This window comes from Bifidobacterium breve DSM 20213 = JCM 1192 (assembly GCF_001025175.1).
In the GTDB taxonomy this organism is placed as follows: domain Bacteria; phylum Actinomycetota; class Actinomycetes; order Actinomycetales; family Bifidobacteriaceae; genus Bifidobacterium; species Bifidobacterium breve.
On sequence record NZ_AP012324.1, the window covers coordinates 1,895,572 to 1,952,382 of the forward strand.

Below are 56,811 nucleotides of genomic sequence, written 5' to 3' on the forward strand. Positions count from 1 at the left end.
CGCACGGCGGGATTCCTTGACGGTACGGACGACAACGGCCTTCACCACGTCGCCCTTCTTGACCGACCCGCCAGGAATGGCGTCCTTGACGGAGGCGACGATCACGTCGCCGATGCCGGCATAGCGTCGCTTCGATCCGCCGAGCACGCGGATGGCGAGGAGTTCCTTCGCACCCGTGTTGTCGGCGACATGAAGCCGCGTTTCCTGCTGAATCATTGATTCTCCTTAGCCGAGCTGGTTCTCCCCATTTACCGGGGCACCTTGGTCTTCCGAGGTGCCCCGGTAAATGGCGAGCCTTGCCGAACTTTACTTACTTGGCGCGCTCGATAATGGATTCGAGACGCCAGCGCTTGGTCTTGCTCAGAGGCCGAGTTTCCATAATACTCACGAGGTCGCCAATGTGGGCGTCGTTGTGTTCATCATGGGCCTTGACCTTGCTGGTGGAACGAACGACCTTGCCATACAGCGGGTGGGTCGAACGCTGCTCGAGCTCGACGGTAATCGTCTTGTCCATCTTGTCGGACACGACGTAGCCGCGGCGAACCTTACGGAAGTTACGCTCTTCAGCCATAATCACTTCTCCTTGGATTCGGTAGCGGCCGGCTCCTGGCTGATGCCAAGCTCACGCTCACGCAGCACAGTGTACATGCGGGCGATGTCGCTCTTGACAGCCTTGAGACGGGCGGTGTTCTCGAGCTGACCAGTGGCGTGCTGGAAGCGCAGGTTGAACAGCTCTTCCTTGGACTTCTTGAGGAAGCCTTCGATTTCCGCGTTGGTCTTCTCGTTGAGATTCTTGATGGAGTAATCAGCGGTACCGACTGCCATCAGATATCACCACCTTCACGTGCGATAATGCGGCACTTCATCGGGAGCTTGTCGATAGCACGACGGAGGGCTTCGCGAGCGACGTCCTCAGACACACCACCGATCTCGAACATCACGCGACCAGGGCGGACGTTCGCGATCCAGAACTCCGGGGCGCCCTTACCGGAACCCATTCGGGCGCCGAGCGGGTGCTTGGTCAACGGACGATCCGGGAAGATCGTGATCCACACGCGGCCACCACGCTTGATGTAGCGGGTCATGGCGATACGTGCGGCCTCGATCTGACGGTTGGTCACGTAGGCCGGGGCAAGAGCCTGGATGCCGAAATCACCGAAGTTGATCTCGTTGCCGCCCTTGGACATGCCAGAACGCACGGGGCGGTGCTGCTTGCGGTACTTAGTCCTCTTGGGGATAAGCATTCTTGCTCACTCCTTCGTTTCTGCAGCGGCAGTGGCCTCGGCAGGAGCCTCGGCCTTGGGGGCCTGAGCATTCTGCTGAGCGGCGGAACGGTTGCCACGGCGCGGGCGGCGATCGCCACGACGGCCCGGACGGTTGTTCTGCTGAGCCTGCTGCTCTTCGAACTCGGATTCGGTCATATCGCCCTTGTAGATCCACACCTTGACGCCGATGCGGCCGTAGGTGGTCTTGGCCTCGAAGAAGCCGTAATCGATGAGGGCACGGAGGGTCTGCAGCGGAACGCGGCCCTCGCGATAGAACTCGGAACGGCTCATTTCCGCACCGCCGAGGCGGCCGGAGAGCTTGATGCGGATACCCTTGGCACCAGCGTGCATGGCGTCCTGCTGAGCCTTGCGCATGGCACGACGGAAGGTGACGCGGTTGGTCAACTGCTCGGCGATGCCCTGAGCGACGAGCTGGGCGTCCAGCGCGGCGTTCTTGACTTCGAAGATGTTGAGCTGAACCTGCTTGCCGGTCAACTTCTCCAGCTTGGCGCGAACGCGCTCAGCCTCGGCGCCACGACGACCGATCACAATGCCCGGACGGGCGGTGTGAATGTCCACGCGGACACGGTCACGGGTGCGCTCGATGACGATGCGGGACACGCCTGCGCGCTCGAGATCCTTGCTCATTTCCTTACGGATCTGATCGTCCTCGAGAACGAAGTCGCGGTAGCGTTCGCCGGCCTTGTTGGAGTCAGAGAACCACTTGGAACGGTGATTCTCGGTGATGCCCAGGCGGTAGCCAAACGGATTGATCTTCTGACCCATCTTTAGCGGGCTCCTTCCTTGGTAGCAACAACGACCGTGATGTGGGAGGTGCGCTTGTTGATACGAGCGGCGCGGCCCTGGGCACGAGCGCGGAAGCGCTTGAGGGTCACACCTTCGTCAACGAAGGTCTCCTTGATGAACAGGTCGTTCTCGCGGAACGGCTCGCCGGCCTTGTCGGCCTTCACGCGGGCGTTGGCAATGGCGCTCTCCAGGGTCTTGCGGACCGGAAGGGCCGCAGCCTGAGGGGCGAACTTCAAAATGGTGACGGCGTCGGTGGCCTTCTTGCCGCGGATGAGGTCGACCATGCGGCGAGCCTTGCGCGGCGTCACGCGGACGTGACGAGCGATTGCTTTAGCTTCCATGTTCTATTCCTTATCCTTAGCGGCGGGCTTTCTTGTCGTCCTTCACGTGACCCTTGAAGGTCTTCGTGGGGGCGAACTCACCCAGTTTGTGACCAACCATGGCCTCGGTGACGAACACCGGGACATGCTTGCGACCATCGTGAACGGCGAAGGTGTGTCCGATGAAATCAGGGGTGATCATCGAACGACGGGACCATGTCTTGATGACGTTCTTGGTGCCCTTCTCGTTCTGCTCGTCGACTTTCTTCTGCAAGTGGGCGTCGACGAAGGGGCCCTTCTTGATGCTACGAGTCATCTTCTCGATACTCCCTTACTTGCGGTTCTTGCCGGACGGACGACGACGAACAATCATCTTGTTCGAAGCCTTCTTCGGACGACGAGTACGAACTTCGCCCTTGCCCCACGGAGAAACCGGCGGCTTACCACCGCGGGTACGACCGCCGTGCGGGTGGTCGACCGGGTTCATGGATTCACCACGGGTGACCGGACGCTTGCCGATCCAACGGGCGCGACCGGCCTTGCCGAGCTGCACGTTGGCGTGGTCTTCGTTGCCGACCTCACCAACGGTGGCGCGGCAGCGGGCGTCGACGTTACGGATTTCGCCGGACGGCATACGCAGCTGGGCGTAAGCGCCATCCTTGGCGACGAGCTGAACGGCAGCACCAGCGGAGCGAGCAATCTTGGCGCCACCCAGCGGGCGGAGCTCAATCGCGTGAACCACGGTACCGGTCGGGATGTTCTTCAGCGGCAGGTTGTTGCCCGGCTTGATATCAGCCTGAGCACCAGTCTCGATGACGTCGCCCTGCTTAACACCCTTCGGCGCGATGATGTAGCGCTTCTCGCCATCTGCGAAGTGCAGGAGGGCGATACGGGCGGAACGGTTCGGATCGTATTCGATCTCGGCGACCTTGGCGGGCACGCCGTCCTTGTCCCAACGCTTGAAGTCGATGAGACGGTACTGGCGCTTGTGACCACCACCGCGGTGACGGGAGGTGATACGGCCGTAAGAGTTACGACCGCCGGTCTTGGAGTTCTTGCGAACCAGCGACTTCTCAGGCGTGGAGCGCGTCAGATCGGAGAAATCCGAGACGGACGCGTTGCGGCGACCTGCGGACGTCGGCTTGTAAACGCGGATAGCCATAATATAGTTCTTCCTTTAACTTTTCTCGGCTAGCCTTCAGTTGCCAAAGATGTCGATCGTCTGGCCCTCGGCGACGGTCACGATCGCGCGCTTCTGGGAAGCACGCTGGCCGAAACCGGTGCGGGTGCGCTGCTTCTTGCCAGCGCGGTTGAGGGTGTTGACGTTCGTCACCTTGACCTTGAAGATCTCTTCAATTGCCTGCTTGATCTGCACCTTGTTCGCGTCCTTGGCCACCACGAAGGTGTACTGGCCACGGTCGGAAAGGGCGTAGCTCTTCTCAGAGACGACGGGCTTCAAAATCACGTCGTGCGCGGGCTTGTGAATAGCGACCATCTAAATCAGGCCTCCTTCGGCTCGGTCTTGGCAGCCACGAAAGCCTCGAAAGCTTCCTTGGTGAAGACCACGTACTGAGCGGTGATCACGTCGTACGTGTTGAGCTGATCGACAAAAATCGGGTGAACGGTCGGGATGTTGCGCACGGAGAGCCACTCGTTGATGTTGTCACGAGTGAAGACGACCGTGGTGAACTTGTCCTCGGTGATCGGGCTCAGGGCGGCGACAGCAGCCTTGGTGGACGGCTCGGTGATACCGAAGTCCACGACGGCGATGCGGCCGGCGTTGGCGCGATCAGACAGGGCATAGCGCAGAGCTGCGGCCTTCATCTTCTTGGGGGTGCGCTGGGAGTAGTCGCGCGGCTGCGGGCCGAACACGACACCACCGTGGTACCACTGCGGAGCGCGGATGGAGCCCTGACGAGCACGACCGGTGCCCTTCTGCTTCCACGGCTTCTTGCCGCCGCCGGAAACCATGCCACGAGTCTTGGTGGCGTGGGTGCCCTGACGGGCAGCAGCGAGCTGAGCGGTAACAACCTGGTGAATCAGCGGGATGTGAGCCTTGACGTCTTCAGCGGAAACACCGAAGAGTTCAACCGGAGCCTCGACGGTACCGGCGGCCTGGCCCTTGGCGTCAGTGACGTTCAGAGTAACGTTTGCCATGGTTTATCAGGCTCCCTTCACAGCCGAACGGACGAGAACGATGCCGCCCTTGGGGCCAGGAATGGCGCCCTTGATGGCGATGATGCCGTTCTCGACATCAGCGGAGACGACGGTCAGGTTCTGGGTAGTGGCGGTCACATGACCCATGCGGCCGGCCATACGCTTGCCCTTGAGAATACGGCTCGGAGTGGCGCATGCGCCCACAGAGCCAGGACGGCGCTCGTTCTTATGAGAGCCGTGAGTACGGCGGTAGGACTTGAAGCCCCAACGCTTGATAGTGCCGGCGAAGCCCTTACCCTTGGTAGTGCCGGTCACGTCGACCTCAGTGCCCTCTTCGAACAGGTCGGCGGCCAGTTCCTGGCCAGCCTCGAACTGATCGACGTCGTCGGTGCGCACCTCAACGAGGTGGCGACGCGGGGTGACACCAGCCTTGGCAAAGTGGCCAGCCAGCGGCTTGGTCACCTTGGTCGGGTCGATGGCGCCGTAGCCGAGCTGGACAGCCTTGTAGCCGTCGGATTCCTCGGTCTTCACGGCAGTCACCACATTGGTGGACACGTCGACAAGAGTAACGGGCACGAAGAAGCCGTTCTCGTCCCACACCTGGGACATGCCGAGCTTCTTGCCCAGCAGAGCCTTGCGATTAGACATAATGCTTCCTCCTCCCTTACAGCTTGATTTCGATGTTGACATCCGCAGGCAAATCGATGTGCATCAGGGAATCCACGGCCTTGGGGGTCGGGTCCACGATGTCGATGAGGCGCTTGTGAGTGCGCATCTCGAAGTGCTCGCGAGAATCCTTGTACTTGTGAGGAGAACGGATAACACAGAAGACGTTCTTCTCGGTCGGCAGCGGAACGGGGCCAACTACAGTTGCGCCCGCGTTCGTCACCGTTTCGACGATTTTCTTCGCCGATTGGTCGATGACCTCATGGTCATAGGACTTAAGCCTGATGCGGATTTTCTGTCCCGCCATTGCCGTCCGCCCTTTCTAGCGATGTTCGTTGTACTGTTTACCAACCTGCTTCTTCAGGGCACCGGCGCGCATGGCCTCCCTTGGACATACGTCCTCTGGCGGTCATCCGACATCAGTGCGCAGTCTCCGTTTGCCACCTACAAGAAGTGGTTCCCGGCCCGCGCTCGCTTTTTCAATTCCAATTTGCGAGCCCAAATCAGGCAACTTGTTTATTCAACCATCGAGGCGGGACACTGGAATCCGCGCGTGTCGCGTGCTCGCGCCGACCATACTCTCATAAACCATCAAAAAAAAATTACTTGACTCGATACGAATAGGTTGGCGATTACGGGTGAACAGCCAATTGCAGAAACCGGGAATCGTCTGCTCGTACACACGTGTCATAAATCACGCACCAAATATGAACGTTCGGATTGTGACGTACAGCACTGGGCGTTACGCTAAGCGACGTGACACAATCACTGGCAAAAAACATCAAACCCATTCACGAACATGGCGCAAACGTGCTGTACCAACATGGCACCCTGGCCCTACTGGTACCAGGCCTGCTGGAAGGCACCACCACCATCGGCGAGCTGCTCAAGCACGGCGATACGGGTATCGGCACCGGCGAAGGGCTCGACGGCGAGCTCATTATCTTGGATGGGGTCGCATATAAGGTCGGCCAATCCGGTGTGGCCGAGCGCGTGCCAGATGATTTCACGATGCCATTTGCCAACAGCCATAGGGCGGCATTCCAGTATCAGTGCGAACGCGAAGATATTGGTCTTGAGGAACTGAACAAGAAAATCGTTGAGGCCAACGGTCGCGCGAACACCTTCTTCTCGGTGGTGGTGCGCGGCACGTTCAGTTTCATCAAGACCCGCGCGGTCATCAAGCAACAGGCACCCTACCCCACGTTGGTGGAAGTGGCCGATCGACAGGCCGTGTTCCTGCGCCACGATGTCAAAGGCACCATGCTCGGATACTTCTCCCCTGTGATGTTTCATGGTGCTGCCGTGGCCGGATTCCATGAGCATTTTCTGTCCGACGACCACACGTTCGGCGGGCATGTGCTTGATGCGGTACTCCAACGAGGCAAAATCTACAGTCAGGTATTCGACACCCTAGTACAGCATCTGCCGGTGGATGATCCCGGATACCGCAATCATGATTTCAGTCAGGATCCGATTGCTGAGGCCATCTCCAGTGCCGAAGGCGACATTCGTCCACACAACGAATGATTGCCCGGCCAATAGTCCAAGCCCACTCCCCCATAGCTGGCGGCATTGGCCCTCGGCACTTTCTGGGACGAAACGAATGTTCCTCACTCCCCGTGGCCGGCGGCATTGACTTGCATTGCGAATGATTGCCAAGCCAATAGGCTCGGCTACCCTCACACAGCCTGCGGCATTTACTCGTATCGCAAATGATTTCCGCAAGAACAGCGCGAATCCAACTCATATTCTTCGGATAACCGCGCATACCGCGCGCACGCCTGAAATCGGACTCCCACACTGCCGGTATTTGGTTAACACGTTATTAGTCTCACATTGCTCTTACCTAGAACCGGCCGCTACGATACTATTGCCAGCTATGACGGCACAACGCACGACCCGCAAACGTGATTGGTTTGACAATCAGCCCGGCGCATGGGTGATGGTTATGCTGCCCGCAGCGGCAGGCTTCATTATCGGTGGTCCTAATCTTGATACGCTCTGGCTATTGGCGATTTGGGCTTTGTGCTATTGCGTGCAGTTCAGCGCTGCGCACTGGTTCAAGGCACACTTTTCGCACCGCTATCTGCCACCGATGATTGCCTATACCGTGGCACTTACCGTAATTGGCCTGCCATTCCTGATTACGCATACCGGCATACTGCGCTGGGCTCCTTTATATATAGTGCTGGTCGCGCTATCAATGCTGTCCTCGTGGTTGAGGAAGGAGCGCTCGCTGTGGGGCAATGCGGTATCGGTGATTGCCGCGTCGACGATGGCCACGGTAATCGCGTCATTCGGCAGCGCTGCCAAGACGGCATGTGCTATTCCTCTCAACGCGGCGCAAGCCTCGTGCGGAGCCGATGCAGACGCCGCACGTGCCATGATTCGGAATATGCCGGGATTCAGCCAGATATTTGAACCCCGTGCCTGGTGGCCCGCTGGTTCTTTGCCCATGAACGGGCTGATTGCCACTGCGCTGTTCGCACTCATGCAATACAGCTCGGTATTGGTGGTCAAAACCATGATTCGAGAACGTGGGAAGCGTTCGTACGTGGCAGCATCGTGGGTATGGCATGTGATGTTGGTGGCGCTGACCATAGTGGCAGGGCATAATCCGTTCCTCATAACAATGAGCGTGCTGCTACTGGCCCGTGCCATCGCCCTGCCTGTGGCCGCTCGGTACCGAACCATGAAACCTGTGGTAACTGGTATTACCGAAGCATTCGCCAGTCTTATTGCTTTTGGCTGCATTCTTGCGGCGGTGTTGATGTAATACCGCCTATGCATAGAGCCTCCACCGCGCGGTGAAATGCCCACCACGTAGTGATTCTTCCACCACGATGTTAGCGAGAGTTCCTTATCCGCGGAATTCCGCCATTCTGGGACACTGCGCGGTGGGAAATACACGTCGCGGTGGCGCCCCAAAGGCTTTCCATCACATAGCAAAATACACAACATATGACAAAGAGCCCGGCCCCGGAATGGGGTCGGACTCCTGTTACGCGGTCATGAAACCGTTTGGTCTCATATCGCTAATGGCACATGGCCATTAGACTCTTGCAATCAGCGCTCGGAGGCTTCCTCAGTGGCGGCCTCGCCTTCGCGCTCGATGCGCAGCTTGTGGCCTTCCTCCTGGGAGACGCCGTAGTAGGCACCGACGGCGATGTCCTTCATGTCGTTGATCAGCGGGATGCGCGGGTTAGCCGGGGTGCACTGATCCTCGTAGGCACGCATGCCGATCTGATCAAGCACGGACCAGAAGTAATCCTCATCCACGCCGCAATCCTGGAAGCTCTTGTTCATGCCGAGCTTGTTGTCGCGGTAATCCTCGACGGCCTTAGCCAGGTTCTCCACGGCTTCGGCCGGGGTCTTGCCGGTGTCGATGCCGAGATTGCGGGCGATGTCCTGGTAGCGCTCCGGAGCGACGTACTTGTTGTACTTCGGCCAAGAGGTGGGCTCCTCAGGAATCTGGCCGTTGTAACGAATCACATACGGCAGCAGGATGGAGTTGGTACGGCCGTGGGCGATGTGGCACAGAGCACCGATGGTGTGGGCCATGCCGTGGCACATGCCAAGGAACGCGGAGCCGAACGCCATGCCGGCCATGGTGGCGGCGTTGTGCATCTTCTCCTGGGCGTCGGTCTTGGCCAGGCCGGGCTCGCCGTTGACGGACTCAGCCAGGTTGTCCCAGATGAGCTTGGCAGCGTGCAGCGCCATGCCGTCGGTGAAGTCGTTCGCGTACACGGACACGTAGGCTTCCATCGAGTGGGTCAGGGCGTCGAAGCCGGCGTCGGAGGCCAGCTTGCGCGGCTGGGTGCGGGCCAGCACCGGATCCACGATGGCCACGGACGGGGTCAGGGCGTAGTCGGTGATCGGGTACTTGTAGCCGGTCTTGTGGTCGGTGATCACAGCGAACGGCGTGACTTCGGAACCGGTGCCGGAGGAAGTCGGGATGCACACCAGCTTGGCCTTCTTGCCCAGCGGCGGAATCTTGAAGGCGCGCTTACGGATATCGAAGAACTTCTCGCGCACATCGGAGAAGGCGATTTCCGGGTGCTCGTAGAGCAGCCACATGATCTTGGAGGCGTCCATCGGGGAGCCGCCGCCGACCGCGATGATCGTGTCCGGCTCGAACTCCTCGCGCATCATGGCCGCACCCTTTTCGACGGTCTCGACGGAGGGCTCCGGCTCGACGTAGTCGATGATGCGGAAGGTCACGCGGTTGGAACGGGCACGCAGCTGGTCGATGATCTTGTCGACGATGCCGAGCTGCTCCATGACCTTATCGCAGACGATGACGGCCTTCTCGATGCCGTACATGTCGCGCAGGTACTTGATGGCGTTCGGCTCGAAGTAGGTCTTGGCCGGGATCTTGAACCACTGCATGTTGTTGTTCCTCCGAGCAATGCGCTTGATGTTGACGAGGTTCACGGCCTGCACGTTGCCGGAAACCGAGTTGCCGCCGTAGGAGCCGCAGCCGAGGGTCAGGGACGGGGCGATGGCGTTGTAGATATCACCGATGCCGCCGAGAGAGGAAGGCTGGTTCCAGATGATGCGGCAGGCGTGCATACGAACACCGTACTCGCGCACGAGCTCCTGGTTGTTGGTGTGGATGGCGGCGGTGTGGCCGGCACCCAGCTTGAGCATCTTCTCGCACATCTCGAAGGCCTGCTCCTTGTTATCGGCCTTAAGGACGGCCTGCACCGGAGCGAGCTTCTCGTGGGTCAGAGGCTCATCGTCAGAGACTTCCTTGCACTCCGCGGCGAGGATGGTGGCATCCTCAGGAATGTCGAAGCCGGCGGCCTTGGCGATGAACTGCGGGGACTTGCCCGGCACCACGGAGTTCAGCACCGGCTTTTCACCGGAACCGGCCACGCAGCCGAACATGTACTTCTCGAGCTTGGCCTTCTCTTCGGCATTGACGAAGTAGGCCTTGCGCAGCTTGAGTTCCTTGATGAGCGGGGCGTAGACGTCCTTGTGGGCGATGATGGCCTGCTCGGTGGCGCAGATCATGCCATAATCGAAGTGCTTGGAGAGCACCAGATCGTTGGCGGCGCGCACGATGTCCACGTCCTTGTCGACGTAGGCCGGCGCGTTGCCGGCGCCCACGCCCAAGGCGGGCTTGCCGGAGGAGTATGCGGCCTTGACCATGCCCGGACCGCCGGTCGCGAGGATGGTGGCGATGCCGTCGTGCTTCATCAGTGCGCCGGTCGCCTCGATGGAGGGGTGCTCGATCCACTGGATGCAGTTCTCGGGGGCGCCCGCCTCGATGGCGGCGTCGCGCACGATCTTGGCTGCTGCGACGGAACAGTTCTGGGCGCCGGGGTGGAAGCCGAAGATGATCGGGCAGCGGGTCTTCAATGCGATCAGGGACTTGAAGATGGCGGTGGAGGTCGGGTTGGTGACCGGGGTGACGCCGGCGACCACGCCGACCGGTTCGGCAACTTCATCGATGCCGAGCACGTCATCTTCGCGGATGATGCCGACGGTCTTCTGACCAGCCAGGTAGTTGGTGATGTGCTCGCAGGCGAAGATGTTCTTGGTCGCCTTGTCTTCCACCAGGCCACGGTGCGTTTCGTCGACGGCCATTTTGGCGAGCACGAGATGCTTGTTCAGCGCCGCCACGGAGGCCTTGGCGACGATGTGGTCGACCTGCTTCTGGTCGAGCTTTTCGAATTCGACGAGAGCCTGCTGGCCCTTGGCTACGAGTGCGTCCACTTCAGCTTCGGCTGCGGCAAGCTTTTCTTCCGGAGTCGGCTTCGTTGCGCTGTTCTTAGTTTCTGCCACTGTAGGATCCTCCTCTAATAGAGATCTGGAACGTGGTGCGTTATTCCTTATTGCTGATTGCCGTTGTGCAACAGTCACGTCACGACGCTTCATGACACTGAATCGCCTGTGACCTGCATCACAATATACATGACCCATTGCATCTTTTCATCCCTTAAGCGAGTTGTGCGTTTCGTGTTATATTCCGTGTGCTTAATGTTCAAACAAGGATTATTTTTGCACAAAACTCTGTTCACTCTCTCCTAATTGTAACCTTTTGTTCATTTTATATATCAAATGAACATTGCATCACCCCTATTTCTAAAAGCCGTTTTTTAAAACTCACGTATTCAAGTCTGCCTTGTTAGACAACTTCTACAAAATCATTTTATTTTAGTGGGCTTGTCGTGTGACCGCCCATCGGCGAAATCACCGATCGGCGTTATCACTGGGTTTCCGCCCCGCCTTCCGATGAGCCTTTCGATACGTCGACGGCGTCGTTCCCGTCTCGTCCAGAAAGCGCCGGTTGAAATTCGACGCATTGTCGTACCCGCATTCCTCCCGGATCCTGGCCACCGCGCGATCCGTTGTGGCCAGCAGACGTTTGGCCCTGCCGATACGCAGCCGTCGCACGAAATCCGAGAATCCGATGCCGGCCGCCCGCTTGAAGAAACGGGAAAACGCCGAAGGGCTCATCGACACCAGACGGGCCGCCTCCTCCAGCGATATCTCCCCGGCCAGGTTCTCCGTGACATAGGCGATGGCCTCGTTCACCGTGCGTTCGGTGTCGGAGCTGAGCTCGAGATCATACCCCGGCGTCACCACCGTGGATGCCTCGGTCTCCGGAGCGTCGGCGAATACGCCGAACAGCTCGATCAGGTCGGCCACACGACGCGCGGGATCATGGTCGCCCATCCCCTCCAGCAACGCTCCGGCAGCCTGGGCCGACTCCCCGGACAGCACCATCGCACGCGCGGCACGGCGCAGTACCAGATTGAACCGGGCGGTTTCCGGAAAACACGCCATCAACGCCTTCACGGTCTGGGGACGCACATGGCACAGCACGTCACGTCGGGCCAACCGCTCCCCCGGCTTCACATCGGAAACCCAGTTATGCGGAAGATTCGAACCAATCAAGGCGACATGCCCGGCGCGGCAGGGGACCACGCAATCACCCACCATCATCAGCCCAGAACCCTCACGGATGAGATGGAACTCGATCTGCGGATGATGATGCCACTTGGCCAGTGAATTCGGATACCCGTGGCTTGTCCATCGCACCGCTGCATCGGCATCGGGAACGATGACCTCCAACGCCCCAGAGCCCGATTCCACGACGGTCCGACGACGGTCGGCGAACATGATATCGGCATTCATCGAAGCCCCCTTCGCTTGCCCTGGCATCACCGGCGGAACGGCCCGGCCCATCCCACCGGATGGGCCGAACCATACCCGGCTCAGTCGCGATCCACGGTAATCTGCAACTTGATATCGCCGGGACGTCCCTCATCCATACGGTCGAAGGCGGCCTTGGCATCGGCCATCGCATAGGTGTCGGTGATGAACGGCTTGAGGTTCAGTTTACCGCTGGCGACCAGGTCAATGGCCTTCTGGTAGACGTTCGCGTAACGGAACACATTCTCGATGCGCACCTCGGTCGCCTGCAGCTCGGTGATGTCGATGCTCACGGGATCGACCGGGATGCCGACGAGGACGGCGGTGCCGCCCGGCGCGACGAGCTTGAAGAAGGTCTCGTAGGCTTTGGGGGCACCCGAGCATTCGAAGATCACGTCGGCTCCCCAGCCTCCGGTTTCCTCACGCACGCGTTCAACGAGATCCTCCTTGGTGAGATCCACCGGCACGATTCCCGGAATCTTGCCGATGATGTCGAGTTTGATGCTGGAAACGTCGGAGACGATCACCTTGGATGCGCCACCGGCAAGCGCGCAGGAGGCGGTGAGCATGCCCACCGTGCCGGAGCCGGTCACCACGCACACGTCGCCGGGTTTGATGCCGGCCTTGGTGGCGGCCCACATGCCGACGGCGGTGGGTTCGAGCAGCGCTCCCTCGCCATAGCTCACATTGTCCGGAAGCTTGTAGGTGAACGCCGCGGGATGGTTGACCGTCTCGCACAGGCAGCCATCCACCGGCGGGGTGGCGAAGAAACGCACGGCCGGATCGACGTTGTACATGCCGAGTTTGCTGGCACGGGAATTCATGTCCGGAATGCCGGGTTCCATGGCCACGCGATCGCCGACTTCGAAGCCTTCGACGCCTGAGCCGACCGCGACGACGGTACCGGAAGCCTCATGCCCCAGGATCATCGGCTGTTCGACCACGTATTTGCCCACACGCCCATGCGTGTAATAGTGCAGATCGGATCCGCACACCCCCACGGTATGCGGGGCGATGGTGAGCTCCCCCGCCGCCGGAGCCGGGGTGTCCGGCACCTCACGCACGTTGATGACGCCCTTCTTCTCAAGAACGACTGCCTTCATGATGTACTCCTTCTGTTTGTTTGGTTGTTTGGTTACATATTCGATTGCCGGCGGGCCACGGCACCATGGCCGATGACACCGACGAGTGGGCTCTCACCGTCGAGCGACGACCTACCCCCGACATTCCGGTTCGGGCTGCGCCAATTCGCCGCTCGACTCCAGAGGCTTCCGGGATTCCAGGACCGTGGCGCCTTTGCCCTTCAGTCGCCGCCCGCGTTCATCGAACCCGGGCTGCTTCGGCCGGATGAACACCGTGATCAGCGAACCGACCGCATAGAGCCCGGCATAGGCCCAGCACACGCCGCTATAACCGACGGTGGAGATGAGAACCGTGGCGATCAGCGGGCCGAAGAACGTGGTCAAGCCGGAGGCGAGATTGTGTGCGGAAATCGCCGCGCCCTTATGCTCCGGGGCGAGGGCCGGGAATATGGCCCCCATCGGCACGAAGGCGGAGATACCCAGACCGAGCACAATCGCGTCGGCGCACATCAGCGCCATATTGCCGCCGAAGAAGCGGGGAATGTAATACATGCCCAGCGTGCCGAGCACGCACCCCCAGCATCCGAACCAGCGCATCTGCCGCATCCATCCGTAACGGTCGCCCATACGACCCCAGAACACGTTGCCGAACACGGTGACGACGAACTGGAATCCCCAGATCTGGCTCCACTGCGAGACTTCGAACCATGCGCCGCCGCCATTGGTATGGGTGGCGAGATACAGCGGCATGATGACCGGGAATCCGTACAGCGTGAGATTGCAGATCACACGGACCACCGCCGCGAGGGCGATCTGCCGGTTCTCCACGAGGATGGTGGCGCCGCGGCTCAGCTCATGGAATTTCTCCTTGGCGCTCATCCCTTCCGTCTTCTCGTTGCGGGTCGACGGCACCAGGGCAAGGCAGATCAGCAGACCGGCAACCGCGAACGGCAGGGACAGCCACAAGCTGCCGTATTCCCCGACCCATCCGATGGTGAAACTCGGCAGGTATGCGCCGAACACGCCGATGCCGAAGGAATAGGACGTCCAGAACCAGCCCATCGCCGTGGCGAGCTTGCCCGGATCGACGGTCTGCGAGATCAGGACCACGAAGCTGTAGATGAACAACGGATATCCCACGCCTCGCATCGCGTACACCGCGAGCATCAACGCATAGGAACCGGACGGCAATGCCATGGTCAGGAACACCAGATGCAGGCAGATCCACGAGATCGCGCCGATGAGCATGATGCGCTTGGCGCCGAACATCTCGGCGAGCACGCCAGACGCCCAGCCTGCGACCGCGGCCATGAGCCCGTACATGGTGAACATCAGCGAGGCCTGAGATGAGCTGAATCCCTGATCGACAATGTATTTGGACAGGAAGGTGAGTTCGAAGCCATCACCGGTCATGAACACGGCGATGGCAATGAATCCCGCCAACAGTTTCCTTGGCAATCCTATGGACATGTTTCCTCGTTTCCCAGCACTTCGTTGTCTGTTGTGTCTGTCCGCTCCTCCTTGGGCGTAATACCATTCTCATGCTGGAAAACCGGGTGTTTTGGTGCCCAACCACCTCGTTGTGATACTTTTTTAACACGCGAGACAGGGCAACATTTCAAAAAGTCTTTTGCTAAAGTAATGAGGGGCCTTACATAGGCAACGACGCGCGAAACGGAAAGGATACGTCATGAAGCCCATGCCATCCACAGCGGTCAAACAGGCCAACCGTCAGGCGATAATCGACCATCTGTACCGGCATGGCCCGTCCACCAAGCAGCATCTGCAGATGACCCTCGGGCTGAGCCTGCCCACCATCACCGCCAATCTGCGTGACCTTGAGGATGAGGGACTGGTCGGACGAGGCGAGCCGACGGAATCGACCGGCGGACGCAAGGCGCAGACCCACGTGTTCGCCGCGAAATCGCATGCGGCGATCGGCGTGAGGATGCGCGCGGACGGCGTCACGCTGGTGGCGGTGGACCTGTACGGCGAGGTGATCGCCCGCAAACGCAAGCGCGTCTCCTACCGCAACACCAGCGACTACTACGATATGGTCGGCGATTTCGTCACCGAATTCGCGGGGCGTGTGGTGCGTTCGGGAAGCCAGGTGCTCGGCATCGTCTTCTCCATCCAAGGCATAGTCTCCCCGGACGGCAGCGCGATCACCTTCGGGCAGATCGTCGGCAATACCGGTCTGACGCTGGAGAAACTCACCCGGCACATCGAATTCCCGGCGCTCATGATCCACGACTCGGACGCTTCGGCCATGGCCGAGCTCTGGTTCGACCCCAGCATCAGCGACGCCGTCTGCATCTATCTGGAACGGCGCCCGGGCGGTGCGGTGATCGCCCATGGAACGCTCTACCAAGGGCCGAACCTGTCCAACGGCACCGTGGAGCACATGTGCCTGGTGCCCGGCGGAAAACCCTGCTATTGCGGGCAGCGTGGATGCATGGACCCGTACTGCTCGCCGGAAGCCCTGCTGGAGGACGGCGAAGGCATGCCCGGTTTCTTCTCGGTGCTGAGCCAAGGCGAACGCGGGCATCGTAAGCGTTTCGACGAATGGATGGGGTACGTGGCGCAGGCGATCGTCAACATCCGTTCGGTGATCGCGGGCGACGTGATCATCGGTGGCGAAGCCGCGCAATATCTGGACGACGACATGCTGACCGAACTCAAGCATCGCGCGGAGTCGCTCAGCCCGTTCACGACCGACTTCACACTGAAGAAAAGCATCTGCATCGAGGATCAGAACACCATCGGCGCCGCGCTGCGTTTCGTGCGCGACTACGTGGACGGCATCTGCGGACGCATGAGGCCACTGCCCCGAAGGTGAACACGATACGGGAAGGGCCGCTGCCCTACCTTGGAATCAGGTGGGGCAGCGGCCCTTCCCGCCATTGCGGATCCGGTTATCACACGATCTGGCAGAATTCGATGGTCTCGTCATTGGGACCGTACACGTTGAAGTAGCGGATGCCATGCTCCCAGAAGCTGTCGATGTGCTGAATCTCGGTGTCCTTGAACTCCAGACCGAGCTTCTTGGCGTTGGCGAACGCGGCCTCGATATCCGGGGTGTCGAACGCCCAGTGGTTGATGGCGCCGGTGACGCCGGGTGCCGGCTCACCCTCCCAGGTTTCGATGGTCAGATGCCCGTAGCGCAGGAACGCGCAACGGTTGTCGCCGTTATGGAACAGTCCGGCGAGTTCAAATCCGAGCTTTTCCGTGTAGAACGCGATGGTTTCGTCCAGATCCCTGGCGATCATGCCGGAATGCTGCAGATCGGTGGTGAAGGCGGACATGGGTTTGGTCATGATGATCTCCTTTGCATTGGTTGATGGATGATGGTTCATATCAACGTCGTTGACGATTGGATTGCGATTAAGTCTAGACGGCTTCGGCTGCGGCAACACCGACGCCGATGCTCTCCTCTGATACCGTGTTGACCGCCGGCACCGCATCGTCTTGCGGCGCCGTTCCGTTCTTTGCCTTAGCGATCCGATGGCCATGCTCGTCGAATCCGGGCTGCCGCGGCCGGATGAACAACGTCAGCACGAATGCCAGCACATACAACGCCGCATACGTCCAGCACACGCCGCCGTACCCGATGACCGGCAGAAGAATCGTGGCGACGCCGGGACCGGCGAACGTGGTGAGGCCCGCCGCGAGATTGTAGGCGGACAATGCGGCGCCCTGTTTGCCTTCACCGGCGTACAACGTCATGATGGTCGGCAGCGACGAGAAGGCGCAGGTGCCGATGCCCACGATGATCGAGGCGACAATCATCATCAGCGCGTTCGCGCCGAACCATTGCGGAATGTAGTAGAAGGCGACGGATCCGACGGCGAGCACCGCGCAACCGAACCAGCGCATCGGCCACACCCATCCGAAACGATCCATGAACCAACCCCAGAAGGTGTTGAAGATCAGGGTGACCACGAATACGAAGCCCCAGATGCGCATCCATTCCTCGGTTTTGAAGATGTTGATGCCGCCGTTGTGCGTGGTGCACAGGTATAGGGGCATGATGACGGGGAAGCCGTACAGCAGCAGGTTGTTGATGATGCGGATAATCGCGCAGATGAGGATCTTGCGGTTGGTGACGAGGATGGTGGCGCCTTCGGCCAGTTCCTTCAGCTGTTCCTTACGGCTCAGCCCTTCGCCTTTGACGACCTTGTTCTTCGGCACGAACAGGAAGCACATGATCGTGCCGACGATGGAGAACGGCAGCGCGAACCAGAAGGTGCGGTATTCGCCGAACACCGGCATGATGAAGCTCGGCAGGTATGCGCCGAACACGCCGATGCCCAGCGAGAAGCAGGTCCAGAAGAATCCGGTGGCCGAGGCGAGTCTGGACGGGGAGATGTGCTGCGCCATCAGCACCACGAAACTGTAGATGAACAGCGGGTAGCCGATGCCGCGCAGGGCGTACAGGCCGAGGATCAGCGGATAGATGCGGCTGGGGATGGCCACGCCGAGGAACAGCAGGTGGATGCCGATCCACCAGCATGCGCCGAACATCATGACGCGTCTGGCACCGAACATCTCGGCAAGCATGCCGGCGGACCATCCGCCCGCCGCGGCGAACAGACCGTACACGGTGACCAACAGCGAAGCCTGGGATGAGGTGAATCCCTGATCCACCATGAATTTGGAGAGGAAGGTGAGTTCGAAGCCGTCACCGGTCATGAAGATCGCGACGGCCAGGAAGCCGAGCATCAGCACCCGGGGAACGCCGAGGCGCTCAAGCAGCCTAATCATGAGCAATAAACCCCTTACCCGACCTTCACCGACGTTGGGAAGATCGTTTCACAGTCATATGAATGTTCGCACACAGCGGTTCCGGCCCCTTTGCCGGCGCCCCGCACCGCGGGAGGCATGGCCGCCGTCCGTGTGCGCGTGGCGACGGCCATGATTTCATACGTGTGGGCGGATGGCCCGTGGCGTCACTCGCCGATCTTGACGACGGCCTTGGAAACGCCCTTGATCTTGCCGTCGAGGAAGTCCTGCACCTCGTCGAGCCCCAGTTCGTGGCTGATCAGGCCGCCGATGTTCATCTTGCCGGCGGAAACCAGCGAGATGGCATCGCGGAAGGTGAGCGGGTTGATGAAGGAGCCTTGGATGGTCAGCTGCTTCTTGTAAATGTCGTACGTATTCATTTCGAAATGCGCCTCCTGCGGGCCGACGCCGAACATCAGCACCTGGGCGCCCTTCTTGGCCGCGGCGACCGCCTGGGCCTGGGTGGCGGGCAGGCCGACCGCTTCGACGATCACGTCGTAGGAGTCCGCCGGAATCTGCTCGCGGGTGGTGTTGTACGTTTCAGTGACGCCGAAAAGCTCCTTGTTGCGCTGCAGCTTCTCGTCGAAGATTCCGGCAAGATCCACCTGATGCACGCCGTACGCCTGCAGCAGCTGGACGAAGATCTGCCCCATGAAGCCGTCGCCGATGACCAACGCCTTCTGGTACGGGTGCAACTTGAGCAGATCGAGTCCGTGCACCGCGCAGGAGACCGGTTCGATGGCGGCCGCGTCACGCAGGGAGACATTGTCGGGCAGCTTGTAGACCACAGTGGCGGGAGCGGTGAACTGTTCGGCCAGACCGCCGTCGCGGGTGACGCCGACCGCGCTCAAGTGGTCGCATAGTTCCGGACGCTGAGTCAGGCAGAATTCGCACTGGCCGCAGTAGATGTTCGGATCGACGGCCACGCGGTCGCCGACCTTGACGTTGGTGACTTCTGAACCGACCGCGGCGACGACGCCGGAGTTCTCATGGCCGAGCACGATCGGCGGAACTGCGGCAGCGGAGCCGGGGCGACCTGCGTACAGGTCGTGGTCCGTGCCGCACACACCTGCATATACGGTGTTGATCAGCACTTCATCGGGTTCGATCTGCGGTGTTGGCATGTTCTGGATTTCGAATTTCTTGACACCGGTCAGTACAAGAGCTTTCATGATATGTCCTTTCCACTATGAAAGAGGTTCCGGCAGATCGTTCTGCCTGATGATTGAAAACTATACACTTTCTTAAATTCTTTTGCAAATTTCTTTTCATAAAGTTATTTGCAAATCGTGTTGCCGCAGAAAATCAACGTTTTTCAAAAAACCACCATCACAATATGCACATCATCATCAAAAATAGCCAGAACGGCATCTCACCGGCAGCGCAGCAACCATCGATCTGACATGGGCGGAAATGGTCCCGACATAGCAAGTCAACAGATAATTCCAAAGTGTTTAGAATGAGGTTATGAAGAACCCGTCTTTGCACCGTTACGCAACCCGCCCAGGTCTCTACTTCACCGATGACGGTGGCGCCGACGCCATCGTCCGCTCGGAAACAGCAGACCAGCTGTGGTTTTGCGTACTTGAACCACTTGACCAGCCGAGCGCCTTCTATGCCGACGCAGTACGATTGTTCAACGAGCCGGGGCTGACCTTCATCGATCAGGCGATGAAACAGCGCATCTGCACTCGGCGAATCCCCTCGCTCAATCTTCGCGAAACACTATTCCGCATGGACGGGCCCAATTACGGACTGTGGTACGTTCACGTTCCCCAGGCTTGGGATGGCATGCAATACGGATACCGCGTCAACGGCCCATGGGACCCCGACCACGGCGTGAGCTTCAACCCGTACAAACTGTTGCTCGACCCCTATGCCAAAGGCATCGAAGGATCAATGGAGCTTGATCCCGGAGCGTTCTCCTATGAATGCGAGATCGTGAACGGCAAAGTCAAAGGTTCGCCATTCGGCCCGATGAGCACCATCGACTCCGTGGGGCATGTTCCCGTTTCCGTGGCGATAGACGACCGTGCCACCAACAAGCATGACGGTGAGCCATCACACCCGCATGTGGCATGGAGCAAAACCGTGATCTACGAGCTGCACGTCAAAGGCTTCACAGCCAACGCGCCTTGGCTTCCCAAAGAGCTTCGCGGCACCTATGCAGGTTTGGCACATCCGGCGACGCTCTCCTACCTGCAGGATTTGGGCGTCACTTCCATTGAGCTGCTGCCGATTCAAGCCAAGCAATCCGAACTGTTTCTGCAGGAACGCGGACGCGTCAACTATTGGGGATATTCGACGCTCGGCTATTTCGCGCCGGAAGCCTCATACGCCACCAAGCGCTCCCAGGAGGCCGGCGCCGCCGCCGTACGCCAGGAAGTCATTGACATGGTGCGCGCATTGCACGAGGCCGGTTTCGAAGTGATTATGGACGTGGTCTACAACCACACCTGCGAATCCGGTCCGGAAGGGCCGACCGTATGCTGGCGCGGACTTGACAATCTGTCGTACTATCGACGCACCAAAGACAAGATGAGTCGCCTGTACGACACCACCGGCTGCGGCAACACACTTGATTTCACCAACACGCACGTCACCACGTTCGCCGTGGATTCGTTGCGCTATTGGGCCAAACGCATTGGCATCGACGGATTCCGATTCGATCTCGCGGCGACGCTGGCACGTCTCGACGATGAATTCACCCGCTACCATCCGTTCCTGTATGCATTGCGTTCTGACATGCTGCTCGGCAATCTCAAAATGATCATGGAACCTTGGGATTGCGGTCCAAATGGCTGGCGCACCGGCGAATTCGGCATCCCCTTCGCCGAATGGAACGACAGGTTCCGCGATTGCACACGCAAATTCTGGCTGACCGACGTGGATCGCATGCGCGGTGGAGAATACGGCGAAATGACCATGCAGGAGATGGCCACACGTTTGTGCGGATCATCCGACCTGTTCGCCACCGATCCAGGCCGCGGTTCGACCGCGTCCGTGAATTACGTGGCATGCCATGACGGCTTCACCACAGCCGATCTGACCATGTACAAAACCAAGCATAACGAGGCCAACGGCGAAAACAACCGCGACGGAACAAACGACAATCATTCCGTCAACTTCGGTCACGAGGGCCCCAGCGGCGATCAAATCATCGTGCAGCAACGGCAACGCGCCACCATGAACCTGCTGGGTACGCTGCTGCTTTCGCTAGGCACGCCAATGCTGCTTGCCGGCGACGAATTCGGCAATTCGCAGAACGGCAACAACAACGCCTACACGCAGGATAACGACACCACCTGGCTTGATTGGGATTGGCTGTACAGTACCGAACAAACGCCGGAATTGAAGCAGTTCAATCTCACTTCCCGTTTAATCACATTGCGTAAATCCCGTGATTTGTACAATCATGAGGATTTCTTCACTCGCCTGAGCGAAATCGGTTTGCTGAAGAAATCCGATCGCGTGCATTGGTATTTGCCGAATGGACAGATGCCAAATGATGCGGATTGGACGAATCCTTCCGTCCGTCCGTTCGCCATGCAGCTGCTATCTCCCGACGAGCCAAGTCTGCTGATTCTGATCAACGGTTCCGATGAGGTCACGCGTTTTCATCTGCCGAAAGACATCGAATGGGAGATGGTCTGGTCCTCGTCGGAGATTGTCGGCGAATATCCGGGATTGGGAACGTCCATCGAACGTGTGTCGGAATTCGACGAAGAATCGGAAAGCAAGCCCGCGGGCAGACTCCGCAACCATCTGCACCGCATCAACATGATGTACTGGCAGATGAAAGACGATGCGGACGATCTGCAATCCGCCGATGATGGGCTGTCGGAAGATGATCCGACATTGTGGACGCTTCCGGCATTGAGCATCAGCGCGATGAAGCAGATGCCAACCATCTAAACGCCAGTCAAAATACCGTCCGAAATACCAAGAAACCCCTCGGAAATCGAATTTCCGAGGGGTTTCGTATAAGCCGTAAAGCTTTAGCGCTTGGAGAACTGCGGGGCGCGACGTGCCTTGTGCAGACCGGCCTTCTTGCGCTCCACGACGCGGGCGTCGCGGGTCAGGAAGCCAGCCTTCTTCAGGGCGGCGCGGTTGGCGTCACGATCGATGGCGTTCAGAGCGCGGGCCACGCCGAGACGGATGGCGCCGGCCTGGCCGGTGGTGCCGCCGCCGTCAACGAGGACGATAGCGTCGAACTTGCCTTCGAGCTTGAGCAGAACGATCGGGGAGTTGACCTCACGCTGCAGCAGCTTGGAGGGGAAGTACTCCTCCAGAGTGCGGCCGTTGATGGTCCACTTGCCGTCACCCGGAACCAGACGGACACGGGCGACAGCCTCCTTGCGGCGACCGGTGCCGTAGCCCGGCTCGATCGCGGAGGTGCCGGTACCAGCGCCAGCGTTGGTCTCGGTGGTGTAGTTGGTGAGCTCCTCTTCGGTCTCGACAACCTGGGAGTCGTTGGTGTTTTCAGCCATGATTCTTATCTCCTCTCAGGTTTCACTTAGCCTGCTGCGAGACCTGAGCGATCTCGAAGACCTGGGGCTTCTGCGGGGTGTGCGGGTGCTCAGCGCCGCGGAAGATACGCAGACGATCGAGCTGCACCTTGGCCAGACGGTTCTTCGGCAGCATGCCCTTGACAGCTTCCTTGATGATGCGCTCGGGGTTCTTCTCGAGCAGCTCGGCGTAGGAGTCGCGACGCAGACCACCAGGACGGCCGGAGTGCGAGTAGAGTTCCTTGCCCATCTTGTTGCCAGTCAGAGCAATCTTGTCGGCATTGATGATGATCACGTGGTTGCCGGAGTCGGCGTGCGGCGCGAAAGTCGGCTTGTTCTTGCCACGCAGCAGGATTGCAGCCTGGGAGGCGAGACGGCCAAGCACCACGTCGGTGGCGTCGATGACGTACCAGTCGTGAGTCAGATCAGCTGGTTTCGGAGTGAAGGTTTTCACTGGATTACCTTTTCTATATATTGTGTTCCGGGCTGTCAGCTGCTTGGCGCGGCTTGGTCAGGGCCGCATCCAAGAGGCTTCAGGCCTCATTATCCGTGGGCTCCCTGAAAGTCCTCGATGGCGAGTGGGATAGCGCTTTGAAGGACCCCTTAGGGAAACACAACAATCCACTAGTATATCGCCAGTCTTGACATAGGGCAACTGTGGAGACACTCCCGCTTTTTTATGTCGTCTCTCCCCCACCTCGCTTCGCGAGGAGCCCTCTCATCAGAGGGGGGGGCTGGAGTGAGTCAGTTATTGAAGATTTGGGCGAAACGTTGGGCACCGGGGGTGTCGAAGAGGGTTTCGAGCGGCACCACATTGCCCTTATCGTCGGCCAGCGGGATACGCCAGTTCGGATACTCGTTATTGGTGCCGGGCTGGTTCTGCGCACGCTTCTCCCCCACCGCATCGGTAATCGAGGCGGCAAGCAGCTTGCACGGAGATCCCTTCAGCGCACGGTACAACGCATCGATGATGTCCGCCTCGTGCTCCTCACGGTGTTCGGCGAAATCGGCATCCAGATATCCTTGATCAACCAGCATAGCAATCATGGCGTTTTGCTCAGCCTTGGCAGAAGCTTGGAACTCCTCAGCAGGGCCAGTCAGCAGCCCCAAGCGTTCGCGAATCTTGACGTGCTCATACTCCAGGTATCCGGCGGCCGGCGGCAGGTCATGGGTATTCACGGACGCCAAGGCATACGGACGCCATTGAGATGGTGTGCGGAACACCCCGTCCCTCTGCTCGAACCATTCGACCGCACAGCCGAGAATGCCGTGGCCGGACAGGGAATCGGCCACATAATCGGGCATCACGCCCAAATCCTCACCGACCACCACGCCGTTGGCGCGGGACGCCTCGATGGCCAGAATGCCGAGCATGATGTTGGAATCGTAATGCACATAGGCACCATCCGTTGCCGAATGATTCTCAGGAATCCACCACAGACGGAACAGACCAAGGATATGGTCGATGCGCACGGCACCGGCACGGGCGAACATACCATGCACCATGTTGCGGTAGGTCTGGTAGCCAGTGGCTTCCAAATCAAGCGGGCTCAGCGGCGGTTGGCTCCAATTCTGGCCCTGCTGGTTGAACATATCCGGCGGAGCGCCAACCGTAGCGCCCTTGGCGAACCGCTCAGGATTCCACCACACATCCGCGCCGAGGGGATGCACACCGACCGCCATATCAGACATGATGCCGATTTCCATGCCGGCATCCTTGGCCGCCTGCTGCGCAGCGGCAAGCTGATCGGACGCCACCCATTCGAGCCAGCGGTAGAAGTCGAGCGTATCGGGGAATTGACGCTTCAAATCAGCAATCTGCTGAGAATCCCGGCCAAGGGCCTGTTCCCAATTGTCGCCTTGTGCCGAGGGCGCACCCCACTTGTCATAACACAGGCACCACGTGGCATAGGCTTCGAGGTCGGAACCGAAATCCGTCTTGAACTGGTCGAATGCGGCCTGACGCTCGGCAGTGCGACCGGCCTTGAAGATAATCCACAGAGCATGCATCTTGCTGCGCCACATGGCGTCACGGTCAATGACCTGGGCATCGCCGTTCAGCGGCTCCACATCGGAGTGCAGTCCATCCACTTCATTCTTGGCATCGGTCGGCAATGTGGCGTATTCCGGTACCGACTCAGGGCGAATATACGTGAAATTGACCAGACGACGGCTCACCGGAAGATACGGCGACGGCGTAAGCGGAGACACCGGTTCGGCGGCGTGCAACGGATTGACCAGCACAAAATCAGCGCCGGTCTTCCGCTTGGCGTCGACCAATATGGTCTTCAAATCCTCGTAATCGCCGACACCCCATGATCCGGAGGAACGAATCGAGTACAGCTGCGCCATCCAGCCCCACAGGCTACCGTCCTTCATCGGGTCAATCAACGGAACCTGGCTCGGCGCACTAATCAGGGTGGCGTCCTGCGAACGGTTACCGACCTTGACATGCAGGGTGTGATAGCCGACCGGTACATCGGCGGGAATGATCAGCGATGCCGTAGACACAAAGTTACCATCCAAATCGAACGCCGGAGATCCGTCTCCCGGACCGACTCCGATGGTCCCCTCGTATGACTCACCATTCTCCAGGATGATGCTTGCAGAAGGTATCTCCATGATGCCGGTGTTAACGAGCAGACGGTCTTCCTCGCCGACGGTATGCAACACTGTTGGAGCAACCAGTCGGCTATGGCGTTCCTTCAAAATCCTGTGAATGGCTTCCTTTTGCCGATCGTCGTTTCGGGCTTCGATGCCTAGAGCAGACAGGATTTCGATGAGCACATCATCGTCGATCTCATGATAATCGTGGCTCATGCCCACATAGCTGGTACCGATACCCACCAATTTGGCCAATCGAATCAGCGGACGAGCCAATCGTTCTTTACTCTCGGTATTCTCACTCATAGCCCCAGTGTAGCGCCGAAAAGCCGCGCCACACCGTAAGACGGCCATAGAATGCTTACGTTTGCAACAATTGAGCAACCATATATCGACATGAGAACGCTCACATGGCGGCAAAACGGAATCTAGCGACGACTCTCCACCGCGTGACGCACCTCCACTGACGGATCTTCCGCCAGCTTGGCCATCATGTCCGCAGAAGTGTTGGGGTTCAGCGCCACGGCACGACGAACCATGGAAGAAAGCACCGCCGGGGCGCCTTCCTCAAGCTCAGTGCCGAGCAACCCAAGATAATCCAGAGTTTCACTGTCCGCAGCGGGATCCTGCGCACCCTCGAGCCGCATCTTCCAACTGGTGCGCTTGTTGCGCAGCGCGGCATCCCTCACCTCGGGAATCGGATCCTTGGTCAGACGCCCGACCAGCCAGTTCTTATCGTCCTCGTTGGCAGCCACAGCCACACGCACGGAAGGCTCGGGATCCACGGACAACTTGACCAGTACGTTCGGGAACGGCATGGTACTGGCAAGAAACACGCGATCTTCGACCGGCGTGTGCTTGTTGCCAGCCACGGCCTCAAGCAGTGCGGTGGCACGCGAGAACGCCGCCTGATCGCTACGATCAGGCAGAGGACGGCGAGCAAACTCGGAAAGCTCGGCAGAGTCAGTGGAATGACGCAAGCGCTCGTATGAGGCGGTCAACGGCTCAAAGGCGGCGCCGTTGGCGTCACCGCCCTGTGATGCGGCGGAGTCGCCGCTCTGCTGGGTCTCATTGATGGGGTTCTCGTCGGTCATAGTGTTTAGCTTAGTCATGCCAGAGGAACCGGAATGTTGACCATGTCGATTGGTTCCGGAGATACCGCAGCGTTGAACGCTTCTACGACCTGCAACTCGAATTGTTCGCAATGGTCGACGGGCACCACAGCCGTCAGCTCGACGTTCGCCGCATACGATTCGTCTTCCTGCCGCCCATCCAGTTGGCTGAGCAGCTGCTGGAATCGGGACAACTGCGGGTATTCAAGATGCACGCGATACCGGCGCGCAGTCATGATTCTTGCCACTTGCGCCGCTTTCATGGCCAATGACGCCGCGGATGAATACGCCCGAACCAAACCACCCGACCCCAACAGGATTCCGCCGAAATATCGGGTGACGGCAATCACGCAATCGGTAGTACCGGACTGCTTCAGCACATCGAGGATAGGCTTGCCTGCAGTGCCGGAAGGCTCACCGTCATCGCTCATGCGCTCGGACAAACGTCCGTCCGCGCCTCCACACACCGCGGCATACGCGACATGTCGAGCTTTTGGATGCTGCTCGCGGATTGAGGTCACGAATGCAAGCGCCTCATCGAGCGTATCGACATGAGCGGCATCACCGATGAACTCGGATTTCTTCTCCACGAGGGAATCGTGGGCCGGATTGTCGGATGTGTTGAGAATCGTCTGCATAGGCGGCGTTTCGACTAGACGAATCAGTGTTCGGAGACGACGACGTTATAGTCCTCGCCGGCAAAGTAGGCGTTCATGCAGGCGATCATCTGGCGGGTGAGCTCCTTGAATGCGCCATCGGTACGCCAGCCGACATGCGGAGTCAGAACAATGCCCGGCACATGGCAGATGGGATCATCTACGGTGAGTGGCTCGTGGTCAAATACATCAAGCGCGGCGGGAATGTCGCCTTCCTGCAGGCGGGCGAACAGCGCACCGGACTCGATGACTTCGGAGCGCGCGGTATTGATCAACATTGTGCCGGGCTGGAGATGAGCAAGGTTTTCAGCGGTGACAATGCCACGAGTGGCATCATTCAGCGGTAAATGGACGGAAATAACATCACTGGTTTCAATAAGCTCATTGAGATCGTCGACCGGAACGGAACCGGACCGTTCAAAATGCTCGGCAGGCACATGTGAATTCCACGCGGCAACTTCCATGCCGAAGGCGCGGGCAATGCCGGCCACGGTAGTGCCAATGCCGCCCAGCCCGATAATACCCATGCGGCGGCCGGCAAGCTGCAAACCGTCGCCCCCTGCCCATGCCCAGTTGCCCGCCTTGACATCCTTATCGAGTTGTCCGACCTTGCGAATGAGTTCGAACAGCAGCGCGAACGTATGCTCGGCCACGGCATGATCGCCGTAATGTTCGGCATTGCAGACACGAACCTTAAGCTCACGTGCCAGCTCGAGATTGATATAGCTGGCGACTCCGGTACCACAGAACACGATGCACTTGACATGGCCTTGTTCGCTGATCGTGCGCAATAAGTCATCCGAGATATGGTAGCCGCCGACCAACAGGGCATCTGCGTTTTTCAGGCGTTCAGCCAGCACGGCTTCGTCCGAAGTGAATTCCTCGAACATACGCACGCGAGCCACATCATGCAGCGCCGGGAACTGAGCCTTGATGGGTTCAATCATCGCGTCGAGCACGGCAGGCATCACGACAAGCGGCAAATCGGTACGTTCGCTCTGAGTTTCGTAAATCTCGGTCATGGGCACCACATTAGAACTGCGGCGGGAAATTCACTGTGCGGTTTGCTGCGCCTGTTCTTGGGTAATGTTCCACTCCTTGACAACATTCTGGTCGGCACCCATCGCATAAATCACATCCGATATGCGCTGGCGCACTTGAGCATCCTTGACCTCGGTCCAACAAGTGCCCATGGGATGGTCGCTGGATATCGCTGTCGTGATGCGGATCGCCTTGCTCGCGCAGGCGATCAATCTGCCAGTCATGGTCGGCGGTCATGCCATTGATGGACACCGTACCGGCCACCAGACCGAGTTTGCCGCCGCCTGTGGGAGAATCAATGACCAACGGCTTAAGGGAATCCTCCTCGGTTTTGTATGAGCCAGTTTGGGCAATGCCGTCGGCCTCCAACGTGTCCCAAAGCCGGGCGATGCCATCGGAGCCTTGATCCCATGAATGGTTGGTGGCATGAGTGCAGGCGTTGTATCCCACGTTGCGGGCGGCATCGGCCACTTCAGGCGGTATGTTGAAAATCGGGTAGGCACTGTAGGGGCCGCCTCGTTGGGCGACTGGAGTCTCGAAGTTGCATACGGCGATATCAGAGGCCTGAATGTACTGTTTCATCGGCTCAAACAGTGGATCAAAGTTGAAGGCAGTGCCATCCGTGGCACTGGTGTTGGCACCGCGGAAACCGTTCCACAGGCTCTCGTGGAACAGCAAGTCGCCATTCACCAGCATGGCGATGCAGTCGGTATCCGGGCAATCCGGCGAATTGCCGTGATGCTCCGCCACCGGCTGAGGAACGGATCCGGATTTGTCCAGCGACGTATCGGCAACCGTGCTGGTTCCGGGACGAGACACATCGGTTGAGTCGTTATGCATGGCAGCGAACCATACTCCCAGCCCCAAAGCCACAGCCAAGACGGCAACGAGCACCGCAATCAGCGCAATGTGGCCGGTATTCGATGACCATGAACGATGCTGGCCTCGACCGCTGATATGGCTCATATATTCCCCATCCCGCGACTCTCCATACTCACTACCAGAGTACCGTCCGCAGGAGGCAATACGTCAGTATTCGGTGCATTCCTCACCATATGCCGAGTTTTTTCACGACGCGCCGTCTCCATAATGCCGGTAGAATAGCCTCTGGAGGCGGACGGACAATGGCGTACCTCCGGCTCCGCTAATCTGGCAATGCGACTATCGATAGAACAGTAACAATAAGTATTAGCGATGGATACGAACTTGCGAGCCGTGTACGCAACAAATGAGTTGCCATAAAACAAACAGACATCATGGATTGCGGGACACAGTTCATATGAAAACCGTGCCCCACATTTTTTGCGGATAAGTTATCGCATTCTAATAACAGAACTACCGATACGGGTGAGTTACGACTCCGGTGCGAGAAATAGAACCAAGCCAGTTAAGCGATGCCTTGGGCTGGCGTTCAAAAGTGTCTTTATCCCAACCGATAAGACCGAATGTAGGCTTGAACGACCCCCATTCATAGTTATCAAGCAAGGACCAATGCGTGTAGCCTCGCACATCAATACCGTCATCCATCGCGTCATGCAGTCCAGCAAGGGCATCGAACGTATAGTCGATACGACGACGATCGTCAGCAGTGGCAATGCCGTTTTCAGTGACGAAAATCGGCGTATGTTTTGCGACATCCCAAGTATGACGCACAGCGATGCCGAGGGCTGGAGGATAGTATTCCCAGCCAGTTAGGGTGCGTTCCACATCATCGTCGACGGGCACAGGCCCGTCCTTGCCGATGAATGTGCGTAGGTAGGCTTGTACGCCGATAAAGTCATCACCCGCACCCGCTTCGGTGAAGTAGTCCTCGCGTGGGTACTGATATTCCTCCATCTCCTTCTCACAACCAGGCACAGCATGGAAAGCCTGACAAGCGATGGTCCAGCCGACTTTTGCATCAGGCAGCTCAGACTTAATGACAGCGCGGGACATATGATGCGCATCGACTAGCGCCTTGGAAATCACCGGGTCAGGGGCAGGCAGGGAGGCAGCCACAAAGTCAGTGCCTTCCGTGCCGCCTTGGGTCAAAGCGACCATGTTCGGCTCATTAATCGTGCAGATCCACGTTACATCGTTGAGAATAGGCAGCACATAACTCACGTAACGTTTGAACTTATCGAGTGCATCCGGTCGTTTCCATCCACCTTCTGCAGCAAACCACAATGGCATGGTGAAATGGTAGATAGTCACCATAGGTTCAACCCCGAACTCGTGGCAAGCGTCAATCATGGCGCGATAGTGCAACAACTCGGCTTTGGAGAAGCAACCTTCTACGGGTTCGATGCGTGCCCACTCGATACCGAATCGATACATGGTCAGACCAGAGTCGGCGAGCAGCCTGACATCCTCGCGATAACGGTTGTAGCTGTTTGCGGCATCACCGGATGGTTCGCTCACGTCAGTACGAGGCGAGTGCTCGCGCGCCCACCAGTCGCTGGAGGTATTATTGCCCTCGATCTGGTGACCAGCAGTAGCGGCACCCCAAATAAAGTTTTCAGGAAATACGTAATTTAGAGAAGACATCGAAGCTTATCTTTCTTGTTTAATTCCCGCTTATTTAATGCCCGTCATAGCCACGCCCTGAATGAAGTAGCGCTGCAGGAATACGAACAAGAGCAGGATGGGTGTGATGACTAGCACGGCGCCGGCGAGCAGCACACTGTAGTTGGTGGCGTTCTGGCCCGTGGAGTAGAGGGACAGGGCTACTGGCAGCGTGTACATCTCCTCGCTTTGCGCGGAAACCAATGGCCATAGGAAGTTGTTCCAGCTAGACAGGAAGGTCAGGATGGACAGCGTGGCCAGCGCCGGGCCACATTGCGGCAGGATGATCTGGAAGAAGATGCGTAGTTCGCCAGCACCGTCCACACGAGCGGCTTCCATGAGCGCGTCCGGAATGCCACCGATGAACTGACGCATTAGGAACACACCGATAGGCTGGCACAGGAACGGCAGGATCAACGCTGCGTATGTATTGGCCAGGTGCATGTTCGAGATGATGACGAACAAGGGCACGAACGTGGCGACACTAGGCACCATGAGGGTGACCATGACCGCGCCGAACAAGATATTCTTGCCGGCGAACTTCATCTTGGCCAGTGCGTAGCCGACCATCGAGCAGAACACCATGTTGCCCAGAACAGTGATGACCGCGACGATGAGGCTGTTGGTGAAGTACGAACCAAAGTTCAGCTGGGTGAACCATTGCGAAAAGTTGGCTAGTGTCGCGTGCTCAGGCATGAGCTTGGGCGGCTTAGCGAGGATTTCACGCTGGGTCTTAAGCGAGCCTAGAGCCATCCACAGGAACGGGAAAATCCAAACAATGCCAATGACCGCCAGCACGATGTACGAGATGCCACGACCTTTGATGAATCGCTGCCACAACAGCAGCTTGTTGTCCTGTGCCGGTGCAGGGCATCCGGCGGATTGTATTGTTGCACTCATATCGATCCCCCTTAGTCTTCGGAACGCAGGATGCGGAACTGCAGCACGCTCACCAAGGCGATGATGATGAACAACACCCAGCTGGCGGCGGATGCGATGCCGTACTGGCCGAATCCGAACTTCTGGTAGACGTAGTATGCGGCCGACAGGGTGGAATCAAGCGGACCACCTTGTGTCATAACAAACGATTCCTCAAAGAACTGCAGGTAGCCGACTGACAGTAGCACCGCGCCGAGTAACAGTGTTGGCTTCATGAGCGGCAGGGTAATGGAGCGGAAGGTGCGCCATTTGCTCGCGCCGTCGATGGCGGCGGCTTCCTTGAGTTCTTCGGGGATGGCCTGCAATCCAGCGAGGAAGATAATCATCAGCGTGCCCATGTTACGCCAGACGGTCATGATCATCAGGGCAGGCAGAGCATAACGAGTCTCGTGCAGCCAGTCCGATCCCTGTACGCCGACGAGGGAAAGCAGGGAGTTGAGCAGGCCGTCTCCCTGCAGGATGTAGCGCCATACAACGGAGACGGCAACGACGCTGGCCACGACCGGCGCGTAGAACAGCGCACGGAAGAAGGCGTTCAGGTGCTGGGAGCCCTTGTTGAGTGCTACGGCGAACGCCAGAGCAATGATCATGGTGATCGGCAGACCGATGAGTACGAAGATGCCAGTGACACCAAGCGAATGCAGGAAGCGCTTGTCACTGAACAGGGCGATGTACTGGTCGAGTCCGACGAAGTTCACGTTGAACGGGGTACGCAGGTCGCGGGATGTGATGTCGGTGAACGACATCGCCATGGAGGAGATGAGAGGGATCAGCATAAATACGCAGAAGATGACCGCGAACGGCAGTGCAAATCCCCATGCAAGTAATGTCTGGCGGCGGCGAAGGGAGCTGCCGGCTCCCTTCTCCTGCGCCTTCGCGTGCTTGACCATTGCTGTATGTCCTGATGGACTCACTCGCCGATGCCGATGGAATCGGCTTCGGACTGCAGGCTCTTCAGACCATCGCCCACAGAAACCTGGCCCTTGGCAATCTGTTCGTAAATGCGGTCAGCTGCGGAGGAAACCTGTGCCCAAGTGGTAAAAGCAGGCACGCCCTGAGCATGTTCAAGCTGATCGCCAAATGCGGTTAATGTGGTGCTGGAGGTCAGTGCATCATTGTCCCAGGCGCTCTGAGCAGCCGGCAAATCGGAGGACAGGGTGTACCACTTAGCCTGCACGTCAGACCGGCTAGCCCACTGTATGAACTTCCATGCCGCCTGCTTATTCTTGGAATCCTTGAAGGTAACCAGACCGGAGCCACCGAGGTAGGAAGTACCCATGTCGGAGGAGTCGTCCATTGCGGGAAGCGTCACCGTTGCGTACTTGTCCTTGATGTCGTCGCCACCGAGTTCCTCGATCTGGCTGACAGCAGTGGGCCCTTGAAGCATCATCGGCGTGGTGCCGGCTACGAAGTCAGCGATGTCGGCACCGGCGCTCACGTCAGCATTGGCATCAGCGATACCGTCCTTGTAGAAGCCGGTGACATAGTCAAGAGCCTCGGTCATCGCATCACTGTCGATGGTCCACTTGGTCTGGCCGTCATCGGAGAGTGCAGCGCCTGCGGAGTAGGCGTATGGCAGGATGCCAATGAAGCAGTCCGTGCCAGAAGCACCGATACGCATGCCGTAATCGACGCCATCCACTTTCTGCATGGCTTCAGCCATCGTCTTGAGTTCGTCCCAAGTCTTCGGCGTTTCAGTGACGCCGGCTTTCTCAGCGATGTCGGTGCGGTAGTACAGCACGCGGGTGTCAACATACCACGGCACGCCCAACTGCCGATCTCCGACCTTGTAGTTGTCGGCCGGCCCTTCGAAAAATCCACTCATGTCAAAGTTGCCGGGGACCGTAGAGAAGGAATTGGAGAAATCGGCCATCCACGTGTTGCCCATCTGAGCAACGTCCGGGCCGTTACCCGCCGCGATGGCGGTCTGAATCTTGTCGTGTGCGGAAGACCACGGGATAGCGGTCACCTTCACAGTGACATCCGTATTCTCCTTCTCGAAATCCTTAACGAAGTCGCCAAGCAAATCACCTTCGTTACCCATAGCCCAGATGGTTAGATCGCCGGTGGCCTTAGCCGAATCGATTGTGGTCACGTCATCTGCACTGTCAGACGTAGCGCTAGTGCGTCCGCAGGCTGCGACGCTGGTCAGCATAGCCGCACTGGCGATGATGGCAGTCGCCATCTTGAACATGCTTCGCTTCATTCCTCGTTCCTCCTTGAACTGTTACTTCTCAACAATCTAACCGCGTAGATTGTGATTAATATTTAAGCGCATAGTTTTTTGTTTGTCAACTCGCGAACCGATTCGACACGACGAAACAGCATCAACAGTGACTCCCCTGCAGGAGGTCTCAAAAGCCTTATTTAGCCTTCTTCAAGAAATAATCAACACCCACAGCTGCCCCGCACGATGAGCTTGACCGGCAAACGGAACCGTTCGGGCTTGCCCCACGGCTCCCCTGCCTGCTCATCCAACAGTCGGGCCGCCAACTGCCCCAGCAGCTCCAAGGGCTGACGCACAGTGGTAAGCGTGGGAGTCAGCACCTGACCAGCGAGCACACCATCAAAACCAGTCAATATGACATCCTGAGGAACCCGGACACCGGCATCTCGAAGTACGCTCATGACTTCGAACGCAGTTTGATCGGTAGCGCATAGCAATGCCTGCGGCAACCGTCCAGCGTCTATTACCTCGCACAGATCTACGAACCACTCATGCGTGCCAGACACACTGTCATCAAGCGGCAAGTCCGGAACCCGCAACCCTTTCATTTTCAGTTTTGCCCGCATCGCAGCAAATCGATGACGAGAATCGTAGTTGTCCAGACTGCCCACAAACTCCATGTCATGCACGCCGTGGACATCAACCAGATGGTCAATCAGCTGGTTCATGCCAGTTTCGTTGTCACAAGAGATGTAGGCCGCAGGCTCGTCACCATCACCCTCGCTCAGACGCACGATAGGTATGCTTCGGCACAAAGCCTCCAATGGCATAGTGCTGGTGAATTCGTTTGGAAACACTGCTAAACCATCCACGCGACCAGCTACATCTGTGATACCCGCACCATCGTCATGCCGAATAGCAGTACCTAGCAGCACGGCACGATTGCGACGCCGGCATTCCAGCTCGAATCCACGCTGCACTTCATCCACATACAATGGGTACGACAACACACTCGGGCAATCAAAGCTCTCACCTGCGCGATTGGAGAAAATTGGTTTCCCATTCTCAGACACGACATCGTTGCCGCCAGAGCATGAATCGAAATCATCCTCATCGCCAAGCGGCCGCTCAATAAGCATGTCAAAGGAATACAGACCGAGCACGCCGGTGTTTCCGCGAGCCAAGCCACGAGCGTTGGCGCTGGGCACATAGTCAAGGTCTTTCGCCGCCCTGAGTACCTTCGCCCGGGTTGAAGGCTTGACCTTATCCGGGCGACGGAAAGTAAATGAAACCGTGGCGGTGGACACTCCCGCCTTCTTCGCCACGTCATACACCGTTGCCCTACGCATGATTCCTACTTTAATCGATTCCGGAGGTCAGCACACGTTCGACCTGAATCTAAAAAAGTTTTAGTGGCTTTCCTGTCAATCTCGCATGCATACTTCAGGTTACGGGCGCAGCACCCAATAATGGGTACCGCGCCTTAATGACCGCTACACGAGCAGTCTCAGCAACTGGTAAAGCTGCCATAGGCTGCGCACGTTGAAATGCATGCCATCCACCGTGGCGCACGCCTCGCCATCGCCCACATGGACAATGACGGTGCGACCGTTCACGGTCAGACCACCGTGCATCGTGATATGATTCATTTCGTAACCTTTGGTTAGGGGCGTAAGCCGATAACCACAACAAGGCCCGATGTTCGTAGCGTCGGGCCTTTTTGCTACCAGCTTCCGCCGGTAACGGCCCGTCATATCAACGGGGATGCCGCATGTTACGACATCACTATCCAATGTACCAGTTGCACGAACGCAGCCTGAATGCCTAGAGAACAACAACTGTTCATTCACCTGAGCTATAAGAGCTGACACGTCCATAAGCCGGTATTTATGTTCCTAGTGCGGTGGAGCAGGAAAACAGAAAGGGCCTCCGAGAAATCCCGAAAGCCCTTGCTCGCGGAGTCAGAGGGATTCGAACCCTCGAGCCGTTTACACGACTAACACCTTAGCAGGGTGCCCCTATCGGCCACTCAGGCATGACTCCACGTTACGCAATGAAGCGCAACAGCAAAACATCGTACCATGCCCTGCGGATACAACGTGCCGAATGCGTCCAAAAAAAAACGCAAGACGGCCTTGCCGGCCAGGCAGCCCGTCACTTGCCCTTGGCCAGGGACGCATCACCGGAAAAGGTGACGATCACGGCACAGATCACCAATGCGACGCCAATAACCTCACCGGTGTCTGGAATCTCGCCAAACGCCAGTCCCACAGCCACGGCCATCGCGGGGTTGATTGACTGCATGACCGAGAACGCTCCCGAGGTGGTGCGGCGCAACGTAATCTGTTCCACCGCATACGGGATGAAGGACGCCATCAGGGAAATCACAAACAGCAACGCCAACAGTTTCCATGGCCCGCCAGGAGCAAGCGCCCATGTGGCATCGGATTTCGGATGAATCACATGGCTCACAGCCGGCACGCCAAGGAACAACGACTGCACCAGCCAGCCGACGGCAACCGCGATGCACAGGTTGTCCAGCGAGTTGCCTCCGGACGCCACACGACGGCCTGTCACAATGTACACGCCGTTGTAGATGACTTTGTTTTAGCTTGTCGCTAGAGCGAAGTCATCTGCATGGCCTCGTTGCCGAGACCAGCTCCAAGTCTCACGCGACTCTCGCCGCCGCTTGGTTCGCGTTTCGCCGGATGCCGCATTGTCCCGCACTCAAGGCGGGTCTGTCTTCCGCTTCCTCCACGCGCGTTTAACGTCTCCGGGGCACTCCCGGCGACTTGGATGTTGATGGCCGCGTTCACATCACGGTCGATGACAAGCCCGCACTCCTCGCAATGGTAGACGCGCTCGGACAGGGGCAGCTTGGCTTTCACCGTCCCGCAGTTCGAGCAGGTCTTCGAGCTTGGATACCAGCGGTCGATGACGTGGAGCCTCGCGCCGGCGCGTGCGGTCTTGTAGGTCAGTAGGCGTCGGAACTCCGCGAACGCGGCGTCCTGAATCGATCGGGCGAGCCCGTGGTTTCCCACCATGCCCGCCACGTTCAAGTCCTCGATGCTGATGTCCGCGTAGGTATGGGCGAGCATGGCGGTGGTCTTGTTGAGCGCGTCCGAACGCAGGTTCGCCACCCGTGCGTATAGTCGGGCGACCTGCGCTCTCGCCTTGCGGCGGCGGTTGGAGCCTTTCCGTTTGCGGCTCAGGCTCCGTTGGGCTTTCTTCAACCGTCTGAGGTTCGATTTGAGTGCGTGCGGGTTGTGTATCACGGTGCCGTCCGACAATGCGGCGAGCTCCTTCACGCCCAAGTCGATGCCGACGCTCCCGCCTTTCGGCGGCGATGGAATCGGCAGGTCGGCGCGTTCGACGGTCAGGCTGGCCTGCCAGCGTCCACCACGCTTGGATACGCTCATGCGCAGCACCTTCGCGCCGTCCACTCGCCTGGACACGTCCTCCATGCAGTGCACGCGGCCTATCCTCGGGAGCCGCAGCGCATGAGGGTCACAGTCAATGAGACCAAACGAGCCCGTCGTGTACGCGAATCCGGGAACCGCCTTGTCCTTGGATTTGAAGCGCGGGAAGCCCATCCTGCGGCCTTTCCGTCGCCCCTTGCGGGACTTGGAGAAGTTCTTCAGGGCGTCGGCCAATGATTCGAGGCCGCTGTTGTATGACTCCTTGCTGTTCCTGGGCCACCATGGTTCTCCCGTGGTCTTGTCCATGGCGAGTGTGTTCTTGGCTTGGTTCCACCACCTGCGCAGCCCGTAGTACGACCATTCGGGTTTATCGCCGCGTTCGAGCATGTCCTTGACGTGCGCCAGCCCATTGTTGTAGGCGAATCGCGCCGCCCCGGCGTGCGATTCCAACAATCGTTCCTGCCGCGGAGTCGGGTCGAGCGCCACCTTGACCGCCTCAAGCATCGCGCGCCGCCTTCAACGCCGCGTCCGTCTTGCGCTTGGCCGCGCGACGCCCGTACAGCCGGGCGCAGAACGAGGTCAGCACCTCGGTCATGTCGCGCACCAGATCGTCGTCCGGCTCCGTGTCGTCCACCACGATGATTCGGCGTCCCTGCGCCTTCAACGCGCTCTCCACCAGCCCCGCGTTCATGCGGGCGAGCCTGTCCCTGTGCTCCACGATCAGCGTGCCCACGGTCGGGTCGGCCAATAGACGGTTGAGCCTGCGCCGCCTGTCGTCCATGCCGGAACCCGTCTCCGTGACGATTTCCGGCTTCTCTACTCCCATGCCAAGGGCGAACGCCTTCAACCGGTCGGCTTGACGTTGCAGGTCGTTCTTTTGGTCGCCGCTGGATACTCGCGCATAGCAGACGGTGCGGGGTCCCATGCTTTTCGATTGCGGCATGGTCTCGTATTTCGGGTCGTGGATGAGCCACATGCCGGTCGGCGTCTGTTCCACAGGAACGGGCATGGTGCCCTGACGGCACCATTTCCACACGGTCTGCGGATGCAATCCTTCCAGTCTGGCCCATTCCTTTACCAACATGAGATTTATTATAACATAGGATTACTTAAGAAAACAAAACAGTTCAGTAACAGGCAACAACCCCACATCGAGCCGCCGATAAGGATGGCAATCAAACCAATGAGAAAATTACCCTGTCCTGATGGGTTGGCCAGCAAAATCCCGGCCTGCGCCATAGCAACAGCATCACTGTCATAAACCCGACGCGATACCAGACCGAATACAACGGATCAAGCTGGGTGAATGCCAGTTTGGCAATGGCCATAGCCGTATAGATGACCAACGCCTCACCGATCACGATGCACACCACAGGAACGCGATCGAGGATACCGACCGCTGCCTTCTTCATAAGATTCACGCTACTCGCAGAGCCGGGACAGTACATAGTCGGAAGAGTTCGGCTCGGACAACGACATAATGTGGACGCCCCTATGAGACTGCTTACAATGGTGAGCATGAGCACCGCACCGAGACTTGAGGCCGCCAAGCGCGATTGGGGTCATGACGAGACCGGCTGCACCGTGCTGCATATCGATATGGATGCTTTCTACGCCTCGCTGGAAGTGGCCCGCAATCCCGGGCTGAAAGGCAAGCCAGTCATCATCGGCACCGGGCCGCGTTCGGTGGTATCCGCAGCGAGCTACGAAGCGAGACGCTACGGCATCAATTCGGCCATGCCGGCCGCCCGCGCCCATCAACTCTGCCCGGATGGCGTGTTCCTGCCGGTGGATATGGCGTACTACCGCATGATGTCGCACCGCATCATGCACGAGGTCTTTCTGACCATCACCGACCAGTTCGAACAGGTTTCGGTGGACGAGGGATATATGGATGTGTCCGGCGCGCTGCTGGAATGGGACAAACCGAGCGCAATCGGGGCATGGATACGGCAGCAGGTGGCCGAACGATTCAACGTGACTTGCTCGGTGGGCATCGCCTGCAACAAATTGGTGGCCAAAATGGCTTCGACCAACGCCAAGCCAAACGGCATGCTGCTCATTCCGGCGGCACGGTCGGCACAGTTCGTGCAGATGATGCCATTGCGCGGCATTCCCGGCATTGGACCGTCGCTGGAGAAACGGCTCAACGCCTGGGGTGTGCATTCCGTGGCCGAATTGGCACAAATGGATGAAGCCGCTCTCATACAGGCCACTGGATCGCCCGCCGCGGCGCGCGGACTGTGGGCGGCCTCGCATGGTCTGGATTCACGTGAGATCGCAACAACCCGCGAAGAGAAGTCCATCGGTTCAGAACGCACCTTGACCGAAGATACCCGTGACATGCACATCGTATGCCGGCTGCTGCGTTCAGCATGCGATGAAGTCGCCCGTACCTTGCGCCGCAAAGGATTGGTGGCTCGCACGCTGACAGTGAAATTGCGGTTCGCCGACCTGAGTTATCAGACCAGATCCTTCACCATGGAGCAGCCGACCGATACGGCAAGCACGCTGTATCCCGAATGCGTGCGGCAGTTGAAAATTATGCTTGGTATACCGGCGAACGCCGAACCGACCACTCCCCTGCCAAAACTCATCAGGCTGGCAGGCATGAGCACATCATCGCTCAGTGAGGCACATGCTACCGCAGTGCAGCCGTCATTAGACGATCTGCTCGAAGAGGCCGATGACGCACACGGGCAGACCACACAGGCGCGAATGCATGACGCCGAAGCCGCACTGGATGCCGTGCGCCGCAAATTCGGCAACACGGCGGCACAGTTCGGGGCGTAGTTAGGCCATCAGACGCTGGCATGCAGCGTCAATGGCATCATCGGTGGCGGTGGCGGAGAAACGCAGATACTCGGGGGCACCATAGAACTCGCCGGGGCTGGGAATGATGCCCAACTGGGCAAGCTCGGCCATATCCGACCAGCAATCACCAGACTTGGCCTTGACCCACACATACAGTGCACCTGACGGCATCTGAGCCTGATAACCATAGGCATTGAGCGCGTCGACCAATGCGACCAATCGACCCCGATAACGGTTCCACTGCGCATATACGGAGCCGGCGTCGTTCAGTCCTGCGGCCATGGCGGCCTGCACCGGCCCCGGAATGATCTGGCCAATCTGTTTACGATATTCGCCCATTTCGGCGACCAGCCGGTAATCGCCGGCAATCAGTGCGGTGCGATAGCCGGCCATGTTGGACTGCTTGGACAGCGAATACAGCACCAGGATGCCATCGGCCGAGCCTTCGCATACCTGCTGGTTGAGCGCACACGGCGTGGCGAACAGGCTGAACGCGGCATCAGAGGCGGGCTCGTTGGATGCCGCCGCAGGCCTGGAAGTCGTATTGCGCGCCGAACGCCAGTCCATAAGCGCGTAACATTCGTCGGAGAGCACTACTGCGCCAATGCGTCGGGCTGCAGCAACGATGTCGGCTAGCCAATCGGCGGAAATGACTTCGCCGGTCGGATTGCACGGCGAGTTAATCCAGATGGCTTTGACATTGGGAATGTTGACCCAGGAATCGACATCGGTCACGTCATCGACCTTGGCCACGGTAGCGCCGGCAAGCTGGGTGCCGATTTCATAAGTCGGGTAGGAAACCTTCGGCTGCACCACCACATCGCCCTCGCCAAGATGCAGCAAGCTGGCCATTAATGCCACTGCCTCTTTGGAGCCAACGGTGGGAATCACCGCCGCGTTCACGGCTTTCAAATCCACACCGCGCATATTGCGGAACCACGAATCTATAGCGGATTTCAAATCGACAGTGCCCGCCGTGACCGGGTATCCGTGGGCATTCGACGCATCCGCTGTAGAGGCCAACGCCTGCTGCACGGCGTCAGGAACCGAATCCACAGGCGAGCCGACGGACAGGTTGATCATGCCGCCCGGCACTGCCTTGGCCGCGGCCTTGAAACCGGCGATGCGTGACCAATCGTACGGCGACGAATATGCATGAAAGCCCATGGGAACCCTTTCTTGGACGATATGTTCCTAAGATACGACGAGCCCTCGGCCTATTGACCGAGGGCTTGCATTACATGATTGAGCGAATCAGCTCACTGATTCTGCGGCGGCAGCGCGGCCACCTGCTCGGGATCCTTGCCAATCGGACCATTGGCGGAAGCACCACCAAGATCGCCTACTTCGGCAAAGAAGCTGACGGCTGCGTCCTTGTACCAGGCCCACTCATCCGGCAGATCATCCTCATAGAAGATGGCCTCAGTGGGGCACACCGGCTCGCAGGCGCCACAGTCGACGCACTCGTTCGGATTGATGTACAGCGAACGAGAACCCTCATAAATGCAATCGACGGGGCACTCGTCCACGCAAGCCTTGTCCTTGACATCCACGCAAGGCTGAGCAATTACGTATGGCATGGAATTCTCCTTACGAACAACTTTCTACAAAAATACGCGCGCGTTAGGACGCGCCCCCGACACCTCAGCCGTTAACGGCCCGATCAGTCTCGTCAGATAGCGTTTCGCTCAAATCTCCCTTACCGAGACGAGCGTGCCAGTAACCATAGCTGAAGTAGATGGCGAAACCGATCACCAGCCACACTAGGAAACGAATCCAGGTGAGCACAGACAGGTTCAACATCAGCCAGAAGTTGGCCAAGGCAATCAGAATCGGAACCCACGGGTTGCCGGGCATTCTGAAGGCACGCGGCAATTCGGGGCGTTTCTTGCGCATAATCGGAATGGAGATGGCCACCAAGGTGAATGCGGACAGCGTACCGATGTTCACCATGTCAGAAAGCACGCCGATGTCGAACAGGGCAGCGACCAGGGCCACCACTACGCCCACAACAATCTGCAGAACGGCCGGGGTGCCATGCTTGCCGGTCTTGGACAGGCCACGCGGCAGCAGACCATCGCGGCTCATAGCAAAGACGATGCGGGTCAAGCCCAGCAGCAGCACCATAATCACGGTGGCCAAACCCAGCACAATACCAAAGCTGATAATCTTGGCGGCCCAGTCAGCCCCGACCAATTCGAATGCCGTGGCCAGAGACGGGCTATCTTGCTTGGCAAGATCCTTATAGGAGACCATGCCGGTGGTCACAATGGCCACGAGCATGTACATGACGATAATGAGCAGCATGCCGACACCGATGCCCAGCGGCACGTTCTTGTGCGGGTTCTTGGTCTCTTCGGAGGCGGTGGCCACCACGTCGAATCCCAGGAACGCGAAGAACACAAGCGCCGCACCAGACAGGATGCCAGGCACGCCGTAAATGGACGGGGTCATGCCAGTGGCCCATTGCCATAGCGGCTGCGCCATCTGAGCGCTGACGGCACCGTCGCCGGTAGTGGCTGCGGCCGGCTGGCTCGGTGGAATGAACGGGGTGAAGTTGGAGGCCTTGACGTAGAAGAAGCCGACAATCACCACAAACACCACGATGGCGATCTTGAGCACGGTCATCGCGCCATCCACACGAGCGCCAATCTTGGTGCCGAACACCAGCAACACGGTGAAGAACGCGACGATGATAATTGGCGCGAGGTCGAAGTTGAAGGAGCCTAGCGCCAGATCGGTATTCACGTTCCAACCCATCAGACGTATGAAATCGTTGAGATACACGCCCCAGTATTTGGCAATCACCGAACCGGCGAACAGCATTTCCAGAATCAGATCCCAGCCAATGATCCATGCCATGAGCTCACCCACTGTGGTATAGGTGAAGGTATAGGCGGAACCGGCCACTGGAATCATCGAGGCAAACTCGGCGTAACACATCACGGCCGCGCCGCAGACGATGCCGGCAATCAGGAAGCTGATGATCACGGCCGGGCCGGCGTGGAAAGCCGCCGCCTGCGCACCTACTGAGAAGATGCCAGCGCCCACGGCCACAGCCACACCCATGATGGACAGATCCCACCACGTTAGGCTGCGCTTGAGCTTGCGACCCTCTTCACCTGTTTCGGCAATGGTCTGTTCGACGGATTTCGTACGGAACAGTTGCATGATATTGCTCTCTTCTCCCCTGCCTACACGCCGGACGCGCGCAGCACTGAAAATGAGTATAAATGGGGGTGATTACGTTGTCCATCAATCCGTTATCCAGTGGAATCACTGGTTTGCCGGCCAAACGGCCAGGCGATCATCGCCAAGTTTTCTGCGGGGAATCACAGCACGCCGATACAGACCGGCTCCGGAACCAAGGTGACGCCGAATGCTTCCCGAACTGCCTGCTGCACGGCCCTTGCCAGGGCTTCGATGTCAGCGGCGCTCGCTCCCCCACGATTGGTCAGGGCCAACGTATGTTGCGTAGACAGACCTGCAGGGGTGTCCTGGCTGATCTTGTATCCCTTATGGCAGCCGGCATGATCGATAAGCCATGCGGCCGAGGTCTTAACACCCGGCGTTCCATCAGGCATGGTCACATCAAAACGAGGAGCATCCTCAGGCAATGCGGCAGCCTGCTGTGCGGAGAGTATCGGGTTCATGAAGAACGAACCACAGCTGTGGCGATTGTAATCAGGAGCGGGCAGCCCATCGCTGCCAGCCGGGATGCCGGCCTGATTGTTCAGGGCGGCGAGACGATCCAAATCAGCCAGAATATTGGCCTCACGCTTGGCGGTGGCCATATCGGGCAGTGCATAACGGGTGGGATCTTCGAGCATGCCCTTGGCGGCACGAACCGCAAGTACGGCCTTACGAATATCGGTGGTGGCCATGCGATCGCCCACCTCGACGCCGAGCGCCTTGGCTAATTGCCCATAGCCGACCGTGCCTTCAGCCGAATGGGTAAGGGCAAAGGTAACGGATAGCACCACATAACGCGGGGTCGGGAAGAACCGGTTGGCAGGCTTGCCGGGCCCGGCATACATGCTGGCCTTGAGTGCGGAGTAACGGTATCCGAACTGGAGATCGGCAGGAGTCAAATCGCGCGTGGTTTTGGTTTCGCGGTCCCAGACCTCCACCGATTCCACCGAAGTGGCAACCTCCTGGCCATAGGCACCGATATTTTGCACCACAGAGGCACCGACGGTGCCGGGAATGCCGGATAGTCCCTCAACGCCTTCAAGCCCGAGTTCCACGGTGAACGCCACAAAATCATCCCAGTTGGCGCCGGCCTCGGCATTGACATGAACCGTGCGATCGCCGCCTTCGACCGGTGCGGCCTCGTCCGGCACGGTGATCAGGCAGCGCGCATCTCGCACCACCACGCCGTTGAAGGGGTCATCGGAAACGAGCATATTGGAGCCTCCGCCGATAACAACCAAAGGAAGTCCTTTGGAATCGGCGTCTTCCACGGCCTCGATCAGTCCGACGCGCGTGGTCGGCTCGACGAAGTGGGCGATATGTCCGCCCACACCCATGGTGGTGATGTCTGCAAAGCTTGTCATGGCTTCCTATCTTAGTGTCGCACGAGCGATATCGAGGCAATCGTCGTCTGAGACAGCAGCAAGTCCCATACGCAAAAACCCGACCGCATGGGCCGGGTTCGAAACATAATGCTGTGCGCAGCAATCAACGAGTCTCGCGGTGCACAGTCTGCTTGCCGCAGCGCGGGCAGAACTTCTTCAGCTCGAGACGGTCGGGAGTGTTACGACGGTTCTTCGTCGTAATGTAGTTGCGCTCCTTGCACTCGGTGCAGGCCAGCGTGATGCCCGGACGGATGTCGGCGCTCTTAGCCATTGTCATTCACCTCTGTGTTCTTATAAGGTTTAGTGCGCGCCCACCGGTTAGCGGGCGCGATTTGTAGCGAGGAAGAGGCTCGAACTCTTGACCTTACGATTATGAGTCGTACGCTCTAGCCAGCTGAGCTACCCCGCCAGAGAGCCCCGAGTGAGAATTGGACTCACGACCTCTTCCTTACCAAGGAAGTGCTCTACCACTGAGCTATCGGGGCGTGGCGGATAGTGGATTCGAACCACTGAAGCACGAAGCGGCTGATTTACAGTCAGCTCCCTTTGACCGCTTGGGAAATCCGCCAGTCTGTTTCCCGCCGCGGTGTTTGACCTCAACAGGCAACTTGGCTATATAACCACAAAACCCAGACAAACGCAAATCGGTGCGACACTCCGCGAATTCCCGCGTTTTTCTCGGATCCACATAGGCCAGTCGGAGAAATCAGGAAGCGACCAAGACGACGCACTCTTCTTGGAGTCATCAGCACCGGCTTTCTTGCTGCCGGCATCGTTGGCGTTATCCGTAGAATCGGACTGTGCGGAGGCATCGTCGGATTGACCGTCAACGGCTGAGCTTTTTGGGGAGAATATGCATTCCCTCGGCCCCCTCAGTCGTCTACGGCGACAGTTCCCCTCAAAGAGGGGAGCCAAGACACACAAGACGCAAAAACCCCGACTGTCCGCAAGGAACAGTCGGGGTTGGTGAAGTTCTCTATACGATTAATCAGCCGAGAATGGCAAGAATGTCGCGGGAGGAGACGATGAGGTAGTCCTCACCCTCGTAGTGAACTTCGGTGCCGCCGTACTTGGAGTACAGCACCTTGTCGCCGACCTTGACATCCACCGGGATGCGCTCGCCCTTGTCGTCACGACGGCCCGGGCCAACAGCCAGGACTTCACCCTGCTGCGGCTTCTCCTTGGCGTTGTCCGGAATGTACAGACCGGATGCGGTCTGAGTCTCGGCCTCGGCCTGCTTGACGATGATCTTGTCTTCCAACGGTGTGAGCTTAATCGACACTGTGGGTCACCTCGTATCTACTCGTAGTTCTAATGCCGCGCCAGAACACCTCAAGAGGCTGACGATCACTTGCGTTGTCCCTTTGCGCTAGGACACATCGTAGCGCGATTGTTAGCACTCTGCCAACTCGAGTGCTAACGCTGTGAGAGAAATCCCTTAGTTGCCGCGGCGGGCAAGAATGGAATCGAGCCCCACGCTCAACGATTCAGACGTGGCGACCGGGGCCTGCACCTCAGCACGCTCCTCATGCTCATGGAAGGATTCCGGCTGCGCAGCACTGTGATCCGCTTGAGCCTTGGCTGCCGAGGCGTCGTCGGAAGCCTTGACGGCCTTGGCCTCATCAATCAGCTTGTTCACCATCTCAGGCTCGGCGGGAGTGGCTTTGGACACCTGACGCGTCGACTTGATTTCCAAGCTTTCCGGAGCGTTATCTTCAGCATGGTCCGCCCCCAGAGAGAAGGAGATGAGATCCTGGGAGGTGGCCATATCGAACACATCCAGCGCACGGGCCGGCTGAACGGAAGCGAGCTCCGACGTGGCATCGTCCGCAACGGAGTCATGCGCATCGCGCTCATCGCGTACCGTCAGGGAAGGTGTCTCCGCTTCGGAATGGTCGGCAGCCTGCGGCGCAGCAGCCTCCCGATCGGCCTTGGCTTGTGCTTCACGCAACGCCTTGGCCTTGGCCTGCTCGACTTCAGCGTCATGCAGCACGCGGCGAATCTGACGCTGTTCCATCACTTCGGTGGCAGCATCATCTGCACGACTCGTCTGAACGGCCGGAGCGGCGGACTCGGCAGCATGGTTCTTAGCCGGAGAATCAATCTGCCCCTGCCGAGTAGGAGTTGCAGACGTCTTCTTCTGCTCATAGCGGGACACCCTGCGTTCCCACTGACGGGCCTGACGTGCGGCATTCGCACCCATTGCCAGCACCGCTGCGGTCAGGGCCAAAGGAATCAAAGCGAACAACGGGCTGTAATGCACGATGAACGCCAACGCAAATACCACTATGGCCACGGCGAGAAGGCTGGCCACCAGAATCTGGCGACGACGGATGGATTCACGGCGCAATTCGCGTATATGCGCGATATGCTCGGTCGTCAGCCGGGCTGACTGTGTCGATGCTGGCATTGCTGCCCCTTTCGCCTGATACGGCTCGATATCGCCGAATCGTCTACCGTCTTCCGCTTCCACAATACGCAGGGACGGCGAATAACGATCTTGCCGATGCTCAGCCGCGCGCTTCATGCCGTTAGCCGTACGCGCGGGCAACCATACAGCGATGGCAATTATCACAATCACCAAGACGACAACCGTGCTCAGTGACTCGTAACCCATACCGTCAAGAATAGGAGACATATTGACCGAACCAGCACTTCCCGCTCGGGCGTGTCGGGAGTATTAGGAGATTTATTGGAGGTTTTGCGAGGCCAATCGATTGGCGAACCCTTGCCCGGCATCCTCGGCCAACAGCGCAAAGGTCACGTGGTCTCGCCACTGACCATTGACGTACATATAGCGCTCGCGCAGTCCTTCATGATGGGCCCCGACCTTGCGCACCACCGCTAAAGAGCGCGCATTGTCCGGCAAAATGGCGATTTCCAGCCGGTGCAGAACCGGGCCAAAGGGATCCGTCAGTGCCCAGTCGGCGAGCAAAGCCACGGCCATGGGGGCAAAACCATGACCAGCGTAACACTGGTCAACCCAATAGCCAACCACACCGGTGCGCATGGATCCGTAGGAAATCGCCCCCAACGATATCTGGCCCACAATGCGCATCTGGTATTCGATGGCGAACAACGCCCCCACCCCATGCTGCTCGTTACGGCGCTGGCGCTGAATCCACTGATTGAAGGTGATGAATCCGCCATGCACCGGATCTCCTGATTCCCACGGGGCAAGCCAATCATTATTGCGCCACCGCACCTCATTCCACTCTTCCTCGTCGTCCAAGGTCAGCGGCCTAAGCGTTATGGGAAAAGCAGGATGGGAAAGACGAGGCATACGAATCTGATGATCCGGCTTGAACGCCTCTTTGATGGATTGGAAAACTGACACGGCCTTTATTGTAGCCATGCTAGGTTGTGCGGTATGGATAAGGCAACGCTACGGCACAGATTGCTGGCTCAACGAGCTTTGATTACGCCTGAGGCCCGGCTTGCAGCAGGAGAAAAACTGGTTCATCAGTTTCCCGCATACGTGTTGGATCGTCCCTGTATTCACTACGGCTCCGCTCCACTGACGGTGGCGGCATATGTGTCGATGGGATCCGAGGTTGAGACTCGTCCGCTGTTGGCTTGGCTGCTAGCGTCAAGAATCCGCGTGTTGGTTCCGTTGTTGGGATCCGGCCTGGATATCGGGTGGAGTGCACTGGATTCGATGGAATCACTGCATCCAGTGGCGGGTTCTGGACACCGGCGGCCTGACGAGCCGCAGGGAACTCCATTGCCGCCTGAAGCGTTGCACGATGCCAACCTGATTATCGCTCCCGCATTGGCTGTCGACCGGCATGGCAATCGGCTGGGACGCGGGGCCGGCTGGTATGACCGCGCATTAGTGAATCGTCGGCCCGGCTGCCCGATCATCGCAGTGTGCTGGCCTTGGGAGGTGGTGGACGACGATGAGTGGATCGCGGACCCCCACGATGTGCCAGCGGATGGCGTGCTGACGCCGGAAGGATACCGGCAGCTGCAGGATTACCGGCGAATACCGAACATAAGACGGCTTTTATCTCGCCTGCGTATGCCTGCAGGGCAAAGTGTCAGGGCGGCGACTAGGATATGAACGGTTGTCCAGCATGACGACAATGCCTATGCGTGAGAATTGACTTGTGGAGGAATCCGTTGCCTACTTATCACTACCGCTGCAAGAACTGCGGCTATGACTTCACTGAACAGCAGTCGTTCAACGACGACCCGATCACCGTATGCCCGAAGTGTGCTCAGGAGCAGGTGCGCAAGGTGTATTCGGCCGTACCGATCGAGTTCAAAGGCCACGGTTTCTACCGCACGGATAAGTCCGGCAAGTAGAAAAACCGACCTGACAAGCTGGAACCACAATGGTCGTTTCAGCTTGCACCGAGAGATAAGCGCAAGTCACCATGATGTTCATGGTGACTTTTTCTATATTCACGCCACCCACGCATGGCTTACTACGGCGCCGTCGTATGCTGCATGCCGCGCGCAGGTGCATTGCCGCGTTCTGCGCCGGTTTGGCCGTGCTGTTTGGATTGGGAACAGTACTGGCTCAGGTGCAGACCGCTCCAGTGGTGATTGCCGACCGGCCTATTGCGCGCGGCGAGATAATCTCCAGCGCCGATATCAGAGTGGAGCTACTGCCGGTCAGTACGGTTGGATCGTCTTATGCCACAGATGCCGATGAGATCACTGGACTGATTGCGCAGATTGATATTGCGGTCAATGATCCCATCTCTACGCATATGGCACGAGATGCACCACTGCCGCCCACCGGCACCACGGTGATTGAAGTGCGGTTGGCCAGCAATCCAGATGATCTCTTGCCCGGAGACAACGTGCAGCTGGTGTCCGCCGTGGGATGCGCCGGGGAGGATTGCGTGCTCGCTGAGGAGGCGCTGGTGATGGCCATTGGCGAGGCTGAAGCATCGTCACTTGGGAGCAATGAACGACAGGTCTCATTTGCTATGAAGCCTCATGCCGCGGCTGCAGTAATGGAGTTGCAGCAAGCCGGCGCGATAGTCGCCGTGATGCGGTGACTGTCTCTTGCTCCCGCCGGCGGGAGCTGGCTCGCGAAGCGAGACTGAAGGTGGACTGTTCTCCCAACCACCCCAGTCGGCTTTATCGACAGCTCCCGCCAGAGAGGGCGACTAGCGCTTGTCGTTGAACACAGCCCAGTGAGCTGAGCCGTATAGCAGACAGCCCGGTGGGCTGTCTGTAGGCGAAGTGAGCGGCTGCACTACAAGCAGCCGCGAAGGCCGCCTCATTGGGCTGACGTTCAACGCTTGTCGTTGAACACAGCCCAGTGAGGCGGCAACTCGCCGAGAATGCGCTTGTCATCGTCGGCTCGACGCTGCTGGTCGGTTTGCATGTCACCAGGCTCGAGCTTGACACCGTCTGCATCGAAGCTTTCAGTGCCCTTCATCACCACTCGTTTATGTTTGCGTGGGGTGCGCCTTGTAGCCGAATATTCCGCCATGTCTACTCGACTTCGCGATAGATCTCGCCGATACGGGCCACGATGCGATCGACTTCCTTATCCGGGTTCACGAATGCCGCAACGCTCCATACACTCATGACATTCCAACCTAGGGAAATCAAATCCTGTGCCGATAGGCGATGACGCTTGCGCGTGGACTGCACGGACATGAAGCTGGCATCATCGGTCTGCACCGCCAACGCGAACGGGCGACCCTTAAGACCGACGACCAAGGGGATCCTTGAGCCCCTATCGAAACCGTAATTCACAGCCGCTTCAAGACCGCGCGCCCGCAGACGCTCGGCGATATCTTCGAACAGTACGTTCTGACCGGCATCATCACGCGTCGGCAATATCGGACGATCGTTGAATTGCTCAGCCCAGGCCAGCATGGTCTTCAGGAATCGTGGGCCCTGCTGGTGGAGACGCTCATCCTCCATATCCTGAGAGCCAAACGCCGAGACGATATCCAAGTTGCGGTCGGCAAGCGCCAATGCGTCGAGCAGCATGCCACGTCCGCCCTCGTGCTCCACCACACCGAACTGCTGCAGCAAGCGACCATGCACCGTCTTGGCATAGCACAGGGACAGAATCACGTCGGTGGCCTGGCAACCCGCCACGTCACGCAGCGGAACCAGCCGCACATGCCGCAGGAATCGGCCCATCGGCTTGTTCTTGGAGGCCAACGACTTCAATTCCGCGCCCAGACGAGTGCGGAATACATCAGTCAGCGTCACCACGGTCAGCACATAGCTGGAAGGCACCACAGTAAAGCTGGCAGCCCGCTGAGTGATAAGGTGCACCACCTTATCAATCTCCTGTTGGCTGGATTCCACAAGACCAGACAGCATGACCGGTACGCCGTTGGCGTCCTCGACCGAATGGAAACGCACCTTGCCTGATGCCGGCTCAGTCGCCACATCATACCGAACCGAACCATAGCCCTCAGATTCAAGGAATGCAGCGAGACGCGGGTCGCGGCGGGTCGGAGCGGACTCCACTTCAACATGAGGAAGCAAATCAATCAGTTGCTTCATGGATTCACTGGTCACCGTAGCGCAATGGGCAATCACCACTACCTGACGCACACGGCCAAGAATCGAAAGCAATTCAATGGATGGAATATGCGCGCAGGCATCCACAATGGCCACATCCGCAATAACCGCGGGGTCGGTGAGTGCGGCCAAAGTGCCCGGCGTCGCCACGAGTATCGGCTTGGCAGCAGCCAAAATCTCCGGATAGTCACGGCGAATACGACTAAGCGACACATGGGCACGACCGGCTAACACCGTATGCAACTGGTTGGCCTCCTGTGTATGGGAGAACAACATATCGCACAAACGCCGCATCGATTCCTGAGATACCATCGGCCCCACGGAACGCACATGCTCCACATCGACCTGGGCGAACCGGTCGGATGCGGTTTGCAATGCGGAACCGTCCTGGTTGGAAATGATGGCGGACGAACGCACGATATCCTCAAACACCGTGGTCCACCATGCCAGTTGCACTTCGCCACGAATCTGCGGCACACTCACCTGACGAGTATGCAGATCCTCGACCAATTCGTTCAGTCCGACACCGGCGAATTCATGTTCCAAGCGGCATCGTTCCGGCAAGGTATCAAGAGCCTTACGGTCATCAAGCAAGGCCTTCAGACGCACCTCGACAGTATTGAAATCGGTGGATCCCAAATTGCCGCCCGCTGGAGTCGTGGCGAGCACGGTGTCGAGCGCAGTCATGTTGCTGACCATCGCGTCCAATGTGGTGATGATGTCATCCAGCTTGGTGGGGAGCACCGGCCATCCGCCGTGTGGCACGAACTGCCTCCACTGCTCCGACTGCCGAGCCACTACTTTGAGCGCTTCATGCAGGTCTTCCACCTGGGCACCCACGCGCAGCAGACCCTTGGCCTCCTTGATATGACGACGCCGCTCCCAGAAGCCCATCGCGCTTCCTTCAGCCTTGCGCTGAGCCTTGGGCTTGGTCGCTTCAATCATCGAATCGATGTCGCGCTCGAAAATCTCCGGCTGGAACACGTCGAGCACGCGGCGCAGGTTCTTGAGCACGGTGACCTGGCGCTCCCATTCGCGGATGGTCGAGGGAACGGGGAATCCGCACGTCTGTACGGTACGAGCCACCTGCTCACGGGTTGCGGGAAGGAACCGACGCAGCAAATCATCCACGCGCTGGTAGGCTGTCACTGCCTCCTCCTCGGTGTTCAGGGAGGCCTTGTACCAGGCGGTATCATCCGGCCCGATGGAGAATTCGCCGAGTTCACCGGCCCGCTCCAACTTGCCGACCCATGCTTCCATATCGCCGGCAACGGCAATCGCGCTCTGTTCAGTCAGGCGGATATGCGTGGCGGGATGCGTGGGCAGCACGGAGATGCGAGCCAGATTCTGAATCGTCTCGTAAGCAGATACGTTCCACTTATCGTTCACCCCGTGCAGGTCGCCCAGGTACCGGGTCAGACGAGAACGCACGCCAACAAGTTCATCAGCAAGCTGGTCGAAACGCTGTGTGGCTACACCCTGCTGGAATCCCACAGCGGAAATCAACTGCTTGTCAATGGCGGCGTTGGCCTGCGCATCAGCCACATCCAACATCTGAGCCTTCAGCTCATTGGCGGACACGGCTTGCATAAACAGTCGCTTCTGTTCGGCGACACCCGGCACATACAGCACCGACCGACCACTCATCAGGCAGCGCGAAGCGACGGCTACCGCCTGCTCTGCCGTGCCTTTGGGGAACTCTCCGTCAATGACGATGCTATGGCCCGCGGCTGCAAGCGATGCGGCATATCGCACGGTGTTGTCGACATCGCCTACCTCAAATTCCGCATGCGGATCTGCATCGAACGGGCTGTACTGCGCAAGATCGGCATCTTTGAGGGACGACTGCGCATGTTCGTTACCAGCGAGTGCATCAAGCAGCACATTGTCACTTTCGCCGTTCTCCAGCTGGTCGATGAAGCGCTGGCTTTCGGCAATCATCAACGATGAGGGATCCACAAAGCAGCCCAGCACGATTTGGCGCTCGATATTGAAGTCAGGAATGCGTTCCACGGCTTCCGCCGTGATTCTGGCGAACATAGCCGAGGTTTCAGGCTCGCCACTGTCATAGCTGGAACCGTCAAACAGAGAATCCTCGTCAACATATACCCGCTGCTCTCGCAGCACATTGACGAATGCCGTATTCAACTTCACACGGCCGGTGAACTGCACAGTGGCGGCGGATTCTTCCTTGGGCACCGTGACGTTGACCGGATACAGCAGCACGGGCAGTGCATTGCCCTTCCACGTGGCCACACCGACCACCAACGAAAGCTCGGCCACTCCGGACACACGTCGCTTGGCGGTCTGGTCATCCATGACCCGAGACAAGTGCCGTTCCGCCGCCTTCAACACCCCGGCATCACGGAACAGCGAGTCCAAGCGAACATGTCCCGAAGCGAACAATTGTGCAATGCCGGACGGATGGGCATGCGTCATATCAAGTTTGGCCACCAGCTGGTTCGCGTCCTCCAACGGAGAGGGGGCCAACATGCCGCGATACTGGTCACGCCAGTGACGGATGCGGTTCAGACCGTTTTCAGCATTCTGATCCTGCGTCTGGGTCATCTCTTGGCTCACTTTCCAACCGCTTCGCGGTATTCCTGATATCCCTTGTTATGGGATAGAGCTTCGTCGATGTCGGCTTCGCCTCTGGCGGCGAGCCAAGCATACATATCGTCATACAGGTATGGGTTCATTGCCAGAAATGCCAGCAACTCAGGGTGACGAGCAATCTCGAACTGCGTGGAGAAATCCTGCGTGGTTTTAGCATCGTCCGAGGTCAGGCCATCAACTTCCACCACCGGCTCCTGGGCCTTCAGTTCTCCCTTGCTCACACGGTCGAACACGGAGCCCGGCTCAAAAGCTGGTGTATAGACACCAGTGGTGTCAGCCTCGCCCAAATCGGCAACGCTTACTTGAACGGGCTGGTCCGACTGATCGGACTGATCGGGTTGGACGAATTGGCCGGGCTGCTCAAATACCGGCGACTGCTCAGGCTGTGCCTGCACATCCGGCTGCTGGTCCGGGATGGATACCGCCTCAGCGGATGGTGCAGTCTCAGATTCCGTCTCGGTTGCTGTTTCAGATGCGGTCCCAGATACAGTCTCGGGCACCTTGGCAACAGGATGAGCGATCGCATCCACCGGCACCACGGCAGGTGCAGAAGACTCCGCCGGTTCGACGGGTTCAGCTTGCGGGCTTGTCTGCGGCACGAAATCAGCGGCAGGCTGGGTCTGCTGCGCCTCACCGTCCGGCACGGTATCTTCGGACTGCTCGGCCATCGCATCGGCGAACAAATCACGCGGAGTGGCCGGCTCTTCCGCCTTGACCACGGATTGGGCAATGTTCAGACTGCTGAAGTCGAGTTCGTCAACCTTATGACGAACGCTGGCGGCGCTGAACGCAGCGGTCGGCTCACCGGCCCGCAAATCCAAAATGTCGTCAACGGACATATCAGCGGCATCCGGCTCCTGCGGTGCTTCATTCACCGCGTAGCCGAACAAATCAGGCACCGGAAGCTGCTGATCATGCTCGACGTCATCGATACGGATGAAGTCCGCCGGAACATCACCGAACTGCATGCGCATCGGCGAGGACGGCAGCATAAACTCGGCGTCAACGGGCAGACGCAGTAAATCGCCATTGTCACGAACCACATAAGAGCCATTGGTCGAGCCTAAATCGCGCACGGCTGCAGAACCATTCTGCTTCACCTCGAACACGGCGTGCCTTTTGGACATCGACTTGGTCTGATCCACCACATCAAGACGCTGCATGCCGTCATCGGCTAGAGGACGCAATGGCTTACGGCCAATCTCCACGCAGTCGCCCGATTTGACGTTGACTCGATCAACCCCATTGATCCGCACCGTCCATTCACTCACCGTGACCGCCTCCCTATACACACTATGAACCACACTATGTGCCATTGTGTCATCTTTTACTCGGTTTCGCCGGATTATCCCGGTCAAGAATTGCAACTTTTGCGCATTAGCAGCTTCCATGCCGCCAGCAACGGGTGAAATCGCTCCCCCTATTCAGTACAGGGTCTGCCCAAGGGCACAATGCAGGAAACCCCGCAATCCATAACGGATACGGGGTTTCCGGCAACAATCTGGTGATTGCGGCTTAAGCCGCACAAATCACTTGAGCTCGACGGTGGCGCCAGCCTCTTCCAGCTGAGCCTTAGCCTTCTCGGCGTCTTCCTTCTTAGCCTTCTCGAGGACGGCCTTCGGAGCGCCGTCGACGAGGCCCTTGGCCTCAGCCAGGCCGAGGTTGGTGATGGCGCGGACGGCCTTGATGACCTGGATCTTCTTGTCGCCGACGGCGGAGAGGATGACGTCGAACTCGTCCTTCTCCTCAGCAGCCGGGGCAGCAGCGCCCGGAGCAGCAACGGCGACAGCAGCCGGAGCGGCAGCCTCGACGTCGAACTTCTCCTCGAAGGCCTTCACGAACTCGGAGAGCTCGACCAGGGTCATCTCGCCGAAGGCTTCCAGCAGCTCATCGTTGGTGTACTTAGCCATTATGGCTTCCTTTCAATCTTGGCGGCGGACGAAGTAGGTAATCCGCAGCCGAATAAACCTTGTTTGTTTAAATTATCGAAGCGACTGATTCATGCCGTGAGGGCGTAAATCAGGCAGCCTTCTCCTGCTTGTCGCGCAGGGCGTCGATCGTACGCACGGCCTTGGTCGGCAGAGCGTTGAACAGGTACGCGGCCTTGGCCATCGATGCCTTGACGTCGCCGGCGAACTCGGCGAGCAGCTGCGGGCGAGACTTGAGGTCTGCCAGCTTCTTGGCGCCCTCAGCATCATAGACAGTGCCGTCAGCGGCGGCACCCTTGATGACAAGAGCCTTGTTGTCCTTGGCGAAGTCACGGATGACCTTCGCAGCCTCAATGAAGTCGCCCTTCACGAAGGTGATGGCGGTCGGGCCAGCAAGAATCTCGTCGAGACCCTCGATGCCCGCTTCCTTGGCGGCGATGCGTGCCAGCGTGTTCTTTGCCACGGTGTAGGAAGTATCGCGGCCTAGCTTTTCACGCAGATCGGAAATCTGCGGAACGGTAAGCCCGCGGTACTCGGTCAGGTAGACGGCGTCAGCGTTACGGAATTCTTCCGTAAGCTGAGCGACTACCGCTTCCTTTTCGGGCCTCTTCATGGCGTTCCTTCCTAAGTCGGCCGTTGACTTGGAGTTCGGAACTTTCGGCTGGGCAACAAAAAAGCCCTGCGCACAGGCAGAGCAATATAATCTCGCGAAGCGACCTTCGCCGGCCCTTGACGGGCTTATATCTCTCAACCTGCGCTGGCTTGGCGAACCAAACTTCGAAAGTGCACTTGCGCACACTTCAACCAACGGTCTGTGGTTTACGAATGATTAGGTTACGGGCGGTCGGCGACATTGTGGAATTCGGGCGTGTCGCGCAGGCAGCACCCCAGGAGAGTGGCACAACAAAGTCCTCCCGGCCCAGCATTGGCGCAACATTCCCGGAGAAGTGGTGCAGGATTACAACGTGGCGGCATATTGAGCCACGGATGCCGTGACTTCCTTTAGGTAATCGAGAGAACGACGCCAATGGCCGGGCACCTCAATCGAATGGTTGGCGTCTGGATATTCATGCACATGCGGGGTCAATGCGTTGGCGCGGGCGCGATCATAGAACGGGTCGGCGGTTCCGGCA

The 56,811-nt window shown here is 58.6% G+C and carries 57 protein-coding genes, 4 tRNA genes and 1 pseudogene (2 of these 62 cut by a window edge); 8 read left to right on the forward strand and 54 right to left on the reverse strand.

Features of this window, described 5'->3' with window-relative positions; all coding sequences use genetic code 11:
• The 12 genes from rplN to rpsJ form a co-directional block, all read right to left on the reverse strand.
• A protein-coding gene (gene rplN / locus BBBR_RS08300) for a 50S ribosomal protein L14 (RefSeq protein WP_003829893.1) crosses the window boundary here: on the reverse strand, positions 1-216 show its 5' portion. It extends 153 nt beyond the left edge of the window; only the first 216 of its 369 coding nucleotides appear in the window; its start codon is at positions 214-216; the stop codon falls past the left edge of the window.
• Between the two features lie 94 nt (positions 217-310).
• Complete coding sequence (rpsQ, locus tag BBBR_RS08305) at positions 311-571, reverse strand: 30S ribosomal protein S17 (RefSeq protein ID WP_007055338.1); 261 nt, start codon at positions 569-571, stop codon at positions 311-313.
• Between the two features lie 2 nt (positions 572-573).
• Entirely contained in the window at positions 574-825 is a 252-nt protein-coding gene (rpmC, locus tag BBBR_RS08310) for a 50S ribosomal protein L29 (protein ID WP_003829891.1), read from the reverse strand.
• Complete coding sequence (gene rplP / locus BBBR_RS08315) at positions 825-1,244, reverse strand: 50S ribosomal protein L16 (protein WP_003829890.1); 420 nt, start codon at positions 1,242-1,244, stop codon at positions 825-827. Before rplP ends, rpmC begins: the two co-directional genes overlap by 1 nt.
• 6 nt (positions 1,245-1,250) lie before the next feature.
• Positions 1,251-2,051, reverse strand: a complete 801-nt coding sequence (rpsC, locus tag BBBR_RS08320; protein WP_003829889.1) for a 30S ribosomal protein S3 — start codon at positions 2,049-2,051, stop codon at positions 1,251-1,253.
• 2 nt (positions 2,052-2,053) lie between these two features.
• Complete coding sequence (rplV, locus tag BBBR_RS08325) at positions 2,054-2,413, reverse strand: 50S ribosomal protein L22 (protein ID WP_003829888.1); 360 nt, start codon at positions 2,411-2,413, stop codon at positions 2,054-2,056.
• A 16-nt stretch (positions 2,414-2,429) separates the two neighbouring features.
• The gene (gene rpsS, locus BBBR_RS08330; RefSeq protein ID WP_003814508.1) at positions 2,430-2,708 is read right to left on the reverse strand and encodes a 30S ribosomal protein S19; all 279 of its coding nucleotides are present in this window, start codon (positions 2,706-2,708) and stop codon (positions 2,430-2,432) included.
• Between the two features lie 15 nt (positions 2,709-2,723).
• Positions 2,724-3,554, reverse strand: a complete 831-nt coding sequence (gene rplB / locus BBBR_RS08335; protein WP_003829887.1) for a 50S ribosomal protein L2 — start codon at positions 3,552-3,554, stop codon at positions 2,724-2,726.
• A gap of 36 nt (positions 3,555-3,590) precedes the next feature.
• The gene (gene rplW / locus BBBR_RS08340) at positions 3,591-3,887 is read right to left on the reverse strand and encodes a 50S ribosomal protein L23 (RefSeq protein ID WP_003829886.1); all 297 of its coding nucleotides are present in this window, start codon (positions 3,885-3,887) and stop codon (positions 3,591-3,593) included.
• 5 nt (positions 3,888-3,892) lie between these two features.
• On the reverse strand, positions 3,893-4,549 hold the full coding sequence (rplD, locus tag BBBR_RS08345; RefSeq protein ID WP_003829885.1) for a 50S ribosomal protein L4: 657 nt from the start codon (positions 4,547-4,549) through the stop codon (positions 3,893-3,895).
• Positions 4,550-4,555: 6 nt separating this feature from the next.
• Positions 4,556-5,197 (reverse strand): 50S ribosomal protein L3, encoded by a 642-nt coding sequence (gene rplC, locus BBBR_RS08350; protein WP_003829884.1) that lies wholly within the window; start codon positions 5,195-5,197, stop codon positions 4,556-4,558.
• 16 nt (positions 5,198-5,213) lie between these two features.
• Positions 5,214-5,522 (reverse strand): 30S ribosomal protein S10, encoded by a 309-nt coding sequence (gene rpsJ, locus BBBR_RS08355; protein WP_003827292.1) that lies wholly within the window; start codon positions 5,520-5,522, stop codon positions 5,214-5,216.
• Positions 5,523-5,971: 449 nt separating this feature from the next.
• Between rpsJ and budA the strand changes: the two genes are divergently transcribed.
• Positions 5,972-6,745: an acetolactate decarboxylase gene (gene budA, locus BBBR_RS08360; RefSeq protein ID WP_003829882.1), complete on the forward strand. Its 774-nt coding sequence runs from the start codon at positions 5,972-5,974 to the stop codon at positions 6,743-6,745.
• Positions 6,746-7,097: 352 nt separating this feature from the next.
• Positions 7,098-7,994 (forward strand): YwiC-like family protein, encoded by an 897-nt coding sequence (locus BBBR_RS08365; RefSeq protein WP_003829880.1) that lies wholly within the window; start codon positions 7,098-7,100, stop codon positions 7,992-7,994.
• Positions 7,995-8,284: 290 nt separating this feature from the next.
• Here the strand turns inward: BBBR_RS08365 and adhE are convergent, their stop codons facing one another.
• From adhE to BBBR_RS08385, 4 genes are all read right to left on the reverse strand, one after another.
• Positions 8,285-11,008 (reverse strand): bifunctional acetaldehyde-CoA/alcohol dehydrogenase, encoded by a 2,724-nt coding sequence (gene adhE, locus BBBR_RS08370; RefSeq protein ID WP_003829878.1) that lies wholly within the window; start codon positions 11,006-11,008, stop codon positions 8,285-8,287.
• 408 nt (positions 11,009-11,416) lie between these two features.
• A complete protein-coding gene (locus BBBR_RS08375) occupies positions 11,417-12,364 on the reverse strand; it encodes a helix-turn-helix domain-containing protein (RefSeq protein ID WP_032738298.1) in 948 nt (315 codons plus the stop codon).
• An 80-nt stretch (positions 12,365-12,444) separates the two neighbouring features.
• Entirely contained in the window at positions 12,445-13,485 is a 1,041-nt protein-coding gene (locus BBBR_RS08380) for an NAD(P)-dependent alcohol dehydrogenase (RefSeq protein WP_003829876.1), read from the reverse strand.
• Positions 13,486-13,596: 111 nt separating this feature from the next.
• Positions 13,597-14,934, reverse strand: a complete 1,338-nt coding sequence (locus BBBR_RS08385; protein ID WP_003829875.1) for an MFS transporter — start codon at positions 14,932-14,934, stop codon at positions 13,597-13,599.
• Positions 14,935-15,154: 220 nt separating this feature from the next.
• Here BBBR_RS08385 and BBBR_RS08390 point away from each other — a divergent pair, with 220 nt between their 5' ends.
• Positions 15,155-16,303 carry an ROK family transcriptional regulator gene (locus BBBR_RS08390; RefSeq protein WP_003829874.1) on the forward strand — a complete coding sequence of 383 codons (1,149 nt, stop codon included), beginning with the start codon at positions 15,155-15,157 and terminating at the stop codon, positions 16,301-16,303.
• Between the two features lie 79 nt (positions 16,304-16,382).
• Here the strand turns inward: BBBR_RS08390 and BBBR_RS08395 are convergent, their stop codons facing one another.
• The 3 genes from BBBR_RS08395 to BBBR_RS08405 all read right to left on the reverse strand — a co-directional run bounded on the left by BBBR_RS08395 (position 16,383) and on the right by BBBR_RS08405 (position 19,418).
• A complete protein-coding gene (locus BBBR_RS08395; protein WP_014484259.1) occupies positions 16,383-16,781 on the reverse strand; it encodes a VOC family protein in 399 nt (132 codons plus the stop codon).
• A 73-nt stretch (positions 16,782-16,854) separates the two neighbouring features.
• Complete coding sequence (locus BBBR_RS08400) at positions 16,855-18,228, reverse strand: MFS transporter (protein WP_003829872.1); 1,374 nt, start codon at positions 18,226-18,228, stop codon at positions 16,855-16,857.
• A gap of 185 nt (positions 18,229-18,413) precedes the next feature.
• Positions 18,414-19,418, reverse strand: a complete 1,005-nt coding sequence (locus tag BBBR_RS08405; protein ID WP_003829871.1) for a zinc-dependent alcohol dehydrogenase family protein — start codon at positions 19,416-19,418, stop codon at positions 18,414-18,416.
• 295 nt (positions 19,419-19,713) lie between these two features.
• Between BBBR_RS08405 and glgX the strand changes: the two genes are divergently transcribed.
• Positions 19,714-22,161 (forward strand): glycogen debranching protein GlgX, encoded by a 2,448-nt coding sequence (glgX, locus tag BBBR_RS08410; RefSeq protein ID WP_003829869.1) that lies wholly within the window; start codon positions 19,714-19,716, stop codon positions 22,159-22,161.
• Positions 22,162-22,244: 83 nt separating this feature from the next.
• Here glgX and rpsI read toward each other — a convergent pair whose 3' ends face one another.
• From rpsI to BBBR_RS08495, 18 genes and pseudogenes are all read right to left on the reverse strand, one after another.
• Complete coding sequence (gene rpsI / locus BBBR_RS08415; protein ID WP_003829868.1) at positions 22,245-22,736, reverse strand: 30S ribosomal protein S9; 492 nt, start codon at positions 22,734-22,736, stop codon at positions 22,245-22,247.
• Between the two features lie 22 nt (positions 22,737-22,758).
• Positions 22,759-23,208 (reverse strand): 50S ribosomal protein L13, encoded by a 450-nt coding sequence (gene rplM, locus BBBR_RS08420; RefSeq protein ID WP_003829867.1) that lies wholly within the window; start codon positions 23,206-23,208, stop codon positions 22,759-22,761.
• A gap of 290 nt (positions 23,209-23,498) precedes the next feature.
• The gene (gene malQ / locus BBBR_RS08425; protein ID WP_003829866.1) at positions 23,499-25,664 is read right to left on the reverse strand and encodes a 4-alpha-glucanotransferase; all 2,166 of its coding nucleotides are present in this window, start codon (positions 25,662-25,664) and stop codon (positions 23,499-23,501) included.
• A 122-nt stretch (positions 25,665-25,786) separates the two neighbouring features.
• Positions 25,787-26,470, reverse strand: a complete 684-nt coding sequence (locus BBBR_RS08430; RefSeq protein WP_003829865.1) for an AbrB family transcriptional regulator — start codon at positions 26,468-26,470, stop codon at positions 25,787-25,789.
• Positions 26,467-27,108 (reverse strand): YigZ family protein, encoded by a 642-nt coding sequence (locus tag BBBR_RS08435; protein ID WP_003829864.1) that lies wholly within the window; start codon positions 27,106-27,108, stop codon positions 26,467-26,469. Before BBBR_RS08435 ends, BBBR_RS08430 begins: the two co-directional genes overlap by 4 nt.
• 23 nt (positions 27,109-27,131) lie before the next feature.
• Complete coding sequence (locus BBBR_RS08440) at positions 27,132-28,148, reverse strand: D-2-hydroxyacid dehydrogenase family protein (RefSeq protein WP_003829863.1); 1,017 nt, start codon at positions 28,146-28,148, stop codon at positions 27,132-27,134.
• A gap of 10 nt (positions 28,149-28,158) precedes the next feature.
• Positions 28,159-29,133 carry a CapA family protein gene (locus BBBR_RS08445; RefSeq protein ID WP_003829862.1) on the reverse strand — a complete coding sequence of 325 codons (975 nt, stop codon included), beginning with the start codon at positions 29,131-29,133 and terminating at the stop codon, positions 28,159-28,161.
• Positions 29,134-29,502: 369 nt separating this feature from the next.
• On the reverse strand, positions 29,503-30,693 hold the full coding sequence (locus tag BBBR_RS08450; RefSeq protein WP_003829861.1) for a glycoside hydrolase family 1 protein: 1,191 nt from the start codon (positions 30,691-30,693) through the stop codon (positions 29,503-29,505).
• Between the two features lie 30 nt (positions 30,694-30,723).
• Positions 30,724-31,611, reverse strand: a complete 888-nt coding sequence (locus BBBR_RS08455) for a carbohydrate ABC transporter permease (RefSeq protein ID WP_003829860.1) — start codon at positions 31,609-31,611, stop codon at positions 30,724-30,726.
• Between the two features lie 11 nt (positions 31,612-31,622).
• Positions 31,623-32,540, reverse strand: a complete 918-nt coding sequence (locus BBBR_RS08460; protein ID WP_003829859.1) for a carbohydrate ABC transporter permease — start codon at positions 32,538-32,540, stop codon at positions 31,623-31,625.
• A gap of 20 nt (positions 32,541-32,560) precedes the next feature.
• On the reverse strand, positions 32,561-33,856 hold the full coding sequence (locus BBBR_RS08465; protein WP_003829858.1) for an extracellular solute-binding protein: 1,296 nt from the start codon (positions 33,854-33,856) through the stop codon (positions 32,561-32,563).
• 182 nt (positions 33,857-34,038) lie between these two features.
• Positions 34,039-35,166 (reverse strand): LacI family DNA-binding transcriptional regulator, encoded by a 1,128-nt coding sequence (locus tag BBBR_RS08470; RefSeq protein ID WP_003829857.1) that lies wholly within the window; start codon positions 35,164-35,166, stop codon positions 34,039-34,041.
• A 144-nt stretch (positions 35,167-35,310) separates the two neighbouring features.
• Complete coding sequence (locus BBBR_RS10965) at positions 35,311-35,466, reverse strand: hypothetical protein (RefSeq protein ID WP_016462593.1); 156 nt, start codon at positions 35,464-35,466, stop codon at positions 35,311-35,313.
• 307 nt (positions 35,467-35,773) lie between these two features.
• Positions 35,774-35,860: transfer RNA gene (locus tag BBBR_RS08475), tRNA-Ser, on the reverse strand.
• A 111-nt stretch (positions 35,861-35,971) separates the two neighbouring features.
• A complete protein-coding gene (locus BBBR_RS08480; protein ID WP_134816823.1) occupies positions 35,972-36,403 on the reverse strand; it encodes an EamA family transporter in 432 nt (143 codons plus the stop codon).
• A 32-nt stretch (positions 36,404-36,435) separates the two neighbouring features.
• Positions 36,436-37,740, reverse strand: a complete 1,305-nt coding sequence (tnpB, locus tag BBBR_RS08485) for an IS607 family element RNA-guided endonuclease TnpB (RefSeq protein ID WP_003829854.1) — start codon at positions 37,738-37,740, stop codon at positions 36,436-36,438.
• Positions 37,733-38,320, reverse strand: coding sequence for an IS607 family transposase (locus tag BBBR_RS08490; RefSeq protein WP_003829853.1), 588 nt, complete (start codon positions 38,318-38,320; stop codon positions 37,733-37,735). The genes tnpB and BBBR_RS08490 overlap by 8 nt, the downstream gene beginning before the upstream one ends.
• 47 nt (positions 38,321-38,367) lie before the next feature.
• A pseudogene (locus tag BBBR_RS08495) lies at positions 38,368-38,648 on the reverse strand (EamA family transporter); the annotation flags it as partial.
• Between the two features lie 106 nt (positions 38,649-38,754).
• On the opposite strand from BBBR_RS08495, the gene dinB reads away from it, so the two are divergent.
• Positions 38,755-40,029 carry a DNA polymerase IV gene (gene dinB, locus BBBR_RS08500; protein WP_025300032.1) on the forward strand — a complete coding sequence of 425 codons (1,275 nt, stop codon included), beginning with the start codon at positions 38,755-38,757 and terminating at the stop codon, positions 40,027-40,029.
• Here the strand turns inward: dinB and dapC are convergent, their stop codons facing one another.
• From dapC to BBBR_RS08555, 11 genes are all read right to left on the reverse strand, one after another.
• Positions 40,030-41,217 carry a succinyldiaminopimelate transaminase gene (dapC, locus tag BBBR_RS08505; RefSeq protein WP_003829850.1) on the reverse strand — a complete coding sequence of 396 codons (1,188 nt, stop codon included), beginning with the start codon at positions 41,215-41,217 and terminating at the stop codon, positions 40,030-40,032.
• A gap of 92 nt (positions 41,218-41,309) precedes the next feature.
• The gene (gene fdxA, locus BBBR_RS08510) at positions 41,310-41,630 is read right to left on the reverse strand and encodes a ferredoxin (RefSeq protein WP_003829849.1); all 321 of its coding nucleotides are present in this window, start codon (positions 41,628-41,630) and stop codon (positions 41,310-41,312) included.
• A 64-nt stretch (positions 41,631-41,694) separates the two neighbouring features.
• Complete coding sequence (locus tag BBBR_RS08515) at positions 41,695-43,221, reverse strand: amino acid permease (protein WP_003829848.1); 1,527 nt, start codon at positions 43,219-43,221, stop codon at positions 41,695-41,697.
• Between the two features lie 161 nt (positions 43,222-43,382).
• Positions 43,383-44,606, reverse strand: coding sequence for a UDP-N-acetylmuramate dehydrogenase (locus tag BBBR_RS08520; RefSeq protein WP_003829847.1), 1,224 nt, complete (start codon positions 44,604-44,606; stop codon positions 43,383-43,385).
• A 124-nt stretch (positions 44,607-44,730) separates the two neighbouring features.
• A complete protein-coding gene (gene rpmG, locus BBBR_RS08525; RefSeq protein ID WP_007053013.1) occupies positions 44,731-44,898 on the reverse strand; it encodes a 50S ribosomal protein L33 in 168 nt (55 codons plus the stop codon).
• A 64-nt stretch (positions 44,899-44,962) separates the two neighbouring features.
• Positions 44,963-45,036 (reverse strand) — tRNA-Met (locus BBBR_RS08530).
• A 4-nt stretch (positions 45,037-45,040) separates the two neighbouring features.
• A tRNA-Thr gene (locus tag BBBR_RS08535) sits at positions 45,041-45,112 on the reverse strand.
• Position 45,113: 1 nt separating this feature from the next.
• A tRNA-Tyr gene (locus BBBR_RS08540) sits at positions 45,114-45,195 on the reverse strand.
• Positions 45,196-45,615: 420 nt separating this feature from the next.
• Positions 45,616-45,909: a co-chaperone GroES gene (groES, locus tag BBBR_RS08545; protein ID WP_003829844.1), complete on the reverse strand. Its 294-nt coding sequence runs from the start codon at positions 45,907-45,909 to the stop codon at positions 45,616-45,618.
• A gap of 156 nt (positions 45,910-46,065) precedes the next feature.
• The gene (locus BBBR_RS08550) at positions 46,066-47,265 is read right to left on the reverse strand and encodes a magnesium transporter (protein ID WP_003829843.1); all 1,200 of its coding nucleotides are present in this window, start codon (positions 47,263-47,265) and stop codon (positions 46,066-46,068) included.
• 51 nt (positions 47,266-47,316) lie between these two features.
• Positions 47,317-47,982 carry a GNAT family N-acetyltransferase gene (locus BBBR_RS08555; RefSeq protein ID WP_003829842.1) on the reverse strand — a complete coding sequence of 222 codons (666 nt, stop codon included), beginning with the start codon at positions 47,980-47,982 and terminating at the stop codon, positions 47,317-47,319.
• Between the two features lie 15 nt (positions 47,983-47,997).
• Between BBBR_RS08555 and BBBR_RS08560 the strand changes: the two genes are divergently transcribed.
• The 3 genes from BBBR_RS08560 (at position 47,998) to BBBR_RS08570 (ending at position 49,639) form a co-directional block, all read left to right on the forward strand.
• Positions 47,998-48,690, forward strand: a complete 693-nt coding sequence (locus BBBR_RS08560) for a 5-formyltetrahydrofolate cyclo-ligase (protein ID WP_003829841.1) — start codon at positions 47,998-48,000, stop codon at positions 48,688-48,690.
• A gap of 59 nt (positions 48,691-48,749) precedes the next feature.
• Positions 48,750-48,935 carry an FmdB family zinc ribbon protein gene (locus BBBR_RS08565; RefSeq protein ID WP_014484273.1) on the forward strand — a complete coding sequence of 62 codons (186 nt, stop codon included), beginning with the start codon at positions 48,750-48,752 and terminating at the stop codon, positions 48,933-48,935.
• A gap of 137 nt (positions 48,936-49,072) precedes the next feature.
• Positions 49,073-49,639, forward strand: a complete 567-nt coding sequence (locus BBBR_RS08570; protein ID WP_003829839.1) for an SAF domain-containing protein — start codon at positions 49,073-49,075, stop codon at positions 49,637-49,639.
• A 239-nt stretch (positions 49,640-49,878) separates the two neighbouring features.
• Here BBBR_RS08570 and BBBR_RS08575 read toward each other — a convergent pair whose 3' ends face one another.
• The 6 genes from BBBR_RS08575 to BBBR_RS08600 all read right to left on the reverse strand — a co-directional run.
• A complete protein-coding gene (locus tag BBBR_RS08575) occupies positions 49,879-50,079 on the reverse strand; it encodes a hypothetical protein (RefSeq protein WP_003831504.1) in 201 nt (66 codons plus the stop codon).
• A 2-nt stretch (positions 50,080-50,081) separates the two neighbouring features.
• On the reverse strand, positions 50,082-53,702 hold the full coding sequence (locus BBBR_RS08580; protein ID WP_032738297.1) for a helicase: 3,621 nt from the start codon (positions 53,700-53,702) through the stop codon (positions 50,082-50,084).
• Positions 53,703-53,710: 8 nt separating this feature from the next.
• A complete protein-coding gene (locus BBBR_RS08585) occupies positions 53,711-55,021 on the reverse strand; it encodes an FHA domain-containing protein (RefSeq protein WP_047928320.1) in 1,311 nt (436 codons plus the stop codon).
• A gap of 258 nt (positions 55,022-55,279) precedes the next feature.
• Positions 55,280-55,660, reverse strand: coding sequence for a 50S ribosomal protein L7/L12 (rplL, locus tag BBBR_RS08590; RefSeq protein ID WP_003829835.1), 381 nt, complete (start codon positions 55,658-55,660; stop codon positions 55,280-55,282).
• Between the two features lie 109 nt (positions 55,661-55,769).
• On the reverse strand, positions 55,770-56,291 hold the full coding sequence (gene rplJ, locus BBBR_RS08595; RefSeq protein ID WP_003829834.1) for a 50S ribosomal protein L10: 522 nt from the start codon (positions 56,289-56,291) through the stop codon (positions 55,770-55,772).
• A gap of 345 nt (positions 56,292-56,636) precedes the next feature.
• Positions 56,637-56,811: the end of a hypothetical protein gene (locus BBBR_RS08600; RefSeq protein ID WP_003829832.1), read on the reverse strand. 617 nt of this gene lie beyond the right edge of the window; 175 of the gene's 792 nt are visible here — the last part of the coding sequence; the start codon falls outside the window, past its right edge; its stop codon occupies positions 56,637-56,639.

What these genes read in the sequence shown, in the direction of transcription:
- rpsQ (WP_007055338.1), bottom strand. Translation starts at nt 571, where the DNA reads ATGGCTGAAGAGCGTAACTTCCGTAAGGTTCGCCGCGGCTACGTCGTG.
- rpmC (WP_003829891.1), bottom strand. Translation starts at nt 825, where the DNA reads ATGGCAGTCGGTACCGCTGATTACTCCATCAAGAATCTCAACGAGAAG.
- rplP (WP_003829890.1), bottom strand. Translation starts at nt 1,244, where the DNA reads ATGCTTATCCCCAAGAGGACTAAGTACCGCAAGCAGCACCGCCCCGTG.
- rpsC (WP_003829889.1), bottom strand. Translation starts at nt 2,051, where the DNA reads ATGGGTCAGAAGATCAATCCGTTTGGCTACCGCCTGGGCATCACCGAG.
- rplV (WP_003829888.1), bottom strand. Translation starts at nt 2,413, where the DNA reads ATGGAAGCTAAAGCAATCGCTCGTCACGTCCGCGTGACGCCGCGCAAG.
- rpsS (WP_003814508.1), bottom strand. Translation starts at nt 2,708, where the DNA reads ATGACTCGTAGCATCAAGAAGGGCCCCTTCGTCGACGCCCACTTGCAG.
- rplB (WP_003829887.1), bottom strand. Translation starts at nt 3,554, where the DNA reads ATGGCTATCCGCGTTTACAAGCCGACGTCCGCAGGTCGCCGCAACGCG.
- rplW (WP_003829886.1), bottom strand. Translation starts at nt 3,887, where the DNA reads ATGGTCGCTATTCACAAGCCCGCGCACGACGTGATTTTGAAGCCCGTC.
- rplD (WP_003829885.1), bottom strand. Translation starts at nt 4,549, where the DNA reads ATGGCAAACGTTACTCTGAACGTCACTGACGCCAAGGGCCAGGCCGCC.
- rplC (WP_003829884.1), bottom strand. Translation starts at nt 5,197, where the DNA reads ATGTCTAATCGCAAGGCTCTGCTGGGCAAGAAGCTCGGCATGTCCCAG.
- rpsJ (WP_003827292.1), bottom strand. Translation starts at nt 5,522, where the DNA reads ATGGCGGGACAGAAAATCCGCATCAGGCTTAAGTCCTATGACCATGAG.
- BBBR_RS08365 (WP_003829880.1), top strand. Translation starts at nt 7,098, where the DNA reads ATGACGGCACAACGCACGACCCGCAAACGTGATTGGTTTGACAATCAG.
- BBBR_RS08375 (WP_032738298.1), bottom strand. Translation starts at nt 12,364, where the DNA reads ATGAATGCCGATATCATGTTCGCCGACCGTCGTCGGACCGTCGTGGAA.
- BBBR_RS08380 (WP_003829876.1), bottom strand. Translation starts at nt 13,485, where the DNA reads ATGAAGGCAGTCGTTCTTGAGAAGAAGGGCGTCATCAACGTGCGTGAG.
- BBBR_RS08385 (WP_003829875.1), bottom strand. Translation starts at nt 14,934, where the DNA reads ATGTCCATAGGATTGCCAAGGAAACTGTTGGCGGGATTCATTGCCATC.
- BBBR_RS08390 (WP_003829874.1), top strand. Translation starts at nt 15,155, where the DNA reads ATGAAGCCCATGCCATCCACAGCGGTCAAACAGGCCAACCGTCAGGCG.
- BBBR_RS08395 (WP_014484259.1), bottom strand. Translation starts at nt 16,781, where the DNA reads ATGACCAAACCCATGTCCGCCTTCACCACCGATCTGCAGCATTCCGGC.
- BBBR_RS08400 (WP_003829872.1), bottom strand. Translation starts at nt 18,228, where the DNA reads ATGATTAGGCTGCTTGAGCGCCTCGGCGTTCCCCGGGTGCTGATGCTC.
- BBBR_RS08405 (WP_003829871.1), bottom strand. Translation starts at nt 19,418, where the DNA reads ATGAAAGCTCTTGTACTGACCGGTGTCAAGAAATTCGAAATCCAGAAC.
- glgX (WP_003829869.1), top strand. Translation starts at nt 19,714, where the DNA reads ATGAAGAACCCGTCTTTGCACCGTTACGCAACCCGCCCAGGTCTCTAC.
- rpsI (WP_003829868.1), bottom strand. Translation starts at nt 22,736, where the DNA reads ATGGCTGAAAACACCAACGACTCCCAGGTTGTCGAGACCGAAGAGGAG.
- malQ (WP_003829866.1), bottom strand. Translation starts at nt 25,664, where the DNA reads ATGAGTGAGAATACCGAGAGTAAAGAACGATTGGCTCGTCCGCTGATT.
- BBBR_RS08430 (WP_003829865.1), bottom strand. Translation starts at nt 26,470, where the DNA reads ATGACTAAGCTAAACACTATGACCGACGAGAACCCCATCAATGAGACC.
- BBBR_RS08435 (WP_003829864.1), bottom strand. Translation starts at nt 27,108, where the DNA reads ATGCAGACGATTCTCAACACATCCGACAATCCGGCCCACGATTCCCTC.
- BBBR_RS08440 (WP_003829863.1), bottom strand. Translation starts at nt 28,148, where the DNA reads ATGACCGAGATTTACGAAACTCAGAGCGAACGTACCGATTTGCCGCTT.
- BBBR_RS08445 (WP_003829862.1), bottom strand. Translation starts at nt 29,133, where the DNA reads ATGAGCCATATCAGCGGTCGAGGCCAGCATCGTTCATGGTCATCGAAT.
- BBBR_RS08450 (WP_003829861.1), bottom strand. Translation starts at nt 30,693, where the DNA reads ATGTCTTCTCTAAATTACGTATTTCCTGAAAACTTTATTTGGGGTGCC.
- BBBR_RS08455 (WP_003829860.1), bottom strand. Translation starts at nt 31,611, where the DNA reads ATGAGTGCAACAATACAATCCGCCGGATGCCCTGCACCGGCACAGGAC.
- BBBR_RS08460 (WP_003829859.1), bottom strand. Translation starts at nt 32,540, where the DNA reads ATGGTCAAGCACGCGAAGGCGCAGGAGAAGGGAGCCGGCAGCTCCCTT.
- BBBR_RS08465 (WP_003829858.1), bottom strand. Translation starts at nt 33,856, where the DNA reads ATGAAGCGAAGCATGTTCAAGATGGCGACTGCCATCATCGCCAGTGCG.
- BBBR_RS08470 (WP_003829857.1), bottom strand. Translation starts at nt 35,166, where the DNA reads ATGCGTAGGGCAACGGTGTATGACGTGGCGAAGAAGGCGGGAGTGTCC.
- BBBR_RS10965 (WP_016462593.1), bottom strand. Translation starts at nt 35,466, where the DNA reads ATGAATCATATCACGATGCACGGTGGTCTGACCGTGAACGGTCGCACC.
- tnpB (WP_003829854.1), bottom strand. Translation starts at nt 37,740, where the DNA reads ATGCTTGAGGCGGTCAAGGTGGCGCTCGACCCGACTCCGCGGCAGGAA.
- BBBR_RS08490 (WP_003829853.1), bottom strand. Translation starts at nt 38,320, where the DNA reads ATGTTGGTAAAGGAATGGGCCAGACTGGAAGGATTGCATCCGCAGACC.
- dinB (WP_025300032.1), top strand. Translation starts at nt 38,755, where the DNA reads ATGAGCACCGCACCGAGACTTGAGGCCGCCAAGCGCGATTGGGGTCAT.
- dapC (WP_003829850.1), bottom strand. Translation starts at nt 41,217, where the DNA reads ATGGGCTTTCATGCATATTCGTCGCCGTACGATTGGTCACGCATCGCC.
- fdxA (WP_003829849.1), bottom strand. Translation starts at nt 41,630, where the DNA reads ATGCCATACGTAATTGCTCAGCCTTGCGTGGATGTCAAGGACAAGGCT.
- BBBR_RS08515 (WP_003829848.1), bottom strand. Translation starts at nt 43,221, where the DNA reads ATGCAACTGTTCCGTACGAAATCCGTCGAACAGACCATTGCCGAAACA.
- BBBR_RS08520 (WP_003829847.1), bottom strand. Translation starts at nt 44,606, where the DNA reads ATGACAAGCTTTGCAGACATCACCACCATGGGTGTGGGCGGACATATC.
- rpmG (WP_007053013.1), bottom strand. Translation starts at nt 44,898, where the DNA reads ATGGCTAAGAGCGCCGACATCCGTCCGGGCATCACGCTGGCCTGCACC.
- BBBR_RS08550 (WP_003829843.1), bottom strand. Translation starts at nt 47,265, where the DNA reads ATGTCTCCTATTCTTGACGGTATGGGTTACGAGTCACTGAGCACGGTT.
- BBBR_RS08555 (WP_003829842.1), bottom strand. Translation starts at nt 47,982, where the DNA reads ATGGCTACAATAAAGGCCGTGTCAGTTTTCCAATCCATCAAAGAGGCG.
- BBBR_RS08560 (WP_003829841.1), top strand. Translation starts at nt 47,998, where the DNA reads ATGGATAAGGCAACGCTACGGCACAGATTGCTGGCTCAACGAGCTTTG.
- BBBR_RS08570 (WP_003829839.1), top strand. Translation starts at nt 49,073, where the DNA reads ATGCTGCATGCCGCGCGCAGGTGCATTGCCGCGTTCTGCGCCGGTTTG.
- BBBR_RS08575 (WP_003831504.1), bottom strand. Translation starts at nt 50,079, where the DNA reads ATGGCGGAATATTCGGCTACAAGGCGCACCCCACGCAAACATAAACGA.
- BBBR_RS08580 (WP_032738297.1), bottom strand. Translation starts at nt 53,702, where the DNA reads ATGACCCAGACGCAGGATCAGAATGCTGAAAACGGTCTGAACCGCATC.
- rplL (WP_003829835.1), bottom strand. Translation starts at nt 55,660, where the DNA reads ATGGCTAAGTACACCAACGATGAGCTGCTGGAAGCCTTCGGCGAGATG.
- rplJ (WP_003829834.1), bottom strand. Translation starts at nt 56,291, where the DNA reads ATGAAGAGGCCCGAAAAGGAAGCGGTAGTCGCTCAGCTTACGGAAGAA.